The 57,671-nt window shown below is 55.5% G+C and carries 51 protein-coding genes and 1 other annotated feature (2 of these 52 only partly in view); of the genes, 37 read left to right on the forward strand and 14 right to left on the reverse strand.

Annotated elements, in window-relative coordinates; genetic code table 11:
* The 6 genes from E5C26_RS03190 to deoD form a co-directional block, all read left to right on the forward strand.
* Window positions 1-194, forward strand: partial view of a TatD family hydrolase gene (locus E5C26_RS03190; protein WP_206194231.1) — the 3' end only. 583 nt of this gene lie to the left of the window's left edge; only the last 194 of its 777 coding nucleotides appear in the window; its start codon lies beyond the left edge, outside the window; its stop codon occupies window positions 192-194.
* Between the two features lie 199 nt (window positions 195-393).
* Window positions 394-1,671 carry a NupC/NupG family nucleoside CNT transporter gene (locus tag E5C26_RS03195; RefSeq protein ID WP_135315030.1) on the forward strand — a complete coding sequence of 426 codons (1,278 nt, stop codon included), beginning with the start codon at window positions 394-396 and terminating at the stop codon, window positions 1,669-1,671.
* Between the two features lie 372 nt (window positions 1,672-2,043).
* A complete protein-coding gene (gene deoC, locus E5C26_RS03200) occupies window positions 2,044-2,823 on the forward strand; it encodes a deoxyribose-phosphate aldolase (protein ID WP_135315031.1) in 780 nt (259 codons plus the stop codon).
* A 69-nt stretch (window positions 2,824-2,892) separates the two neighbouring features.
* Window positions 2,893-4,215 carry a thymidine phosphorylase gene (deoA, locus tag E5C26_RS03205; protein WP_135315032.1) on the forward strand — a complete coding sequence of 441 codons (1,323 nt, stop codon included), beginning with the start codon at window positions 2,893-2,895 and terminating at the stop codon, window positions 4,213-4,215.
* A 69-nt stretch (window positions 4,216-4,284) separates the two neighbouring features.
* On the forward strand, window positions 4,285-5,508 hold the full coding sequence (gene deoB, locus E5C26_RS03210) for a phosphopentomutase (protein ID WP_012005115.1): 1,224 nt from the start codon (window positions 4,285-4,287) through the stop codon (window positions 5,506-5,508).
* Between the two features lie 71 nt (window positions 5,509-5,579).
* Window positions 5,580-6,311: a purine-nucleoside phosphorylase gene (gene deoD / locus E5C26_RS03215; protein WP_012005116.1), complete on the forward strand. Its 732-nt coding sequence runs from the start codon at window positions 5,580-5,582 to the stop codon at window positions 6,309-6,311.
* A 73-nt stretch (window positions 6,312-6,384) separates the two neighbouring features.
* Here deoD and E5C26_RS03220 read toward each other — a convergent pair whose 3' ends face one another.
* Complete coding sequence (locus tag E5C26_RS03220) at window positions 6,385-7,077, reverse strand: YtjB family periplasmic protein (protein ID WP_135315033.1); 693 nt, start codon at window positions 7,075-7,077, stop codon at window positions 6,385-6,387.
* 104 nt (window positions 7,078-7,181) lie between these two features.
* Between E5C26_RS03220 and serB the strand changes: the two genes are divergently transcribed.
* The 3 genes from serB to nadR all read left to right on the forward strand — a co-directional run bounded on the left by serB (window position 7,182) and on the right by nadR (window position 10,924).
* Entirely contained in the window at window positions 7,182-8,159 is a 978-nt protein-coding gene (serB, locus tag E5C26_RS03225) for a phosphoserine phosphatase (protein WP_135315034.1), read from the forward strand.
* Window positions 8,160-8,222: 63 nt separating this feature from the next.
* A complete protein-coding gene (gene radA / locus E5C26_RS03230; protein ID WP_020825123.1) occupies window positions 8,223-9,608 on the forward strand; it encodes a DNA repair protein RadA in 1,386 nt (461 codons plus the stop codon).
* Window positions 9,609-9,664: 56 nt separating this feature from the next.
* Window positions 9,665-10,924, forward strand: coding sequence for a multifunctional transcriptional regulator/nicotinamide-nucleotide adenylyltransferase/ribosylnicotinamide kinase NadR (gene nadR / locus E5C26_RS03235; protein WP_135315035.1), 1,260 nt, complete (start codon window positions 9,665-9,667; stop codon window positions 10,922-10,924).
* Window positions 10,925-10,960: 36 nt separating this feature from the next.
* Here nadR and E5C26_RS03240 read toward each other — a convergent pair whose 3' ends face one another.
* Window positions 10,961-11,962 carry a zinc-binding alcohol dehydrogenase family protein gene (locus E5C26_RS03240; RefSeq protein WP_135315036.1) on the reverse strand — a complete coding sequence of 334 codons (1,002 nt, stop codon included), beginning with the start codon at window positions 11,960-11,962 and terminating at the stop codon, window positions 10,961-10,963.
* A gap of 98 nt (window positions 11,963-12,060) precedes the next feature.
* Here E5C26_RS03240 and E5C26_RS03245 point away from each other — a divergent pair, with 98 nt between their 5' ends.
* A complete protein-coding gene (locus E5C26_RS03245; protein ID WP_135315037.1) occupies window positions 12,061-12,972 on the forward strand; it encodes a LysR family transcriptional regulator in 912 nt (303 codons plus the stop codon).
* Between the two features lie 31 nt (window positions 12,973-13,003).
* Here E5C26_RS03245 and ettA read toward each other — a convergent pair whose 3' ends face one another.
* The 4 genes from ettA to E5C26_RS03265 all read right to left on the reverse strand — a co-directional run bounded on the left by ettA (window position 13,004) and on the right by E5C26_RS03265 (window position 17,204).
* Window positions 13,004-14,671, reverse strand: a complete 1,668-nt coding sequence (ettA, locus tag E5C26_RS03250; RefSeq protein ID WP_135315038.1) for an energy-dependent translational throttle protein EttA — start codon at window positions 14,669-14,671, stop codon at window positions 13,004-13,006.
* Window positions 14,672-14,811: 140 nt separating this feature from the next.
* Complete coding sequence (locus tag E5C26_RS03255; protein ID WP_135315039.1) at window positions 14,812-15,309, reverse strand: OmpA family protein; 498 nt, start codon at window positions 15,307-15,309, stop codon at window positions 14,812-14,814.
* 36 nt (window positions 15,310-15,345) lie between these two features.
* Window positions 15,346-16,593, reverse strand: coding sequence for a diguanylate cyclase domain-containing protein (locus E5C26_RS03260; RefSeq protein ID WP_135315040.1), 1,248 nt, complete (start codon window positions 16,591-16,593; stop codon window positions 15,346-15,348).
* Entirely contained in the window at window positions 16,590-17,204 is a 615-nt protein-coding gene (locus tag E5C26_RS03265) for a YfiR family protein (RefSeq protein ID WP_135315041.1), read from the reverse strand. Before E5C26_RS03265 ends, E5C26_RS03260 begins: the two co-directional genes overlap by 4 nt.
* A 745-nt stretch (window positions 17,205-17,949) precedes the next feature.
* On the opposite strand from E5C26_RS03265, the gene sltY reads away from it, so the two are divergent.
* A complete protein-coding gene (gene sltY, locus E5C26_RS03270) occupies window positions 17,950-19,878 on the forward strand; it encodes a murein transglycosylase (protein WP_135315042.1) in 1,929 nt (642 codons plus the stop codon).
* Between the two features lie 55 nt (window positions 19,879-19,933).
* Window positions 19,934-20,263 carry a trp operon repressor gene (gene trpR, locus E5C26_RS03275; protein WP_135315043.1) on the forward strand — a complete coding sequence of 110 codons (330 nt, stop codon included), beginning with the start codon at window positions 19,934-19,936 and terminating at the stop codon, window positions 20,261-20,263.
* A gap of 18 nt (window positions 20,264-20,281) precedes the next feature.
* On the opposite strand, the gene yjjX is transcribed toward trpR, so the two are convergent.
* Window positions 20,282-20,821, reverse strand: coding sequence for an inosine/xanthosine triphosphatase (yjjX, locus tag E5C26_RS03280; protein WP_135315044.1), 540 nt, complete (start codon window positions 20,819-20,821; stop codon window positions 20,282-20,284).
* Between the two features lie 111 nt (window positions 20,822-20,932).
* Between yjjX and gpmB the strand changes: the two genes are divergently transcribed.
* Window positions 20,933-21,580, forward strand: coding sequence for a 2,3-diphosphoglycerate-dependent phosphoglycerate mutase GpmB (gene gpmB / locus E5C26_RS03285; protein WP_135315045.1), 648 nt, complete (start codon window positions 20,933-20,935; stop codon window positions 21,578-21,580).
* On the opposite strand, the gene robA is transcribed toward gpmB, so the two are convergent.
* On the reverse strand, window positions 21,577-22,446 hold the full coding sequence (gene robA, locus E5C26_RS03290; protein ID WP_135315046.1) for an MDR efflux pump AcrAB transcriptional activator RobA: 870 nt from the start codon (window positions 22,444-22,446) through the stop codon (window positions 21,577-21,579). The genes gpmB and robA overlap by 4 nt on opposite strands.
* A 343-nt stretch (window positions 22,447-22,789) precedes the next feature.
* Between robA and creA the strand changes: the two genes are divergently transcribed.
* A complete protein-coding gene (gene creA, locus E5C26_RS03295; RefSeq protein ID WP_135315047.1) occupies window positions 22,790-23,269 on the forward strand; it encodes a protein CreA in 480 nt (159 codons plus the stop codon).
* Between the two features lie 48 nt (window positions 23,270-23,317).
* On the opposite strand, the gene arcA is transcribed toward creA, so the two are convergent.
* Entirely contained in the window at window positions 23,318-24,034 is a 717-nt protein-coding gene (gene arcA / locus E5C26_RS03300; protein WP_004949989.1) for a two-component system response regulator ArcA, read from the reverse strand.
* A 632-nt stretch (window positions 24,035-24,666) separates the two neighbouring features.
* Here arcA and E5C26_RS03305 point away from each other — a divergent pair.
* The 5 genes from E5C26_RS03305 to thrC all read left to right on the forward strand — a co-directional run bounded on the left by E5C26_RS03305 (window position 24,667) and on the right by thrC (window position 30,400).
* Window positions 24,667-25,353: a tRNA/rRNA methyltransferase gene (locus tag E5C26_RS03305; protein WP_135315048.1), complete on the forward strand. Its 687-nt coding sequence runs from the start codon at window positions 24,667-24,669 to the stop codon at window positions 25,351-25,353.
* Window positions 25,354-25,565: 212 nt separating this feature from the next.
* Complete coding sequence (gene thrL, locus E5C26_RS03310; RefSeq protein ID WP_071998276.1) at window positions 25,566-25,634, forward strand: thr operon leader peptide; 69 nt, start codon at window positions 25,566-25,568, stop codon at window positions 25,632-25,634.
* Window positions 25,573-25,691, forward strand: a sequence feature (Thr leader region). It overlaps the preceding gene by 62 nt.
* Window positions 25,692-25,716: 25 nt before the next feature.
* Complete coding sequence (gene thrA / locus E5C26_RS03315) at window positions 25,717-28,176, forward strand: bifunctional aspartate kinase/homoserine dehydrogenase I (RefSeq protein ID WP_135315049.1); 2,460 nt, start codon at window positions 25,717-25,719, stop codon at window positions 28,174-28,176.
* 1 nt (window position 28,177) lies between these two features.
* Complete coding sequence (thrB, locus tag E5C26_RS03320) at window positions 28,178-29,107, forward strand: homoserine kinase (RefSeq protein WP_135315050.1); 930 nt, start codon at window positions 28,178-28,180, stop codon at window positions 29,105-29,107.
* A 3-nt stretch (window positions 29,108-29,110) separates the two neighbouring features.
* Complete coding sequence (thrC, locus tag E5C26_RS03325) at window positions 29,111-30,400, forward strand: threonine synthase (RefSeq protein WP_135315051.1); 1,290 nt, start codon at window positions 29,111-29,113, stop codon at window positions 30,398-30,400.
* A 61-nt stretch (window positions 30,401-30,461) separates the two neighbouring features.
* Here the strand turns inward: thrC and yaaA are convergent, their stop codons facing one another.
* Both yaaA and E5C26_RS03335 read right to left on the reverse strand, forming a co-directional pair.
* Entirely contained in the window at window positions 30,462-31,235 is a 774-nt protein-coding gene (gene yaaA, locus E5C26_RS03330; protein ID WP_135315052.1) for a peroxide stress protein YaaA, read from the reverse strand.
* A gap of 105 nt (window positions 31,236-31,340) precedes the next feature.
* Complete coding sequence (locus E5C26_RS03335) at window positions 31,341-32,765, reverse strand: alanine/glycine:cation symporter family protein (protein ID WP_135315053.1); 1,425 nt, start codon at window positions 32,763-32,765, stop codon at window positions 31,341-31,343.
* Window positions 32,766-33,146: 381 nt separating this feature from the next.
* Between E5C26_RS03335 and tal the strand changes: the two genes are divergently transcribed.
* The 3 genes from tal (at window position 33,147) to E5C26_RS03350 (ending at window position 36,270) form a co-directional block, all read left to right on the forward strand.
* On the forward strand, window positions 33,147-34,100 hold the full coding sequence (gene tal / locus E5C26_RS03340; RefSeq protein WP_135315054.1) for a transaldolase: 954 nt from the start codon (window positions 33,147-33,149) through the stop codon (window positions 34,098-34,100).
* Window positions 34,101-34,250: 150 nt separating this feature from the next.
* On the forward strand, window positions 34,251-34,838 hold the full coding sequence (gene mog / locus E5C26_RS03345) for a molybdopterin adenylyltransferase (protein ID WP_135315055.1): 588 nt from the start codon (window positions 34,251-34,253) through the stop codon (window positions 34,836-34,838).
* A 124-nt stretch (window positions 34,839-34,962) separates the two neighbouring features.
* Window positions 34,963-36,270 (forward strand): MFS transporter, encoded by a 1,308-nt coding sequence (locus E5C26_RS03350; protein ID WP_135315056.1) that lies wholly within the window; start codon window positions 34,963-34,965, stop codon window positions 36,268-36,270.
* A 51-nt stretch (window positions 36,271-36,321) separates the two neighbouring features.
* Here E5C26_RS03350 and satP read toward each other — a convergent pair whose 3' ends face one another.
* Window positions 36,322-36,921: an acetate uptake transporter gene (gene satP, locus E5C26_RS03355; RefSeq protein ID WP_135315057.1), complete on the reverse strand. Its 600-nt coding sequence runs from the start codon at window positions 36,919-36,921 to the stop codon at window positions 36,322-36,324.
* Window positions 36,922-37,245: 324 nt separating this feature from the next.
* Between satP and dnaK the strand changes: the two genes are divergently transcribed.
* The 4 genes from dnaK to nhaR all read left to right on the forward strand — a co-directional run bounded on the left by dnaK (window position 37,246) and on the right by nhaR (window position 42,895).
* Window positions 37,246-39,159, forward strand: a complete 1,914-nt coding sequence (gene dnaK / locus E5C26_RS03360) for a molecular chaperone DnaK (RefSeq protein ID WP_012005144.1) — start codon at window positions 37,246-37,248, stop codon at window positions 39,157-39,159.
* A 106-nt stretch (window positions 39,160-39,265) separates the two neighbouring features.
* Complete coding sequence (dnaJ, locus tag E5C26_RS03365; RefSeq protein WP_135315058.1) at window positions 39,266-40,393, forward strand: molecular chaperone DnaJ; 1,128 nt, start codon at window positions 39,266-39,268, stop codon at window positions 40,391-40,393.
* Between the two features lie 236 nt (window positions 40,394-40,629).
* Complete coding sequence (gene nhaA, locus E5C26_RS03370) at window positions 40,630-41,796, forward strand: Na+/H+ antiporter NhaA (RefSeq protein WP_135315059.1); 1,167 nt, start codon at window positions 40,630-40,632, stop codon at window positions 41,794-41,796.
* 199 nt (window positions 41,797-41,995) lie between these two features.
* The gene (nhaR, locus tag E5C26_RS03375; protein WP_004950031.1) at window positions 41,996-42,895 is read left to right on the forward strand and encodes a transcriptional activator NhaR; all 900 of its coding nucleotides are present in this window, start codon (window positions 41,996-41,998) and stop codon (window positions 42,893-42,895) included.
* A gap of 67 nt (window positions 42,896-42,962) precedes the next feature.
* On the opposite strand, the gene rpsT is transcribed toward nhaR, so the two are convergent.
* Complete coding sequence (gene rpsT / locus E5C26_RS03380) at window positions 42,963-43,226, reverse strand: 30S ribosomal protein S20 (RefSeq protein WP_037420676.1); 264 nt, start codon at window positions 43,224-43,226, stop codon at window positions 42,963-42,965.
* Between the two features lie 390 nt (window positions 43,227-43,616).
* On the opposite strand from rpsT, the gene ribF reads away from it, so the two are divergent.
* The 5 genes from ribF to ispH are packed head-to-tail and all read left to right on the forward strand — an operon-like array spanning window position 43,617 to window position 49,319.
* Window positions 43,617-44,555 carry a bifunctional riboflavin kinase/FAD synthetase gene (gene ribF / locus E5C26_RS03395; protein ID WP_012005148.1) on the forward strand — a complete coding sequence of 313 codons (939 nt, stop codon included), beginning with the start codon at window positions 43,617-43,619 and terminating at the stop codon, window positions 44,553-44,555.
* 32 nt (window positions 44,556-44,587) lie between these two features.
* Window positions 44,588-47,404, forward strand: coding sequence for an isoleucine--tRNA ligase (gene ileS / locus E5C26_RS03400; RefSeq protein WP_135315060.1), 2,817 nt, complete (start codon window positions 44,588-44,590; stop codon window positions 47,402-47,404).
* Window positions 47,404-47,913 (forward strand): signal peptidase II, encoded by a 510-nt coding sequence (gene lspA / locus E5C26_RS03405; protein WP_135315061.1) that lies wholly within the window; start codon window positions 47,404-47,406, stop codon window positions 47,911-47,913. The genes ileS and lspA overlap by 1 nt, the downstream gene beginning before the upstream one ends.
* A 1-nt stretch (window position 47,914) precedes the next feature.
* Window positions 47,915-48,385 carry an FKBP-type peptidyl-prolyl cis-trans isomerase gene (gene fkpB / locus E5C26_RS03410; protein ID WP_135315062.1) on the forward strand — a complete coding sequence of 157 codons (471 nt, stop codon included), beginning with the start codon at window positions 47,915-47,917 and terminating at the stop codon, window positions 48,383-48,385.
* Window positions 48,366-49,319 carry a 4-hydroxy-3-methylbut-2-enyl diphosphate reductase gene (gene ispH, locus E5C26_RS03415; RefSeq protein WP_135315063.1) on the forward strand — a complete coding sequence of 318 codons (954 nt, stop codon included), beginning with the start codon at window positions 48,366-48,368 and terminating at the stop codon, window positions 49,317-49,319. Before fkpB ends, ispH begins: the two co-directional genes overlap by 20 nt.
* A 295-nt stretch (window positions 49,320-49,614) precedes the next feature.
* On the opposite strand, the gene E5C26_RS03420 is transcribed toward ispH, so the two are convergent.
* Window positions 49,615-50,538 carry a LysR family transcriptional regulator gene (locus tag E5C26_RS03420; RefSeq protein ID WP_135315064.1) on the reverse strand — a complete coding sequence of 308 codons (924 nt, stop codon included), beginning with the start codon at window positions 50,536-50,538 and terminating at the stop codon, window positions 49,615-49,617.
* Window positions 50,539-50,729: 191 nt separating this feature from the next.
* On the opposite strand from E5C26_RS03420, the gene pvcA reads away from it, so the two are divergent.
* From pvcA to carB, 6 genes are all read left to right on the forward strand, one after another.
* A complete protein-coding gene (pvcA, locus tag E5C26_RS03425) occupies window positions 50,730-51,695 on the forward strand; it encodes an L-tyrosine isonitrile synthase (RefSeq protein WP_135315065.1) in 966 nt (321 codons plus the stop codon).
* A gap of 90 nt (window positions 51,696-51,785) precedes the next feature.
* Window positions 51,786-52,649 (forward strand): TauD/TfdA dioxygenase family protein, encoded by an 864-nt coding sequence (locus E5C26_RS03430; RefSeq protein ID WP_135315066.1) that lies wholly within the window; start codon window positions 51,786-51,788, stop codon window positions 52,647-52,649.
* A 20-nt stretch (window positions 52,650-52,669) separates the two neighbouring features.
* A complete protein-coding gene (locus tag E5C26_RS03435) occupies window positions 52,670-53,929 on the forward strand; it encodes a glycosyltransferase (protein ID WP_135315138.1) in 1,260 nt (419 codons plus the stop codon).
* Window positions 53,930-54,392: 463 nt separating this feature from the next.
* On the forward strand, window positions 54,393-55,214 hold the full coding sequence (dapB, locus tag E5C26_RS03440; RefSeq protein WP_135315067.1) for a 4-hydroxy-tetrahydrodipicolinate reductase: 822 nt from the start codon (window positions 54,393-54,395) through the stop codon (window positions 55,212-55,214).
* Between the two features lie 470 nt (window positions 55,215-55,684).
* Window positions 55,685-56,833, forward strand: a complete 1,149-nt coding sequence (gene carA / locus E5C26_RS03445; RefSeq protein ID WP_135315068.1) for a glutamine-hydrolyzing carbamoyl-phosphate synthase small subunit — start codon at window positions 55,685-55,687, stop codon at window positions 56,831-56,833.
* A gap of 16 nt (window positions 56,834-56,849) precedes the next feature.
* Window positions 56,850-57,671 carry the 5' end (the start) of a carbamoyl-phosphate synthase large subunit gene (gene carB, locus E5C26_RS03450; RefSeq protein WP_135315069.1) on the forward strand. 2,403 nt of this gene lie beyond the right edge of the window, so only the first 822 of its 3,225 coding nucleotides appear in the window; its start codon is at window positions 56,850-56,852; its stop codon lies off the right edge, out of view.

A 57,671-nucleotide genomic window follows, 5' to 3' on the forward strand; every position in this document is an offset into this window, starting at 1 on the left:
CCCAACTGCCACTGACCTCGCTGTTATTGGAAACCGATGCACCAGATATGCCACTGGCCGGTTATCAGGGGCAAGCCAACCGCCCCGAGCGCGCGGTGGAAGTGTTCCATACGCTGTGCCAACTTCGCTCTGAATCCCCGGATGATATTGCCGCCCATCTGCAACACAACACTCACGCCTTGTTTACTCTCTGAGCGTCAAAATACGCTTTAAATGTGATGGGTATCACGCTATAAGATTTTCATTTGCTTCCTGTTGTATACATTTGTGACATAAATCGGTGCGAGTGCCGTCTTGCTCCGTATAATCACACCCCGAAATCACTCATAAGCAGCCCTCGCGGTATAACCGGACAGGGATGCATTTCTTTTTTTCGCAACAGGGATACTTCGCATGCAACTCATCATGAGCCTGATCGGCATGGCGGCGCTGATCGCCATTGCCGTGCTGCTCTCCAGCAACCGCCGCGCGATTAGGTTTCGCACCGTTGGCTGGGCATTTGTTCTTCAGGTCGCCATCGGCGCGCTGGTGCTGTATGTCCCGGTGGGCCGTGCCATTCTTGGCGGTATGTCGGCCGGCGTGGCTAACGTGATTGCCTATGGTAATCAGGGGATCTCATTCATCTTCGGCGGTCTGGTTTCCGACAAGATGTTTGAAGTCTTTGGCGGTGGCGGCTTCGTTTTTGCGCTGCGCGTCCTGCCGGTGATCGTGTTCTTCTCCTCGCTGATTGCGGTGCTTTACTACCTGGGCATCATGCAACTGGTGATCCGCGTGCTGGGTGGCGGCGTGCAAAAACTGCTGGGCACCTCGCGGACGGAATCACTGTCGGCCACTGCCAATATCTTTGTTGGCCAGACCGAAGCGCCGCTGGTGGTGCGTCCGTATATCGCCACCATGACCCAGTCTGAGCTGTTTACCGTGATGTGCGGCGGCCTGGCCTCGGTGGCCGGTTCGGTGCTGGCGGGTTATGCCCAGATGGGCGTACCGCTGGAATACCTGATTGCCGCTTCGTTCATGGCCGCGCCGGGTGGCTTGCTGTTTGCCAAGCTGATGGTGCCGGAAACCGAAAAAACCCACGACAAGGACGATGCGACGAAGCTGATCGCGGAAGAAGACCGTCCGGCCAACGTGATTGATGCGGCGGCTTCTGGCGCAGCTTCCGGTATGCAGTTGGCACTGAACGTGGGCGCAATGCTGCTGGCGTTTATCGCGCTGATCGCCCTGTTGAACGGCATTCTCGGCGGTATCGGTGGCTGGTTCGACTATCCACAGCTGTCGCTGGAGTTGATCCTGGGTTGGGTGTTCTCACCGATTGCCTTCCTGATCGGTGTGCCTTGGCATGAAGCGATGACCGCCGGTTCGTTTATCGGCCAGAAAATTATTGTGAATGAATTTGTTGCCTACATGAACTTTGGCGCTTATCTGCGTCCGGACGACGTGGTAGCGGCAGAAGGGTTACAGGTGCTGTCGGCCCATACCAAGGCGATCATCTCCTTCGCCCTGTGCGGCTTTGCCAACCTGTCATCGGTGGCGATCCTGCTCGGTGGCTTGGGCAGCATGGCACCGAACCGCCGTCACGACATCGCACGTTTCGGCCTGAAAGCCGTAGCGGCGGGCACGCTCTCCAACCTGATGAGCGCGACCATCGCCGGGTTCTTCCTGGCGCTGTAAGCCCAGGGCTGTCCTGCATGGGGCGACAGGCTCTATTGCAGGACACCGCCTATACTTCTAACACGGGCACAGGATGCTGTGCTCGCTGTCTTTGCCCGTTTCTTTAGTGAATTTGTGAACGATATCGCGTTATTTTGTGATGCTCTTCACATATAATTCCGGCCTGTTACAGTGTTATTTCATATAGTGTGACTGTGAGCGCGAATTGCCCCCGGCGATCGTGTTCAAATAGCTATTACTGACCCTGCGCGATGCGGAGGGTATGTGCGGTGAGAAGGATCTCAGTTGCCGATGAGGGAACCCGTTCCCCAGCGCTATCTTCAAGGAACCAAGTCCGCTCGCCAACACCCAGGTTCTCAGTTGGAGAGTTTTATGACCGAATTAACCGCAGCAGCGCAACGTGCGCTGACCTTAATGGATTTAACCACGCTGAACGATGATGACACCGATGAGAAAGTGATCGCGCTGTGTCGTCAGGCAAACAGCCCGGCCGGACATACCGCGGCCATTTGTATTTACCCGCGCTTTATCCCGGCGGCGCGCAAGGCGCTGCGTGAGCAGGGGGCGCCAGACATCCGCATTGCGACCGTCACCAACTTCCCGCATGGCAACGATGATATCGAGATCGCGCTGGCGGAAACCCGTGCGGCTATCGCTTACGGTGCCGACGAAGTTGATGTGGTGTTCCCTTACCGCGCGTTGATCGCCGGTAATGAACAAGTTGGTTTTGAACTGGTAAAACAGTGCAAGCAGGCCTGTCAGGCCGCCAATGTGCTGCTGAAAGTGATCATCGAAACCGGTGAGCTGAAGCAGGCCAACCTGATCCGCAAGGCGTCGGAAATTGCCATCAATGCCGGCGCGGACTTTATCAAGACCTCAACCGGTAAAGTGCCGGTCAACGCGACGCTGGAAAGCGCCGAGCTGATGATGTCGGTGATCCGCGATCTGGGCGTTGCCAAGACGGTGGGCTTCAAGCCGGCCGGCGGTGTGCGTACGGCGGAAGACGCACTGCATTATCTGCAACTTGCCGATCGTATTCTGGGTGAGGGCTGGGCCGATGCGCGTCATTTCCGCTTCGGGGCTTCCAGCCTGTTAGCCAGCCTGTTGACGACGCTGGGCCACAGTGCCGAGACGTCCGGCAGCGGTTACTGATCGATTCCGTCGGCAAGGCGCGAAATGGCGCCTGTCCGCACTCTACATTAGCTAAAACAGGGGGATGCCTTGTTCCTGGCACAAGAAATTATTCGTAAAAAACGTGACGGCCAGCCGTTGAGCGAAGCGGAAATCCGCTTTTTCATCAATGGTATCCGTGACAATGTGGTTTCCGAAGGGCAGATCGCGGCGCTGGCGATGACCATTTACTTCCACGACATGACCATGCCGGAGCGCGTGGCGCTCACCATGGCGATGCGTGATTCCGGCACCGTGCTGGACTGGAAAAGTCTGTCACTGAACGGCCCCTTGGTCGACAAGCATTCTACCGGCGGCGTGGGCGATGTGACTTCGCTGATGCTCGGTCCGATGGTGGCGGCTTGCGGTGGCTATGTGCCGATGATTTCCGGCCGTGGCCTGGGGCATACCGGCGGTACGCTGGACAAGCTGGAAGCGATCCCGGGCTTTAATATTTTCCCGGACGACAATGCCTTCCGTAAAATTATTCAGGACGTGGGTGTGGCGATTATCGGCCAGACCAGCTCGCTGGCACCGGCGGACAAGCGTTTCTACGCGACCCGTGATATCACCGCTACCGTGGATTCTATCCCGCTGATCACCGCCTCGATTCTGGCGAAAAAGCTGGCCGAAGGGCTGGATGCGTTGGTGATGGACGTTAAGGTCGGTTCCGGTGCCTTTATGCCAACCTACGCATTGTCGGCCGATCTGGCGCAGGCGATTGTCGGTGTGGCCAATGGTGCAGGCTGCAAAACTACCGCGCTGCTGACTGACATGAACCAGGTGCTGGCTTCCAGCGCCGGTAATGCGGTCGAAGTTCGTGAAGCGGTGCGTTTCCTGACCGGTGAATACCGTAATCCACGCCTGCTGGAAGTGACGATGGCACTGTGCGTGGAAATGCTGCTTTCCGGTGGCCTGGCGAAAGATGACGCCGATGCGCGTGCCAAACTGCAGGCGGTGCTGGACAATGGTAAAGCGGCGGAAGTGTTTGGTCGCATGGTGGCAGCGCAACAGGGCCCGACCGATTTCGTCGAGCGCTACGACAGCTACCTGCCGGCCGCAACCCTGAGTAAACCGGTTTACGCCGAAAAACAGGGTATCATCAGTGCGATGGATACCCGTGCGCTGGGCATGGCGGTGGTATCGCTGGGCGGTGGTCGCCGTCGCGCGACCGACACTATCGACTACAGCGTCGGCCTGACCGGCATGGCGCGTCTGGGCGATAAGGTCGATACCCAGCAGCCGCTGGCGGTGATCCACGCCAACGACGAAGAAAGCTGGCAGCAGGCGGCCGAAGCGGTACGCAGTGCGATGGTGCTGAGTGACAAAGCGCCGGAAGTGACGCCAGTCGTTTATAAGCGCATCACTGAATAATTAACGAATCAGGAGCGGCAGCGGCGTTTTCGCTGTCGCCCACAGCGTGAGAACACGCAGGAGAGCATGATGAAACGCACATTTATTATGGTATTAGACTCATTCGGTATTGGCGCAAGCGAAGATGCGGCGAAATTTGGCGATCAGGGTTCCGATACTCTGGGCCATATTGCCGAGGTTTGTGCGCGCGGTGAAGCCAACGTTGGCCGTCAGGGCCCGTTGACCCTGCCTAACCTGAGCCGTCTGGGCCTGGGCAAAGCGGCAGAAGAGTCCACCGGTACCTTCCCGCAGGGGCTGGATCGCAATGCAGACATCATTGGCGCCTATGCTCACGCCAGCGAACTTTCTTCCGGTAAAGATACGCCGTCAGGCCACTGGGAAATTGCCGGCGTGCCGGTGTTGTTCGACTGGGGCTATTTCAGCGACGAACACAACAGCTTCCCGCAGGAACTGCTGGACAAGCTGGTTGAGCGCGCCAATCTGCCGGGTTACCTCGGCAACTGCCACTCTTCCGGCACCGTGATCCTCGACCAGTTGGGCGAAGAGCACATGAAAACCGGCAAGCCGATTTTCTACACCTCTGCCGACTCGGTCTTCCAGATCGCCTGTCACGAAGAGACCTTCGGCCTGGACCGTCTGTATGAGCTGTGTGAAATCGCCCGTGAAGAACTGACCGAAGGCGGTTATAACATTGGCCGCGTGATCGCGCGTCCGTTCCTGGGCGACAAGCCGGGCAACTTCCAGCGTACCGGCAACCGTCATGATCTGGCAGTAGAGCCACCGGCGCCCACCGTGCTGAAAAAGCTGGTGGACGAGAAGGGCGGCGAAGTGGTGTCTATCGGTAAAATTGCCGACATCTACGCTAACGTGGGCATTACCAAGAAGGTCAAGGCGACCGGTATCGACGCGCTGTTCGACGCCACCCTGATTGAAATGGAAAAAGCCGGCGACAACACCATTGTGTTCACCAACTTCGTTGATTTTGACTCCTCATACGGCCACCGCCGTGATGTTGCAGGCTATGCTGCTGCGCTGGAGCTGTTCGACCGCCGCCTGCCGGAGCTGCTGAAGCTGGTTAAAGATGAAGACATCATTATCTTCACCGCTGACCACGGCTGTGACCCAACCTGGCCGGGCACCGACCACACCCGCGAACACATCCCGGTCCTGGTTTACGGCCCGAAAGTAAAACCAGGCTCACTGGGGCACCGTGAAACTTTCGCCGACATCGGCCAGACGGTTGCCAGCTATTTTGGCGTGTCGCCGATGGATTACGGCAAATCCATGTTCTAAGACTTTGTTAGTGCCGGGCGGTTGCCCGGCGTATTTTTTTATTCATGACGACGATTTAAAGGAAGACAATTATGGCTACGCCGCATATTAATGCTGAAATGGGTGATTTCGCTGACGTAGTACTGATGCCGGGCGATCCGCTGCGTGCAAAATACATCGCGGAAACCTTCCTGGAAGGCGCGGTGGAAGTGAACAACGTGCGTGGGATGCTGGGCTTCACCGGGACTTACAAAGGCCGCAAAATCTCCGTAATGGGTCACGGTATGGGTATCCCGTCCTGCTCCATTTATGCGCGCGAACTGATTGCCGAATTCGGCGTGAAGAAGATCATCCGTGTGGGTTCCTGCGGCGCGGTGCGTGACGATGTCAAACTGCGTGACGTGGTGATCGGCATGGGGGCTTGCACCGATTCCAAAGTGAACCGTATGCGTTTCAAGGATCATGACTACGCGGCAATCGCCGACTTTGACATGGTGCGTAACGCAGTAGACGCAGCGGCAGCGCAGGGTATCCCGGCGCGCGTAGGCAACATCTTCTCCGCTGACCTGTTCTACACGCCAGATCCAGACATGTTCCAGGTAATGAAGAAGTACGGCATTCTGGGTGTGGAAATGGAAGCGGCCGGTATCTACGGTGTAGCGGCTGAGCTGTACGAAGAGTTTGGCTGTAAGGCACTGACCATTTGTACCGTTTCTGACCACATCCTGCGTCACGAAGCGACTACCGCAGCAGAGCGTCAGACCACCTTTAACGAAATGATCGTTATCGCGCTGGAATCTGTACTGCTGGGCGACAAAGAGTAATATCCAGCGGGCGCAGCACTCTGCTGCGCCCCTGTAGTAATCTATTCATTATCCATTCACCTGAATAGGGTGATCAGATTTTCTTCTCTTCTTCTTTATTCGCATCCGGCCGTTCGTCATCATCATCATTTTCTACCGTGTTACCTTCCTCCAATGGCGTATTGGCGGTCAGCAGGTACGGCGATTGCTGCCAGCGACTGCGGCGGTGTTGCAGCAGGGTACGCGCCAGAATAATACCTATGGCCAGAGCCAGCAGGATCATCAGGCGCAGCAGGTTGGTGGTGTTGTCCACCTGTTTGGACTCGGTCGCCAGCACGTGGGTGTCCAGCGTGATGCGGATAAAGCCGATCGGGCCGTCTTTGCCCTGAATCGACTCAACCAGTTGATGATTGAAGTAGCTACCGGCGCGTTTACCGTCAAGCGACAAACGATCGCGTATACTTATCTGTTCACCGGCGTGGGAAACCAATGTGCCGTCAAGCTGATAGACGCTGGCGTCCAAAATGCGGCTGCCTTCGGTGAGTTGTTTGAGGATGGCATCGATGTGTTGATTGTCGACGTCGCTGTCGTCGTCCATCAGTGGCACCAGGCTGGACGCCACCTGTTTGGTCAGCGTTTGTGCCAGTTCTTCCACCTGTTCGGATCGCGCCAACTGGTGACTCAGGCTAAAATAGGACGCGCCCTGCATCAGCAGTACCAGCAAAGCCAGACAAATCAGAATAATAGCGGTGCGGTGCAGGCGGAATTTCAGTTTAGCGCGAGCCATGCAGGTTCCTTGGGCATCTTGGACGCTTTATGTTGCCAGAAGCAATGGCGATAGGATAGCTTGATGCGTCGTTTTATCATGCAGTGTTTTTTCAGGAGTTAAGGATGTCGAATAGTCTGACCTATTGCGATCTCCCGGCCGAGATCTCTCAATGGCCGGGTCTTCCCCTTTCGCTGAGCGGTGACGAAGTGATGCCGCTGGATTATCGGGCGGGTCATACCGGTTGGCTATTATATGGCAGAGAACTGAACAAAACGCGCATTACCGATTTCCAGCGCAAGCTGGGCGCGGCGATGGTGATTGTTACCGCCTGGTGCGTCGAGGACTATCAGGTAGTGCGTCTGGCCGGTACCCTGACGCCGCGCGCCAAGCTGCTGGCGGCGGAGAGCGGGCTGGATGTGGCGCCGCTCGGCAAAATTCCTCATTTGCGCACTCCTGGGCTGCTGGTGATGGATATGGACTCCACCGCGATTGAGATTGAGTGCATCGACGAGATAGCCAAACTGGCGGGCGTCGGCGAACAGGTGTCCGAAGTCACCGAACGCGCGATGCGCGGTGAGCTGGACTTTACCGACAGCCTGCGCCAACGCGTCGGCACGCTGAAAGGCGCCGATGCCAATATCCTCAAGCAGGTGCGCGATGAGCTGCCGCTGATGTCTGGGCTGGTGAATCTGGTGCGCAAGCTGCAGGCGATGGACTGGCACGTGGCGATCGCTTCCGGCGGTTTTACCTATTATGCCGAGTACCTGCGCGATAAACTAAAACTGGTGGCGGTGGCGGCCAACGAGCTGGAAATTCGCGACGGCAAGCTGACCGGTGAAGTGCTCGGACCGATAGTCGACGCGCAGTTTAAAGCCGATACGCTGATCGCACTGGCGGAAAAGCTGGGTATTCCACCGCAGCAAACCGTGGCGATTGGTGACGGTGCCAACGATTTGAAAATGATGCAGGTTGCCGGGTTGGGCATTGCCTATCACGCCAAACCGAAAGTCTATGAGAAGGCGCAGGTGTCGATTCGCCATGCTGACCTGATTGGCGTGCTGTGCGTATTGACCGGCAGCCTGAAACACGAAGTTCGCTAAAATTGACCCTGATCCGGCGATAATGCCAGACAGCGGCAATGGGGTAAAAAACAGAGGTAATACGTGGCAAAAGCAGCAAAACGGGCGTTTGTATGTAATGAGTGCGGGGCCGATTATCCGCGCTGGCAGGGGCAGTGCAGCGCTTGCCACGCCTGGAACAGCATTACAGAAGTGCGTCTGGCTGCGGTGTCCTCCTCTTCTCGCAATGAACGCCTTAGCGGTTATGCCGGCGATGCCGGTATCAGCAAGGTGCAAAAGCTGTCGGACATCAGCCTGGAAGAGTTGCCGCGTTTCTCCACCGGCTTCCTTGAGTTTGATCGGGTGCTGGGCGGCGGCGTGGTACCGGGCAGTGCGATCCTGATCGGCGGTAACCCTGGTGCCGGTAAAAGTACGCTGCTGTTGCAGGTGCTGTGCAAACTTTCCGAACAGATGAAAACCTTGTACGTCACCGGTGAAGAATCATTGCAGCAGGTCGCGATGCGCGCTCACCGTCTCGGCTTGCCGACCGGCGGTCTGAATATGCTGTCGGAAACCAGTATCGAGCAGATCTGCCTGATTGCCGAGCAGGAACAGCCGAAACTGATGGTGATCGACTCTATTCAGGTGATGCACATGGCGGATATTCAGTCTTCGCCGGGCAGCGTGGCGCAGGTGCGTGAAACCGCCGCCTACCTGACGCGCTTCGCCAAGACGCGCGGTGTGGCAATTGTGATGGTGGGCCACGTCACCAAAGACGGCTCACTGGCCGGGCCGAAAGTGTTGGAACACTGTATCGACTGCTCGGTGCTGCTGGACGGCGACGCCGATTCGCGTTTTCGTACCCTGCGCAGTCACAAAAACCGTTTTGGTGCAGTCAATGAATTGGGCGTTTTCGCCATGACAGAGCAGGGCCTGCGTGAGGTCAGCAACCCGTCGGCCATTTTCCTCAGCCGTGGCGACGAGGTCACCTCAGGCAGTTCGGTGATGGTGGTGTGGGAAGGCACGCGACCGTTGCTGGTAGAGATCCAGGCGTTGGTGGACCATTCGATGATGTCTAACCCACGCCGGGTGGCCGTTGGCCTGGAACAAAACCGGCTGGCGATCCTGCTGGCGGTGCTGCACCGCCACGGCGGGCTGCAAATGTCCGATCAGGACGTGTTTGTTAACGTGGTCGGCGGGGTGAAAGTCAGTGAAACCAGCGCCGATCTGGCGTTGCTGATGTCGCTGGTGTCCAGCCTGCGCGATCGCCCGCTGCCAAACGATCTGGTGGTGTTTGGCGAAGTGGGGTTGGCGGGGGAGATCCGCCCGGTGCCGAGCGGTCAGGAGCGTATTTCCGAAGCGGCGAAACATGGCTTCAAGCGCGCTATCGTGCCGCATGCCAACGTCCCTAAAAAACCACCGGCCAATATGCAGGTGTTCGGCGTGAAGAAACTGGCGGACGCCTTGGACGTGCTGGAACAGTTTTATTAATTGCCACGCGGTGCACAGACTGTGCTATTTTGTTTAGCATATTAAACGGAGGGGCTATGCGGCAATTCGATTACCTGAAGGCGTCGATTAAGCAGAAGAACTGTACCCTGCAGCAGGTGGCGGATGCCAGCGGCATGACCAAAGGCTATCTCAGCCAGTTGTTGAACGACAAAATCAAAAGTCCGAGCGCCCAGAAACTGGAGGCGCTGCACCGCTACCTTGGCCTGGAGTTTCCACGGCGTGAGAAAAAGGTCGGCGTGGTGTTTGGTAAATTTTACCCGCTGCACACCGGCCACATTTACCTGATCCAGCGCGCCTGCAGCCAGGTAGATGAGCTGCACGTGATCCTGTGTCACGACGAACCCCGCGACAAGGAGCTGTTCGAGAACAGTTCGATGTCGCAACAGCCGACGGTCAGCGATCGTCTGCGCTGGCTGCTGCAAACCTTCAAGTACCAGAAAAACATCCATATTCATTCCTTCGACGAACAGGGCATTGAACCCTATCCGCACGGCTGGAACGTCTGGAGCGACGGGGTGAAGGCTTTCCTGGAACAGAAAGCCATAGTGCCGAGCTTTATCTATTCCAGTGAAGCGCAGGATGCCCCGCGTTATCGTGAACATCTGGGGATTGAAACCGTTCTGATTGATCCCGAACGTTCATTTATGAATATCAGCGGCCGCCAGATCCGTCAGGATCCGTTCCTTTATTGGGATTACATTCCGACTGAAGTGAAGCCGTTCTTTGTTCGTACCGTGGCGATCCTCGGCGGTGAGTCGAGCGGTAAATCAACGCTGGTGAATAAGCTGGCGAACATCTTTAACACCACCAGTGCCTGGGAGTATGGCCGCGACTATGTGTTCTCGCATCTCGGCGGGGATGAGATGGCGCTCCAGTATTCCGACTACGACAAGATTGCCCTCGGGCAGGCGCAGTACGTCGACTTTGCGGTGAAGTACGCCAATAAAGTGGCCTTTATCGACACCGACTTTGTCACCACTCAGGCCTTCTGCAAAAAATACGAAGGGCGCGAACATCCCTTTGTGCAGGCGCTGATTGACGAGTACCGGTTTGATTTGGTGATCCTGCTGGAAAACAACACCCCCTGGGTGGCGGATGGCCTGCGCAGCCTGGGCAACCCCAAGGATCGCAAAGTGTTCCAGCATTTGTTGGAAGAGATGCTGCGGGCCAATAACATCGAGTATGTACACGTGGAATCCAGCGACTATGACGAACGCTTCCTGCGCTGCGTTGAGCTGGTTAAACAATTGCTGGCGGCGGATGCCAGTCGGCTGCTCGGTGTTGCGGCGGTATAAGCCATCGGGGCGCAGCGTGCTGCGCCCCGTCTGCCATCAGTAAACAATCACCAGTTTGCCCTGCATATGCCCATCGAGCAGTTTTTTATGCGCGGCGGTCAGGGTATCTACCGTCAGCCCTTGCAAGGTTTCGCTCAGGGTGGTGCTCAGTTTCCCTTCATCCAGCAGTTGCGCCACTTGCTTGAGGATCTCACCCTGCTGGGCGATGTCCGGCGTGGTGAACATGCTGCGAGTAAACATCAATTCCCAGTGCAGCGCGGCACTTTTCAACTTCAGAGCGCTCTGGTCCAATGGCTGAGCATTTTCGACAATGGTACAGATATGGCCCATTGGCGCGATCAGATCGGAAATTGCTTTCCAGTGACCGTCGGTGTCGTTCAGGCAAAGAATATAATCCACATTTTCAATGCCCTGCTGTGCCAGATTGGCTTTCAGATCGCGGTAGTCCACCACCAGATCGGCACCGCGTTCCAGGCACCAGGCCGAGGACTCTGGGCGTGAGGCGGTCGCAATCACCTTCACCTGACTGCGCTGCGCGGCAAAGGGGATAGCCAGCGAACCTACGCCACCGGCACCGCCGATAATCAACAGGGTTTTGCCGGGGGCGGCATCCTGAATCTTCAGATGCTCGAACAGCGCTTCCCAGGCGGTCAGGGCGGTCAGCGGCATGGCGGCGGATTCAGCCCAGTTCAGGCTGCTTGGCTTATGGGCGGTAATACGCGAGTCAATTAACTGATGGGTGCTGTTACTGCCTGGGCGAGTGATATCACCGGCGTACCAGACTTCATCACCGGGTTTGAAACCGCTGACGCTGCTGCCCACTTCAACCACCACACCGCTGGCATCCCAACCGAGAATACGGGGTTGCTGCAAGCCGCTTTTTTGCAGACCGGCATGGACCTTGGTATCCACCGGGTTAACCGACACCGCTTTAACTTCCACCAACAGGTCGTATTGGCCTGGGGTGGGTTTTTCCGGGCTGATTTCAATGAAGTTGGCGGGGTTTTTAGGGTCTACGGCAATGGCTTTAATCGGCATGACTGTGCTCCTTTCGAATGAATACCCTCAGTGTAGACCTGTTGGCAGTTGATGATAAGATGGACAATAACTAACTAAGTGTTCGTCTGAGGTGAACAATGAGGTTTAAACAGCTTCAGGATATGGCGTTGTTTGCGCTGGTGGCCGAATGTGGCAGTTATACCGCCGCCGCCAAACGTGCTGCCTTGCCAAAGTCCAGCGTCAGCCAGCGCATTAGCCAGTTAGAGCAGATGCTGGGCCTGCGGCTGTTGAACCGCACCACCCGCCAGCTCAATCTGACCTTTGCCGGCGAACGTTATCTGGAACACTGCCAGGAGATGCTGTCCGCTGCCGAACGGGCCGATCTGGCGCTGCAACGGCTGCGTGATAACCCCAGTGGGCGATTGCGCATCTCAACCCCCGCCGGGTTGGGGGCGACCTTGCTGGCGCGGCTGGCGGCGGATTTCCAGCGGCAATATCCGGATGTTTCGCTGGAGGTGTCGGTATCTGATGCGATGGTGGATATGGTGCAGGAGGGGTTCGATGCCGCGCTTCGTACCGGTAAGCCTCAGGACTCTTCCCTGATTGGTCGGCGTTTGGGGCATGCGCCACGCTATTTGCTGGCGTCACCGGCCTATCTGGCGCAGTTCCCGCCGATTGTCGACCCGCAACAGTTGCAGCAGCACCGCTGTATTGCACACAGCTCCTGGCCGGTCTGGAACCTGCGTCGGGGCGACGAGTATTTTCGTTGGCAGCTGCCGATGCGGCATATCACCGATAACCTGTTGTATGCACGGGAATGTGCGATTTCCGGTGCGGGTATCACCTTGCTACCGGCTTTTCTCAGCCGCGAGGTGGTGGCGCAGAAACAACTGGTAGAGGTGTTGCCGGAATGGCAGGCGGAAGGTAATGAGCTGTATTTGGTTTATCCAAGCCGCAAGCTGAATTCGCCGGCGCTGGCCTGTTTTATCGACGTGGTATTACAGCACCCGGTGTTTGACGATTATGCCCGCGAGCTGGCGTGGGAATAAAAAAAAGCGCCGCATGCGGCGCTTTCCGGGATTACTTGGCGATTCGTTTGTACTTGATACGGTGTGGCTCAAGCGCTTCGGCGCCCAGCGTCCGCTTCTTGTACTCTTCGTATTCGGTAAAGTTACCTTCGAAGAATTCCACATTGCCTTCATCCTGATAATCCAGAATGTGGGTGGCGATGCGGTCAAGGAACCAACGGTCGTGCGAGATAACCATCGCGCAACCTGGGAATTCCAACAGGGCGTTTTCCAGCGCGCGCAGGGTTTCGATATCCAGGTCGTTGGTCGGTTCATCGAGCAGCAATACGTTGCCGCCAACCTGCAGCAGCTTGGCCAGATGCAGACGGCCACGCTCACCACCGGACAATTCGCCGACGCGTTTACCCTGATCGACACCCTTGAAGTTGAAGCGACCGACATAGGCACGGCTTGGCATTTCGGTGTTGCCGATACGCATGATGTCCTGTCCGCCGGAAACTTCTTCCCAAACGGTTTTGGAATTATCCATGCTGTCACGGAACTGATCGACCGAGGCCAGTTTGACGGTGTCACCCAGCACGATCTCGCCGGAATCAGGTTGCTCCTGACCGGACATCATGCGGAACAGCGTGGACTTACCGGCGCCGTTCGGGCCGATAATGCCAACAATGGCGCCTTTCGGTACGGCAAAGGTCAGATTGTCGATCAGCAGGCGATCGCCGTAAGACTTGCGCAGGTTACTGACTTCAACCACTTTATCGCCCAGGCGTGCGCCAGGTGGGATAAACAGTTCGTTGGTTTCGTTACGCTTTTGGTATTCGGTGCTGTTGAGCTCTTCAAAGCGGGCCAAACGGGCTTTGCCTTTGGACTGACGGCCTTTGGCGCCCTGACGAACCCACTCCAGCTCTTTCTCGATGGATTTGCGACGTGCAGCTTCGGAAGAGGCTTCCTGCGCCAGACGAGCGTCTTTCTGCTCCAGCCAGGAAGAGTAGTTGCCTTCCCATGGGATACCTTCGCCACGGTCCAGCTCGAGGATCCAGCCGGCCACGTTGTCGAGGAAGTAACGGTCGTGGGTGATGGCCACTACGGTGCCTTCGAAGTCGTGCAGGAAGCGTTCCAGCCAGGCCACGGATTCAGCATCCAGGTGGTTGGTCGGTTCGTCCAGCAGCAGCATGTCCGGTTTTTCCAGCAGCAGGCGGCACAGGGCGACACGGCGGCGTTCACCACCGGAAAGGTTGGCGATTTTCGCGTCCCACTCCGGCAGGCGCAGCGCATCGGCGGCACGCTCGAGCTGGGTGTTCAGGTTGTGGCCATCGTGGGCCTGAATGATCTCTTCCAGCCGGCCTTGTTCAGCGGCCAGCTTGTCGAAATCGGCACCTTCTTCGGCGTACAGTGCGTACACTTCATCAAGGCGTTTCAGCGCCCCGACCACTTCCGCCAGTGCTTCTTCGACCGACTCACGAACGGTATGTTCGAGGTTCAACTGCGGTTCCTGTGGCAGGTAACCGATCTTGATCCCTTGTTGCGGGCGAGCTTCACCTTCGATATCGGTATCGATGCCGGCCATGATGCGCAACAGGGTGGATTTACCCGAGCCGTTCAGACCCAGCACGCCAATTTTGGCGCCAGGGAAGAAGCTCAGCGAGATGTTTTTCAGGATGTGACGCTTCGGCGGAACCACTTTGCCGACGCGATGCATGGTATAGACGTATTGAGCCACGGTGCCTCTGCCTCTCTATATCAGTTTTTATAGGATGTCTGGTGGCCGAGTGTAGCCCGTTTCGAAAGCGGATCCCAGACATCACACAGCGATCGCTAAGTATAACCCTTTATGCGCCGGTGAAGGCGCATATTGGTCGCTTAAGGGGTGACGACAATTGCGACGCGGCGGTTTTCAGCCCGGCCGCTGGAGGTACGGTTATCGGCCACGGGATCGCGCTCGCCCATGCCGCGGGTTTCGATGTTGGCGCGTGGAATACCCACGCTGGCCAGCAGATCCGCTACGGCGTCGGCACGGCGCAGTGAAAGTTGGTCGTTATAGCTTTTTTCGCCGTAATTATCCGTATGACCATCCAGACGGAATTTGGTGATGCCGACGCTCATCAACGCGCGGCCCATTTTTTGTACCGTGTCGGTGCTTTCCGGGTTCAACTTGCCGATGTTATTGCCAAACAGCACCTTGTCGGACAGGCCAAATTCCCAGCCGTTATCCGTCAGCTTGAACCCTTGCGACTGCAACAGGGCAATTTGCTCGGGCGTCAGGCCCTGAGGTTTGCTCTGGCAGCCGGCAAGGGCCAGCAGGGCGATAAACATCATCGCCAGCAGTGAAAAACGGTTTTTTAGTGTTTGCTGTATCATAATCAAAATCCCTAGTTTTATTATTTAGCCGGGGCTTTATTTTTGTATTGCCAGCCGCCAGCCTCCGTTATAACGATGCTTTGCCTGGTACATCGCATCGTCAGCTTCGTGCAATAGCCCCTGAGGCGTTACCGCATGCTCGGGGTAAAGCGCAATACCGATACTCAGAGACGAGATCACCGCCTCGCCGCTCGGCAAAATCACCGGTTGGGTCATGCAGTCGATAATGTTATCGGCAATCTGCAGCACATCTTCCGTAGTGTGGACCGGTGCCAACAATACGGCGAACTCATCACCTCCCAAACGTGCCACCAGGTCGCTTTCACGCAGTTGTGCGCGAATACGCCCGGCAATGGTCGTCAGCACCACATCGCCTGCGGCGTGGCCGTAACTGTCGTTAACTTCCTTGAAGCGATCGCCATCGATAAACAGCACCGCCAGTTTTTCGGTCGGTCCAATGTCGCCCAGACTGCGGCTCAGACGGCCTTCAAAGAAAGCGCGGTTCGGCAAACCGGTCAGGCTGTCGTGGGTTGCCCGGTGAGTCAGTGAATCATTTTCCTGTTTCAGGTGCGCCTGCCAGGCTTCCAGCTCATCGAGCAGGCCATTAAAGTCGATGCTCAGCTCATGCAGTTCGGCAATCGGCGCCGACGGCACTCGCAGGCCAAAGGCGCGATCGCGACGAACCGCATGCGCTACATTGGCGATGTCATCCAGAGAACGGACAATGCCCACCAGCATGCGACGGGAAAGCACCAGAGCACACAGGGTACTGAGTACCAGACAGGCGATCATGCCGATCATGCCGCGCAACAGAAAACGCAGCAGGCTGCCGCCGTGGCCCAGCAACCAAACTTTGCCGACCTGTTTGCCTTCATGAGTAATCGGCAGGATCACCGGCTCTGGCAACGCCCAGTGGGCCACGATTTGTTCCATACCGTGCAGCGGGCCATCTTTGGGGTGACGCCAGGTGGCGAGCACTTTGCCGCTGTTATTCAGAATTCTGGCTTCCGATACCTCCTCTTTGGAGGCGATCAATACCAGCGCCTCACGTGCGGCGGTGCGGTCTTCAAACACCACGGCAGCTTCGACGGTATAACTGATGGAGCGCGCAATCAGATGCAGGTTATGGTTGGCATAAGCGCGCAGCGCAAACAGCGCGACCAACGTCAGGAAAATCCCGGCGGTGCCGACGGCAATCAGCGCCAGCCCAAGATGCACCCGTTGCAGCACCCGCCCCAGCGTCGGGCGTGACTGCCCCGATCGGTTCTTGCGCAACCACTTCATAGCGGCGGCACCGGTTTGCGTGCCAGTTGCAGCACGTTAGGATGAACGCGTACGCCGCTGCGTGCCAATGCATCAAGGTTTACTTTAAAACTGGCCTCGTCCCCCTCGAACTGCAGGCAAAATGCGTTGCCGGCGGAACACTCCGCATCGTTCTCGCTGATGCTGAGAATTGAATGACCGCTAATGCGCTGTATGAAATTCTGTTTCTGGCCGGCATTGATATTGCCCAAATAGATCACGTCACAGCCGGTGCTCAGCAGTGGGCTGTCGAAAGCGATGCGCTCGGCTTTTATTGGCCTGGGTGCGCTGAGCAGGATGGGATCGAACAGTCCGTCGGCATATTGTGTCGGTGCCGTTACGCACAGCCGGATAGGGTTAGGTTCGCTGGGCCAGCGGGCATAGCTGATGATGCCGACCACTACGGTAGTGACGGCATGGGTGCGATTCTTTTGGGGATCGCCAGTCTCGGGGCGGGCCAAACCGGGAAATGCCAACAGGGCGAGCAGAATCAACGATAACAGGCGGCCGCTGTCCAGACGTGCGCAAAGGAAACTCGTGAATGAGTTTTTTGCGCAGGTCACTAACAACGCGGCATTTTTTGCCATCTTCATCTGCTATTCCTGCCCACGTCCGCAGTACTGTTGCGGCAACATAACGATGAGAAGCCTGACCCGGTCGAAGGGATAATTATCTTGCTGAAAACTGTCAATCGCACTGCCTGATGAACACTATCTAACCCATAATTGGCGCGGATTGTATTATAAGATATCCCTGTTGCGCGCTTTATGTGCCATTTTCTCGGAATTATCTTACCCTTTTTTAACAGTATAAAAACGACCACCGGGGTTTGCCAGGCGTTTTCTGCAAAGTTGGCGCGTCAGGCCTGGATTCTGGCGGTTTGCGCAACTTTTCAGCCCATCGCTTTGATGGCGTAATTCTATGATGGCTAATAATTTCAAATGGCTTAATTTTATATTGGCGTTGGGGATTAATAATCGAAGATCCGGCCGGTTGTTAGTGTTTAACCCAGGATGAAATGATTAATACGGCAAAATTGTCGCCGGCTTTAATTGATTTGTCAGCAAGGGTAAACCTTTTTTACCTGAAGCCCATCGTGACGATAAACTTCTTCTACAGTAGTGAATGGATAAGCGATCCTGCTGTCTATGATAGACGGCTGAGCGGGTTGCTCAGTGCTCCCCTTTTTGCTCTGGTGTGCCGGGTAGACGTTATCCCACGACAGAGCGCGAAATACTCGGAGAGCCGGGTTCACCGTCCATTGGCTGCTGGCGTAGCGCGGCAACGGGGTGAAACGGCTCTGGCAACACCATCAGCATTAGCGAGGAAAGAGTCAGTATGGTCAAGGTAGACAAGTGGCGGTTTTTGGCTGTGAGCCTGTGCCTGACGGCATTTTCAAGCGCCGCATTGGCGGACTCGTTGGACGCTCAGCGTCAGCGTTACCTGCAGATTAAGCAGGCGTGGGACAGCAATCAGATGGACGTAGTGGCGCAATTGATGCCGACGCTGCGTGATTACCCGCTTTACCCTTATCTGGAATACCGTGAGCTGACACAAGATCTCAGCCAGGCCGGGTTCTCTGAGGTGAATGACTTTATCAAGCAGCATCCGACGCTGCCGCCGGCCAAATCGCTGGCTCCACGCTTTGTGAATGAGCTGGCGCGGCGTGAAGACTGGCGCACCCTGTTGAGCTTTAGCCCGCAGCCACCGAAGCCTATTGCTGCGCGCTGTAATTACTATTACGCCAAATGGGCCACCGGCGATCAGCAAGCGGCCTGGAGCGGCGTCGACGACATCTGGATGAGCGGTAAATCGTTGCCGGGGGCCTGTGACAAACTGTTCAGCGTCTGGCAGGGGGCCGGTAAACAAACGCCGTCGGCTATTCTTGAACGTATGAAGCTGGCGTTGAAAGAGGGCAACAGTGGCCTGGTGAACAGCCTCTACCGCCAATTGCCGTCAGATTATCAAACCATGGGTGATGCCCTGGTGCGTCTGCAAAACGATCCCACGACGGTCGAGTCCTTTGCCCGCAGTGTGGGGCCGACCGACTTTACCCGCGCAGCGACCGGTATCGCCTTCGAACGTCTGGCACGTCAGGATGCGGAAAACGCCCGGGCGATGATCCCGACCCTTGCCCGGCTGCAGAAAATGAGCGACAGCGAGCGGCTGGGGCTGGAGGAAGCGGTGGCATGGCGCCTGATGGGCAGCGATGCGACCTTTGAACAGACCCAGTGGCGCGACAAGGTGATCCTGCGTAGCCAGTCGCCGGCACTGTTGGAGCGGCGTGTGCGTATGGCGTTGGGCAACGGCGATCGCCAGGGCGTAGCAACCTGGTTGGCCCGTTTGCCCACGGAGTCACGTAATAAGGATGAATGGCGTTACTGGCGTGCGAGCATGTTGCTCGACGAAGGCAAACGCAGCGAAGGAGAAGAGATCCTGCGGCGGCTGATGACCGAGCGTGGCTTCTACCCGATGGTGGCGGCGCAGAAACTGAATACCCCTTACCCGGTGATGGTGGCGGTGGCGGCGAAACCCCGCGCTTCGTTAGTGGACGGGCCGGAAATTGCCCGGGTGCGCGAGCTGATGTATTGGAATATGGATAACCTGGCGCGCAGCGAGTGGACTTCCTTTGTGGCCAGTCGTAGCCGTCCGGAACAGGAAGCGTTGGCGCGTTACGCCTTCGAGCAGAAATGGGCCGATCTCAGCGTGCAGGCAACTATCGTCGGCAAAATGTGGGATCACCTTGAAGAACGTTTCCCGGTGGCCTGGCCGCAAGAGTTCCGTGCCGCGACCGAAGACAAAGGGATAACGCCAAGTTATGCCATGGCTATCGCCCGTCAGGAGAGTGCCTGGAACCCGAAAGCGCAATCGCCGGTGGGCGCCAGCGGCCTGATGCAGGTGATGCCGCGTACCGCGCAGCACACGGTGCAGATGTACAATATTCCTGGTTATACCAGCCCGAGCCAACTGCTTGATCCACGTGTCAACATTACTATCGGCACCAGTTATCTTGAGTACGTGTACCAGCAGTTCGGCCGTAACCGGATCCTGTCATCGGCGGCTTACAATGCCGGTCCATCTCGGGTGAATACCTGGTTGGGCAACAGTGAAGGGCGGGTTGATGCCGTGGCGTTTGTCGAAAGCATCCCGTTCTCGGAAACCCGTTCCTACGTGAAAAACGTGTTGGCTTACGACGCATTTTATCGCTATCTCATGCATCGGCCGGCTAAAGTGCTGACTGATGCCGAGTGGCAGAGGCGTTATTGATTTTGACGTCGCTATGGTATGCTGCTGTACTAGTTAAATAGTATGGTGGCTTGCCATGACGCAATTATCGCTTAACGACCCGGCTCTTTCAGAACAAGGTAATGAGGATTGGCTGCGCTTTGTTGCGTTGCTGCAGAATTCGTTTGCCCAGGATCTGCATCAACCGCTGATGCAACTGTTGTTGACGCCGGACGAACGTACGGCTTTAGGCACCAGGGTACGGATTATCCAGGAATTGATGCGCGGTGAGATGAGCCAACGTGAGCTGAAGAACGAACTGGGGGCGGGAATTGCCACCATCACTCGCGGTTCCAACAGCCTGAAGGCAGCGACCCCGGCGTTAAAGCTGTGGCTGGAACAGCAGTTGCTGGGCGAGGCACCGTAGCGCCACGCCCGGCAGGGCTTATTTTTGTGACGCGTTGTTGTGGTTCTGGTAAATCGGGTTGTGGAAAGGGACCAGTGCCAGCAGCAAAGCCTGATGGTAAACGCTGGTGCGGCTCAATCGCCCATCGGTAAAGATGCCGATAGCGCCACCCTGGCGTTTCACTTCTGCATTGCCGGTGATGGTTGCCATTTCACTGCCCAATTCGCGGCCGGCGCGAATTCCCTGTAAAATCGTCTCCGGCAGCATCAGGCTGGCTGAGCGCGACTCGCCCCGGGTCTGCGGGTTTTCCACCGTCATCCAGGCGAAAGTCATATTCTCTTCGATTCCTGCCTCCACGCCGACCCAAAAGTCGGCTTCCGGGCGTACCTGCCGTGCTTCCATAACACGCTGGCGTGCACCGGTGCGGGTTTCGAGATTACCTATGGGTTGCAGTGAAACGCCACTGGCGACGTCGACCGATTCAATGCGGCATTGGTCCAGGCCAAAAGTGTCCTCAAAGGCCAGTTGAATAGCCTTGATCTTTGCCGGGTTGGTAGTTGCAGCGACAACATGATACATAACGGGTTTGGCATCCTTAAGCTAAGAGCCTATTCAGTACGTCAGACGCTTGCGCGAGCGGCATCTGACGACGATAAACTCAGGTTTCACGCAGTATAACGGAAAAGCAAAATGTTACAGGTATACCTCGTTCGCCACGGCGAAACACAATGGAATGCGGCTCGTCGCATCCAGGGTCAGTCGGACAGCCCGTTAACCGCTAACGGTGAACATCAGGCTCGCCTGGTTGCCCAGCGCGTCAGCAAACAAGGCATCACGCACGTGATTACCAGCGATCTGGGGCGTACCCGCCGCACTGCACAAATCATCGCAGAGGCTTGCGGCTGCGAGGTGATAAACGATCCACGTTTGCGTGAGTTGCATATGGGGGTGCTGGAAGAACGCTTAATCGACAGCCTGACGCCGCAGGAAGAACAGTGGCGCAAGCAGATGGTCGATGGTACTGCCGATGGCCGCATCCCTCAAGGTGAATCCATGAGCGAGCTGGGCGACCGGATGCGTGAGGCGCTGGAAAGTTGCCTGATGTTGCCTGAGGGCAGCAAACCACTGATTGTCAGCCATGGCATCGCTTTAGGCTGTCTGATCAGTACCGTGCTCGGGCTACCGGCCTATGCCGAGCGCCGCCTGCGTTTACGCAACTGTTCACTGTCGCGAGTCGATCATCAACAGAGCCCCTGGTTGGCTTCTGGCTGGATCGTCGAAACGGCGGGCGATGTCACGCATCTGGACACGCCCGCGCTGGATGAACTGCAGCGTTAACGGCGGATCGGGATCAAATAGTCGCAGTTGATCTCGGTCGGCGGTTGGGGTGGCCGGCGGTCACCCTTGGGATAAAAGCGCTCAATGTCGTGCCCTTTACGGCGCGTGAGTTTGAGTGCCGGCAGGCAGGTGCCATAGACGGTCAGAATAAAGTCCTGCAGGCCAGAAGCCGGGCCTTCATAGCTGAACATCGCATACTCGCCACCTTGTAGAACCAACGGCTGTCCGGCCTGAATTTTCGCCGGCACGTGATGCGGTTCCAGCGCTGTGGTGTACAACACTTCCTGCTCGTCATCCTTTTCCTGACTCGGACGCGAATGGTGCAGCCCGTACAACACCGGCGGCAACGAGTCTGCTTCGCCCAGATACTGGCGCCAGAACTGTGACCGCAATTCGGTACGACAGTGGGAAATTTGCTCCAGCGTACAGGAATAGCTTTGCGTCAGGCCAATCAGCTGCTGTTCCGGCATCGTGACAAATTCAGGTTGCGGCAGAGTAAAGGCACCCAGGCGGATTGGCGGACAAATGCCGAATGAGTTCCAGTCTTCCGCACGGCGATACAGTGCCGGTGTTTGCGCAAACTGTTTTTTAAATGCGCGGGTAAATGTCTGCTGCGAGTCGAAGCGATATTGTAAGGCTATATCCAGAATAGGTCGGCTGGTTAAACGCAGCGCCACCGCAGCCTTGGATAATCTCCTTGCCCGGATATAAGCGCCGATGGCGTTACCGGTAATATCTTTAAACATCCGTTGTAAATGCCATTTAGAGTAACCTGCTTTGGCCGCCACATTGTCCAGTGACAAAGGTTGGTCCAAATGGCTTTCCAGCCAGCTAAGCAGATCACGAATGATACCGGCTTGATCCATAGATCTTCCTCGTAGAGCTTTAGGGTAGGGACCCGAACTGTTTATTCATTACGCTGGTGCTTGCGCTATCAGACCAATCCATGAGCCATTTTGCGTAGCACTCTTTGCCTCTTGCAGTGGGTCGTGCAAGGGTTGGACGGGGGTACACCTTAAACGGGCGCAAAGAAATAACGACGCCGCATAATAGCAATTTTTTTCCTCCGAGACTCTCAAAGATTTTTTTCACGCTCTGTGCTAAAAAGATCGGTGCGGACTAGAAAGATCGTTATTCTGTGACCTAAAACATAAACAATATTGATTGCCTGTACCCTTTTTTAGGATTTAGGCTGCTGGAGTTAAGTGAATGAAAAAAGGATGGTTATTTTTGTTTGGTTTGGTTTGCGCAACGGTAAATAACGCGCAGGCCGAACAGGTTGGGTCGGTGGATACAGTATTTAAACTCTTTGGTCCGGACCATAAAATTGTGGTTGAAGCGTTCGACGATCCTGATGTTAAAAATGTAACTTGTTATATCAGCCGGGCAAAAACCGGTGGCATCAAAGGTGGACTGGGATTAGCGGAAGATACCGCGGATGCCGCCATTTCTTGCCAACAGGTTGGGCCGATTGAACTGAACGATAAAATCAAGAATGGCAAGGCGGAAGGGACGGTGGTGTTCCAGAAGCGGACGTCGCTGGTGTTCAAGAAACTGCAGGTGGTACGTTTCTATGATGCAAAACGTAATGCCTTGATTTATCTGAGCTACTCAGACCGTGTGGTGGATGGTTCACCGAAGAATGCGCTGAGCGCCGTGCCGATCATCCCTTGGGGTGAGGCAAAATAAAATCTGGGGTTCTGCGGAACCCCAAATATTTTAACGCGGGAGGAGGTCTTACTCTTCCAGATCGCCGCAGAAACGGTAACCTTCACCGTGAATAGTCGCGATGATTTCCGGCGTGTCCGGCGTCGATTCGAAGTGCTTGCGGATGCGACGAATGGTCACGTCCACAGTGCGGTCATGCGGCTTCAGCTCACGGCCGGTCATCTTCTTCAGCAGTTCGCCACGGGATTGGATCTTGCCCGGGTTTTCGCAGAAGTGCAGCATGGCGCGGAACTCACTGCGTGGCAGTTTGTATTGCTCGCCCGCAGGGCTGATCAGTGAGCGGCTGTTGATGTCCAGCTCCCAACCGTTGAACTTATAGCTTTCAACCAGGCGACGTTCTTCGCCGACGCTGCCCAGGTTCATGGTGCGTGACAGCAGGTTGCGCGCGCGAATGGTCAGTTCACGTGGATTAAATGGCTTGGTGATGTAATCATCGGCGCCGATTTCCAGGCCGAGGATCTTATCAACTTCGTTATCACGGCCGGTCAGGAACATCAGCGCAACGCTGGCCTGTTCGCGCAGTTCGCGCGCCAGCAGCAGGCCATTTTTGCCTGGCAGATTGATGTCCATGATAACCAGATTGATATCATTTTCAGACAGGATGTTGTGCATTTCTGCACCATCATTGGCTTCATGAACAACGTAGCCTTCCGCCTCGAAAATGCTCTTCAGGGTGTTACGAGTGACTAACTCGTCTTCGACAATCAGAATGTGCGGGGTCTGCATATATGCTACCTAAAATTGCCAACAAAATAGAAAATAGGAAGTACAGAAGTCTTTGTTTTCATAGCGGAGGGCAGAGATTAGCGCTCACGTTCCCTTCTACCAAATGACTAAAGTACGTAAACTCGTTCTTGATGCACTTTCCATCCCATGTCAACAAGATCGCTAGCTTGGTTGGGGCGCTATTCCTTACATCCCCAAAGGTGCCAAAACGGTGCATATCCTAACCGTATTAACAGCAATATAACAGTGCGCACCGAATTCATCACCCAACAAAACTAAGGTTTGTTGACATATATCAAATTCAATTGTAGCACGTTAACAGTTTTGTGAAAAACACTTACAGAAATGCCAGCTTAAGTCACAGAAGCCTAAATTCTGTGTTCGATTCAGCATTGTGGCACCTATTGAGGTAGAATTATTGGCTTATTGATAAAGGGCTTCTTTAACGCTTTGATTAATAAGCACAGTAAAACATAAGTAGCAATAATATGTATTACGCGCAATTTATCGGGGCAATAACCCATTTAACCCTGTCTATCATGAACTTCGGGATTATTGTTGCGCAGATGTAAATATAATCAGACTATCCCAAACAGTCAAAAATACGCGATCCCTCATTCAGTGGAGTATTGATGCAGCTTCATATTGTTTTAGTGGCTCCGGCACGGCCGGAAAACGTCGGCGCAGCGGCGCGGGCAATGAAAACCATGGGCTTCACTTCGTTGCGCATTGTCGACAGCGAAGCGCACCTGCAGCCGGCGGCTCGCTGGGTGGCTCATGGGGCGGGGGATATCCTCGACGGCGTGCAGACTTTCGCCACTCTCGAGCAGGCGCTGTCGGACGTGGATTTCACCGTCGCCACCACCGCTCGCAGCCGCGCGCGTTTCCATTATTACTGTACGCCGCAGCAATTGTTGGGTCAGTTGAGTGAGCGCAGTCAGTGGGTGGGGCAGGCAGCATTGGTATTTGGCCGTGAAGATTCGGGCCTGACCAATGAAGAGCTGGAGTTGGCCGATTTGTTGACGGGTGTGCCGATGCAGGCAGATTACCCTTCGCTGAATCTCGGCCAGGCGGTGATGGTGTATTGCTATCAATTGTCGGAGCTGATGAACGTTAGCGCACCGCAGGAGCCGGTAGCTAATGAAGGCCAGCTTAAAGCACTGCGACAACGTGCTGATGGTTTGCTGGGGGCATTGGGTGTAGACGACGATCAAAAATTACGCGATTGGTTACACCAGCGACTTGGCGCCTTGCAGCAGCGCGATACGGCAATGTTGCATACTTTACTGCATGACATCGAAAAAAAACTGACAAAGTGATACCCGTAAACATGGTCGGTTAAGCAGTTTTATCCACTGCAAAATTGCCGCCTGTCTGTCTTTTTATTCTGTCATTTGGCTTTTCGACTGTCGCATTGCCCAGTTGTTGCGTTGGGCAATAAACAAGCAAAAACAAGAAATAATTTGACTTGAGATAGCGATTGCTTTAACCAATAGAGGGGACAGAGTATTTAATGAGACAGACAGACAAAATGCGAAATATCAGCCTGAACACAACAATTATTACCACCACCGATACCACAGGTAACGGGGCGGGCTGACGCGTACAGGAAACAAAAGAAAAAAGCCCGCACCTAACCAGTGCGGGCTTTTTTTTCGGCTTAAATTCGGGAGAGATAAGAAATGCGAGTGCTGAAATTTGGCGGAACCTCGGTAGCGAATGCAGAACGTTTTCTGCGCGTCGCCGACATCATGGAAAGTAACGCACGTCAGGGACAGGTGGCCACGGTCTTGTCCGCTCCGGCTAAAATCACCAACCACCTGGTGGCGATGATTGATAAAACGGTAGCGGGGCAGGACATTCTGCCAAATATGAGCGATGCAGAACGCATCTTTGCCGACCTGCTAAGCGGCCTGGCACAGGCGTTGCCCGGCTTTGAATACGATCGTCTCAAGACGCTGGTGGACCAGGAGTTTTCCCAGCTCAAACAGGTACTGCATGGTGTTGCGCTGCTGGGGCAATGCCCGGACAGCGTGAATGCGGCTATCATCTGCCGCGGTGAGAAGCTCTCCATCGCCATCATGGAAGGGGTGTTTCGTGCCAAAGGCTTCCCGGTTACGGTGATCAACCCGGTAGAGAAACTGCTGGCGCAGGGACACTATCTGGAATCCACGGTAGATATCGCCGAATCTACACTGCGCATCGCCGCCGCAGCGATCCCGGCGGATCACATCGTGCTGATGGCCGGATTCACTGCCGGTAACGACAAAGGGGAACTGGTGGTGCTGGGCCGTAACGGTTCCGATTACTCCGCCGCCGTGCTGGCTGCCTGCTTGCGCGCCGACTGTTGCGAGATTTGGACTGACGTCGACGGCGTTTATACCTGCGATCCTCGCACCGTGCCAGATGCCAGGTTGCTGAAATCGATGTCGTATCAGGAGGCTATGGAGCTTTCCTACTTCGGCGCCAGCGTACTTCACCCCCGCACTATCGCGCCTATCGCCCAGTTCCAAATCCCTTGCCTGATCAAAAATACCGCCAACCCGCAGGCGCCCGGCACGCTGATTGGCGCTGAAAACCTGGATGATGAAAATCCGGTCAAGGGCATCACCAATCTCAATAACATGGCGATGATCAACGTCTCCGGTCCGGGGATGAAGGGCATGGTCGGCATGGCTGCGCGCGTGTTTGCCGTGATGTCGCGTGCCGGGATTTCGGTGGTGCTGATCACCCAGTCTTCTTCCGAATACAGCATCAGCTTCTGCGTGCCGCAAAGTGAGCTGCAGCGTGCCCGTCGCGCACTGGAAGACGAGTTCTATCTTGAATTGAAAGACGGCCTGCTGGAGCCGCTGGACGTGATGGAGCAGTTGGCGATTATCTCGGTGGTCGGTGATGGCATGCGTACCCTGCGCGGTATTTCAGCCAGTTTCTTCTCTGCGCTGGCACGTGCCAATATCAACATTGTCGCGATTGCTCAGGGATCTTCAGAACGTTCCATCTCGGTGGTGGTGAGCAATGACTCGGCGACCACCGGGGTTCGCGTCTGCCACCAGATGTTGTTCAACACCGATCAGGTGATTGAGGTGTTTGTCATCGGTGTCGGCGGCGTGGGCGGCGCGTTGATCGAGCAGATCTACCGTCAGCAGCCGTGGCTGAAGCAAAAGCATATCGATCTGCGGGTGTGCGGCATCGCCAATTCCCGCGCCATGCTGACCAACATACACGGCATCGCGCTCGATAGCTGGCGCGATGAATTGGCCGGCGCGCAGGAGCCGTTCAACCTTGGCCGCCTGATCCGCCTGGTGAAGGAGTATCACCTGCTCAATCCGGTGATTGTCGATTGCACCTCCAGCCAGGCGGTGGCCGATCAATACGCCGATTTCCTGGCCGACGGTTTCCACGTGGTGACGCCGAACAAAAAGGCCAACACTTCGTCGATGAACTACTACCAACAACTGCGCACCGCCGCCGCCGGTTCACGTCGCAAGTTCCTGTACGACACCAACGTCGGTGCGGGGTTGCCGGTGATAGAAAACCTGCAAAACCTGTTGAACGCCGGTGACGAACTGACGCGCTTCTCCGGTATTTTGTCTGGTTCGCTGTCGTTTATTTTCGGTAAGCTCGATGAGGGCATGTCGCTGTCGGCCGCGACCCTGGAGGCCAAAGCCAAAGGGTATACCGAGCCGGATCCGCGTGACGACCTTTCCGGTATGGACGTGGCGCGCAAGCTGTTGATCCTGGCACGTGAGGCGGGTTACAAACTGGAACTGGCGGATATCGAGGTGGAGTCGGTGCTGCCCCCGTCCTTTGACGCTTCCGGTGACGTGGAAACCTTTATGGCGCGCCTGCCGGAGCTGGATAAGGAGTACACCCGCAACGTGGCCAATGCCACCGAACAGGGTAAGGTGTTGCGCTATGTCGGAGCTATCGAAAATGGCCGCTGCCAGGTGCGTATAGATGCGGTAGACGGCAACGATCCGTTGTATAAAGTGAAGAACGGCGAGAACGCCTTGGCCTTCTACAGCCGCTACTATCAGCCATTGCCGCTGGTGCTGCGCGGCTACGGTGCCGGTAACGATGTGACCGCCGCAGGGGTGTTTGCCGACCTGTTGCGCACACTGTCATGGAAGTTGGGAGTTTAATATGGTTAAGGTGTATGCGCCGGCCTCAATTGGTAACGTTAGCGTCGGTTTCGACGTTCTGGGTGCAGCGGTGTCGCCGATCGACGGGACCTTGCTGGGCGACTGCGTCAGTGTAGAGGCCGCCGAAGCGTTCAGTTTGCAAAATGCCGGTCGCTTCGTCAGCAAACTGCCGGACGATCCGAAAGAGAACATCGTTTACCAATGCTGGGAGCGCTTCTGCCAGGAGATCGGTCAGCAGATCCCGGTGGCGATGCGACTCGAGAAAAATATGCCGATCGGTTCTGGGCTGGGATCCAGCGCCTGCTCGGTGGTCGCCGGGTTGATGGCGATGAATGAGTTCTGCAACCGCCCACTGGATAAAATGACGTTGCTGGGCCTGATGGGCGAGCTGGAAGGCCGCATCTCCGGCAGCGTGCATTACGATAACGTGGCGCCTTGCTACCTCGGCGGCCTGCAGTTGATGTTGGAAGAAGAAGGCTTCATCAGCCAGGAAGTGCCATGCTTTAAAGACTGGCTGTGGGTGATGGCCTACCCGGGCATCAAGGTATCCACCGCCGAAGCGCGTGCGATCCTGCCCGCGCAATATCGTCGTCAGGACTGCATCAGCCACGGTCGCTATCTGGCGGGCTTTATCCATGCCTGCCATACCCAACAGCCGCGCCTGGCCGCCAAGCTGATGCAGGACGTGATTGCCGAGCCGTATCGCACCCGCCTGTTGCCGGGCTTTGCCGACGCACGCAAAGCCGCCCAGGATATCGGTGCTTTGGCTTGCGGTATTTCCGGTTCCGGCCCGACGCTGTTCGCCGTTTGTGATGACGGTGCAACGGCGCAACGCATGGCCGACTGGTTGACTAATCACTATCTGCAAAACGACGAAGGTTTTGTTCATATTTGCCGCCTGGATACCGCAGGCGCACGACTACTGGGATAACGCATGAAACTGTACAACCTTAAGGATCATAACGAGCAGGTCAGCTTCACACAGGCGATCAAACAGGGCCTGGGCAAACAGCAAGGGCTGTTTTTCCCGCTGGATTTGCCGGAGTTTGAACTGACCGAAATCGACCATCTGCTGGAACAGGATTTTGTCACGCGCAGCAGCCGTATCCTGTCGGCATTTATTGGCGATGAAGTTTCTGAAGAAGCATTGCATAAGCGCGTGGCGGCGGCCTTTGAGTTTCCGGCACCGGTAGCGCAAGTGGAAGATGACATCGCCTGCCTGGAGCTGTTCCACGGCCCAACGCTGGCGTTTAAAGACTTTGGCGGCCGTTTTATGGCGCAAATGCTGGCGGAAGTGGCAGGCGATCAGCCGGTCACTATCCTGACCGCGACCTCCGGGGATACCGGCGCGGCGGTGGCCCATGCATTCTACGGTCTGAAGAATGTCCGCGTGGTGATCCTCTACCCTCAGGGTAAAATCAGCCCGTTGCAGGAAAAACTGTTCTGCACCCTGGGTGGCAACATTCACACCGTGGCAATCGATGGCGATTTTGACGCCTGTCAGGCGCTGGTGAAGCAGGCATTTGACGATCAGGAATTGAAAGAAGCTCTGCACCTGAACTCGGCCAACTCGATTAACATCAGCCGTCTGCTGGCGCAGATTTGTTATTACTTCGAAGCGGTAGCGCAATTGCCACAGGAAGCACGCAACCAGTTGGTGATTTCAGTGCCAAGCGGCAATTTCGGCGATCTGACTGCCGGGCTGCTGGCCAAGTCTCTGGGCCTGCCGGTGAAGCGTTTTATCGCCGCGACCAATGCCAACGACACCGTGCCGCGCTTCCTGACTAACGGTCAGTGGCAGCCTCATGCCACGGTGGCAACGCTGTCCAATGCGATGGATGTCAGCCAGCCGAACAACTGGCCGCGGGTCGAAGAGCTGTTCCGTCGTAAGATCTGGCAGTTGAAAGAACTGGGTCATGCCACGGTCAGTGACGAAACCACCAAAGACACTATGCGTGAGCTGGCGAAGCTGGGTTACCTCTCCGAACCGCATGCAGCAATCGCTTATCGCGCATTGCGTGACCAGTTGCAGGAAGGGGAGTTTGGTTTGTTCCTCGGTACTGCACATCCGGCCAAATTCAAAGAGAGCGTCGAGGAAATTCTCGGTCAGGAATTGCCACTGCCGAAGGCGCTGGCGCTGCGTGCTGATTTGCCGCTGTTGTCGCACAATCTGCCCGCCGGCTTTGGCGAACTGCGTAAGTTCCTGATGGCGTTGCCAGCCTGATCCTCATGGCCACATAAAGCAAAAAGCCGTCATTGCGACGGCTTTTTTTATGGGCGGGTGATTACTGCTCGGGGCGTTTGAACACCAGTTCGTTGCCTTGGGAATTGGCCTCGTCAAACGCGTAGCCTTCCAGGTTGAAATCAAGCAGTTGCTCGCGCTGCGTCAGGCGATTCTTGATGATAAAGCGGCTCATCAGTCCGCGCGCTTTCTTGGCGTAGAAGCTGATCACTTTGTATTTGCCGTTTTTCTCGTCGAGGAACACCGGTTTAATCAGCTCGCCGTGCAGTTTGGCCGGTTTCACCGATTTGAAATACTCGTCGGAAGCCAGGTTAACCACCACATCGTCACCCTGTTGCTCCAGCGCTTCATTGAGTTTTTTGGTGATTTGCTCACCCCAAAAGCTGTACAAATCCTTGCCTTTGGCATTCTCCAGCTTGATACCCATCTCCAGACGATAAGGCATCATCAGATCGAGTGGGCGCAGCACGCCGTACAGTCCGGACAGCATGCGCAGATGTTGCTGAGCGAAATCAAAGTCATCTTCGCTAAAATCTTGTGCGTGCAGCCCGGTATAAACGTCGCCTTTAAACGCCAGCAGGGCCTGGCGGGCATTGTCCGGGGTGAATTTCGGTTGCCAGTCGCCAAAGCGAGCGGCGTTCAGGCCGGCCAGTTTATCGCTGATGCCCATCAGCTTGGAGATTTGTACCGGCGTCAGATCGCGGCAGATTTTGATCAACTGCTTCGATTTATCCAGCAGTTCCGGCTGGGTGAAGTGTTCGGTTGCCAGTGGGCTTTCGTAATCAAGAGTTTTTGCAGGTGAAATAATAACGAGCATGGCCAGATCCTGTTTTTCCAAGAACCGCTACTGTAGCAAAAAGCGCGGGAAAAAGGGTCAATGGGTCTGATAGGCAGGGCGCGTGTCTGACGCGCCCGCAAAGAATTAATTTTTATCCCACACGCCCGGTTCTAGCTGGGATTTCAGCTCAGGGAAGCGGTTGGCGTCGAAAGTGGGCAATTTTCCCAGCGTTCGCTGACGGTGGTAATCATTAGCCAGCTTCAGCGCCACGCGAGACAGCAGCAGGATCGCCGTCAGGTTGGTGATGGCCATCAAAGCCATTGAGGTATCGGCCATTTTCCACACCACAGGCAGTTCGGCCATGGCACCAAACATCACCATGCCCAGTGCCGCGCAACGGAAAACCAGCAGGCCGGCCGGGTGGTTATGCTCCAGGAACAACAGATTACTCTCGGCATAGGCATAGTTGGCGATAATCGAGGTGAAGGCGAAAAAGAAAATGGCGATGGCGACAAAGGGTGAGCCCCAACTGCCGACGGCAGCGGACAACGCACGCTGGGTCATGTCGATACCGCTGATGTTGTCTACCGGCTGATCCAACACGCCCGAAGACAGAATAATGGCGGCGGTTGCGCTGCAAATCACGATAGTGTCGACAAACACCCCGAGCATTTGTACGTAGCCCTGAGAGGCTGGATGCGGCGGATAAGGTGAGGCGGAGGCCGCGGCATTGGGCGCAGAACCCATACCGGCCTCGTTAGAGAACAGGCCGCGCTGCACGCCTTGAGTCATCGCCTGTGAAATGCCGTAGCCGACGGCACCGGCCGCCGCTTCCTGCAGGCCGAAGGCGCTTTTAACCACTAGCGAGAGGATCGCCGGCATATGCTCAATGTTATGGCCAATCACCCACAGGGCCAGCAGTAAATAAGCAGCAGCCATCACTGGCACCACCAGTTCGGCAACGCGAGCCACGGAACGAATGCCGCCGAAGATCACGATGCCGCTCAGGATCACCAGGCCGAGACCGACATACAGCGGTTTCGCGTGGAAGGCGACGGCGGAAGCCTGAGCGATGGAGTTGGCCTGTACGGCGTTGAACACCAGGCCGAAGGCGATGATCAGGAAGATTGAGAACAGCACTCCCATCCAGCGCATGCCCAGCCCTTTCTCCATATAATAGGCCGGGCCGCCGCGGTAGTTACCCTGGTCATCTTTGGTTTTGTAGAGCTGTGCCAGACTGCTTTCGACAAAGGAGGTGGCCATGCCGATAAAGGCCACCACCCACATCCAGAAGATGGCACCGGGGCCACCGGCGGTGAGGGCAATGGCCACGCCGGTCAGGTTACCGGTACCGACGCGAGCGGCGAGGGTGGTGCACAAGGCTTGGAAGGAGGAGATACCCGCGCTGTCGCTCTTGTTGCTGTTTTTCAGTAGCGAGAACATGTGGCCGAAATGGCGAACCTGGATAAAACGCGTGCGCAGGGTGAAATAAATACCGGTACCGAGCAGCAAATAAATCAGTACCGAACCCCACAAAATATTATTTATAAAGTTTATCAGGTCCGTCACGGATCCCTCCTTGTTGAAATTTGAAGCGCACCGCGTCATATCCACCGCGGGTGAAAATATATTGACTGAATTTTTACAAGAGCTTAGCTGAAACCAGCCCGGTTCCGAGCAATTGAGATTTTTCTCAGATTTCGAAACCTATTGCATTAATTTTCGCGAATTTAACATAATTTATTCAAGCGATAGCACGTTATTGCCTTTTCATCGGCTCGGGAATGACGAAAGATAGCAGCGTAAACGGTTGCTCGCTCAAGGATAAAACCAGCACCGCCGGGGCGTGATTTTCCAGCCTTGCACCGGGCCTTGCGCATGTTATTATCAGGGCAGGGCATGGTTGAACGATGCCAAAAGTTCATGCACACACGATGAGATAATGCCAACATGACCGATAAATTAACTTCCCTGCGCCAACTGACTACCGTGGTTGCAGATACGGGCGATATCGCGGCTATGAAGCTGTATCAACCGCAAGATGCTACGACCAACCCTTCGCTGATCCTCAATGCAGCCCAAATTCCTGAATACCGCAAACTGATTGACGAAGCCATTGCCTGGGCACGCGAGCAGAGCAGCGATCGCGAACAGCAGATCGCCGATGCCGCCGACAAGCTGGCCGTGAATATTGGTTTGGAAATCCTGAAACTGGTTCCGGGCCGCATTTCCACCGAAGTGGACGCGCGTCTGTCCTACGACACCGTCGCCAGCGTTGCCAAGGCCAAGCGCCTGATCAAACTGTACAACGATGCCGGCATCAGCAACGATCGCATCCTGATCAAACTGGCCTCTACCTGGCAGGGTATCCGCGCTGCGGAGCAACTGGAAAAAGAAGGCATCAACTGTAACCTGACACTGCTGTTCTCCTTCGCTCAGGCGCGTGCCTGTGCCGAAGCCGGTGTGTTCCTGATTTCTCCGTTTGTTGGCCGTATCCTCGACTGGTACAAAGCCAATGGCGACAAGAAAGAGTTCGCGCCAAACGAAGACCCAGGTGTGGTTTCCGTTACCGAGATCTACCAGTATTACAAACAGCACGGTTACAAAACCGTGGTGATGGGCGCCAGCTTCCGTAACGTCGGCGAAATCATCGAGCTGGCCGGTTGTGACCGCCTGACCATCGCCCCTGCACTGCTCAAAGAGCTGGCAGAGAGCGAAGGCACGCTGGAGCGTAAACTGGCTTACACCGGCGAAGTGCAAGCACGTCCTGCCGCTTTGACCGAGCCTGAGTTCTACTGGCAGCACAACCAGGATCCAATGGCAGTTGAGAAACTGACCGACGGTATCCGCAAGTTTGCCGTAGACCAGGGCAAGCTGGAAAAAATGATCGCCGACCTGCTGTAATTCCGGCAATCAGCGCAGAAAAAGGTGGCTTAGGCCGCCTTTTTTTATGCTTGCAGATCCCGCAGGCAGGCAGACACTTTATACTCTCAAGATTGAAAATAGGGCGGGAAGCGAACCCGTCCGAACCCCATCAGGCTGTAGAGGTTACGCATGGACATATTACGTATTGGTTTGGTTTCTGTTTCTGACCGCGCTTCCGGCGGCGTTTACCAGGATAAAGGCATCCCGGCGCTGGAGGAATGGCTGACGGGTGCGCTGACCACTCCTTTTAAGCTGGAAACCCGCCTGATCCCCGATGAGCAGACGTTGATCGAACAAACTCTGTGTGAGCTGGTGGATGAAATGGGCTGCCATCTGGTGCTGACCACGGGGGGAACCGGGCCCGCGCGCCGTGATGTGACCCCGGACGCCACGCTGGCGATTGCCGATCGCGTGATGCCTGGGTTCGGCGAGCAAATGCGTCAGATCAGCCTACACTATGTGCCAACGGCCATTCTTTCACGTCAGGTGGGGGCTATTCGCAAGCAGGCGCTGATCATCAATCTGCCGGGGCAACCCAAGTCGATCAAGGAAACGCTGGAAGGGGTTAAGGACGAGCAGGGCAAGGTGGTGGTGCATGGTATCTTCGCCAGTGTGCCGTACTGCATTCAGTTGCTTGAGGGGCCCTATGTGGAAACTGAGCCGACTGTGGTAGCAGCATTTCGCCCGAAGAATGCACGTCGCGAGATAACTCTCTAAATTTCAGCCTTTTGTGAGATATGCGTCAGCTGATCTGGTGTGAAAATAATTTGCCGTTATAGTAAGGATTCGTTTACAGAAAGCCGATGGCTTTTATTTTCACAGTCTCCTCCGACGGTACCCTATGGCTCACGATAATAATCGCCGGTTAAACCGGCAAGACTACAAAACTCTGACGTTAGCTGCCCTGGGCGGTGCACTGGAGTTCTACGATTTCATCATCTTTGTCTTTTTTGCAGCGGTAATGGGCGAGCTGTTCTTCCCGGCGGATATGCCGGAATGGCTGCGTCAGGTGCAAACCTTCGGTATTTTTGCCGCCGGTTATCTGGCCCGCCCGCTGGGTGGCATCGTGATGGCGCACTTCGGCGATCTGGTCGGCCGCAAAAAAATGTTCAGTCTGAGTATTTTACTGATGGCGTTGCCGACGCTGGCGATGGGCCTGTTACCGACCTATGCCAGCATCGGCATTGCCGCACCGCTGTTGTTGCTGCTGATGCGCGTGCTGCAAGGGGCGGCGATCGGCGGTGAAGTGCCGGGGGCTTGGGTGTTTGTTGCTGAACACGTGCCGCGCCGGCGCATCGGTTTTGCCTGCGGCACGCTGACTGCCGGCCTGACCGTCGGCATCCTGCTGGGCTCGCTGGTGGCAACGGTTGTCAATACGACGCTCAGTCAACAGACCATTATTGACGGTGGCTGGCGCATCCCGTTCCTGCTTGGCGGCATTTTCGGCCTGGTGGCGATGTATCTGCGCCGCTGGCTGCAGGAAACGCCCATCTTCCTCGAAATGCAGGCGCGTAAGGCCCTGGCAGAAGAGCTGCCGTTGAAATCGGTGGTGCTCAATCATCGCAAGGAAGTGGTGGTGTCGATGTTGCTGACCTGGCTACTGTCCGCCGGTATCGTGGTGGTGATCCTGATGACCCCGACCTATCTGCAAAAACAGTTTGGTATCGCCCCGGCGTTATCGTTGCAGGCTAACAGCATCGCCACCATTATGCTGATTGCCGGTTGCATCATCGCCGGGTTGTCGGCGGATCGCTTTGGTGCCAGCAAAACCTTTATCGTCGGTAGCCTGCTGTTGGCTGGTTGCAGTTGGTTATTTTATCGGACGGTGGGTGAACATCCGGAAATGCTGTTTGCCTGCTATGCGCTGGTGGGCTTTAGCGTGGGTATCGTGGGGGCGGTGCCGTACGTGATGGTGCGGGCTTTCCCGGCGGAAGTGCGATTTAGCGGGATTTCGTTCTCATATAATGTTGCATACGCCATTTTTGGTGGTTTAACCCCAATATTTGTGACGTTGATCATGAAGTTAACTCCGTTAGCACCCGCTTACTACGTATTGGCGCTATCGGGCATCGGGTTACTGTTGGGGATTTACCTGCATCGCGATCTAAACAGCGAAACCAGGGCACAGCGCGCCGGTTCTTACAGCTAAAAAAAAGCCCTGCAATCAACCGCAGGGCTTCTTGTTTCAGGCCTATGGTGCTTATGCCACTGCCCGAATCGGCTCGACATTGTCGACGTCCGGTTGGCCAATCGGCAGCACCGTGCGGCCATACTGCTCGTTGAGCACTTCCGCCATGGCCAGGTAAATGGCGCTGGCACCGCAGATAATGCCTTCGTAGCCGGCAAAGTTCAGCAGCGCATGGTTGCCGGTAATGTTACCGATCGCCAACAGGGCGAACAGCAGCGTCAGGCTGCCGAACACAAACTGCAGCACGCGGTTGGCGCGCAGAGTGCCGAAGAACATGAACAGCGTGAAGACGCCCCACAGTGCCAGGTAAATGCCCAGCACGCCGGCGTCAGTCGGTTCAGCCAGACCCAGGCGTGGCAGCAGCAGCAGCCCGACCAGGCTCAGCCAGAAGCTGCCGTAAGAGATAAAGGCTGTCATGCCGAAGGTGTTACCCTTCTTGTATTCCAGCAGGCCGGCCATAATTTGGGCCAGTCCACCGAAGAAAATCCCCATGCTGATAATGGTGGAGTTCAATGGGAAAAAGCCCGCGTTGTGCAGGTTCAGCAAGACGGTGGTCATCCCGAAGCCCATCAGGCCGAGAGGGCCGGGATTCGCCAACTTGTTGGTGTGCATAAGTCCTCTGCAATAACAGAAAATTAACGAAAATAGCGAAGTAAATTCATAAATGGTCTGAATGGCCGAAAAGTCGATAACTTCCATCAGAGCGCGCGGCATCATAATGATCCCCGGAACAGGAAACAATGATCTGAGTGACGATAAAAAAGAAATTTTTTTTGTCCTGCCCCTTGATGCTCGCTTGTATGACCCCATCTTATTTGCAACCGCAGTTGCTGACCGCGGCTAAGACTGAAATGTTGGGCAGTTGAAAAACAAAAAATTGCCCACATATAGGTTAGCAACCTGACCGAATATGAATTTATTAGTGGAGACGTTTAGATGGGCAAAATTATTGGTATCGACCTGGGTACTACCAACTCTTGTGTAGCAATTATGGATGGTGGTAAAGCGCGCGTGCTGGAGAACAGCGAAGGCGACCGTACAACACCTTCGATCATCGCATATACCCAGGATGGTGAAATTCTGGTTGGCCAGCCTGCTAAGCGTCAGGCTGTTACTAACCCACAAAACACCCTGTTTGCGATTAAGCGCCTGATTGGCCGTCGCTTCCAGGATGAAGAAGCACAGCGTGATAAAGACATCATGCCGTACAAAATTGTGGCTGCTGATAACGGCGACGCATGGGTTGAAGTGAAAGGCCAGCGTGTAGCACCTCCGCAGATCTCTGCTGAAGTGTTGAAGAAAATGAAGAAAACGGCTGAAGATTACCTGGGCGAACCGGTAACTGAAGCGGTTATCACCGTACCTGCATACTTCAACGATGCACAGCGTCAGGCGACCAAAGACGCCGGCCGTATCGCAGGTCTGGAAGTAAAACGTATCATCAACGAACCGACCGCTGCGGCCCTGGCTTACGGCCTGGACAAAGAAGTCGGCAACCGTACCATCGCGGTTTATGACCTGGGTGGCGGTACTTTCGATATCTCTATCATCGAAATCGACGAAGTTGACGGCGAAAAAACCTTCGAAGTTCTGGCAACCAACGGTGATACCCACCTGGGTGGTGAAGACTTCGACAGCCGCCTGATCAACTACCTGGTGGAAGAGTTCAAGAAAGAACAAGGTTTCGATCTGCGCAACGATCCGTTGGCGATGCAGCGTCTGAAAGAAGCCGCTGAGAAAGCGAAGATTGAACTGTCTTCCGCTCAGCAGACCGACGTTAACCTGCCGTACATCACTGCAGATGCGAGCGGTCCAAAGCACATGAACATCAAAGTGACCCGTGCAAAACTCGAGTCGCTGGTTGAAGATCTGGTTGCGCGTTCTATCGAGCCGCTGAAAGTGGCACTGAAAGACGCAGGCCTGTCGGTTTCCGATATTCAGGACGTGATCCTGGTCGGTGGCCAGACCCGTATGCCAATGGTTCAGAAGAAAGTTGCTGACTTCTTCGGTAAAGAACCACGTAAAGACGTTAACCCGGACGAAGCCGTTGCGGTGGGTGCTGCGGTACAGGGCGGCGTGTTGGCCGGTGATGTGAAGGACGTTCTGCTGCTGGACGTTACCCCGCTGTCGCTGGGTATCGAAACCATGGGCAGCGTGATGACTCCGCTGATCACCAAAAACACCACTATCCCGACCAAGCACAGCCAGGTGTTCTCTACCGCTGAAGACAACCAGTCTGCGGTAACCATCCATGTGCTGCAGGGTGAGCGTAAACGCGCTAACGATAACAAGTCACTGGGCCAGTTCAACCTGGACGGTATCCAGGCTGCTGCACGCGGTATGGCGCAGATCGAAGTGACCTTCGACATCGACGCCGACGGTATTCTGCACGTGTCTGCCAAAGACAAGAATACTGGCCGTGAGCAGAAAATCACCATCAAGGCTTCTTCCGGTCTGAACGAAGAAGAAATCCAGAAAATGGTGCGTGATGCCGAAGTGAACGCCGAAGCGGACCGTAAGTTCGAAGAGCTGGTGCAGACCCGTAACCAGGCCGACCACCTGATCCACGGCACCCGTAAGCAGTTGGAAGAAGCGGGCGATAAACTGCCGGCGGAAGACAAAACGGCTATCGAAGCGGCGCTGAAAGATCTGGAAGTGGCGGTTAAAGGCGAAGATAAAGCCGAGATCGAAGCGAAGACCCAGGCTCTGGTGCAGGTTTCCGGCAAGCTGCTGGAAATGGCTCAGGCGCAGCAGGCTCAGCAAGGTGCTGATGCCGGTGCTGACAACGCGGCGCAGAAAGACGACGACGTGGTTGACGCTGAGTTCGAAGAAGTTAAAGACAAAAAATAATCGCCCTTAAGCGGGCACGGAACGGCCGAGAGGCCGTTACCGCAAACCAGCACGGGCGTCGAGGCAACTCTACGCCCGTGCACGCATGTTAAGGGTTACAGAAATAATGGCGAAGAAAGACTATTACGAGATTCTCGGCGTCTCCAAGACGGCGGAAGAGCGTGAGATCAAAAAGGCGTATAAACGTCTGGCGATGAAATTCCATCCTGACCGCAACCAGGAACAAGACGCCGAAGCCAGGTTTAAAGAGATCAAGGAAGCCTACGAAATCCTGACCGACGATCAAAAACGTGCGGCCTACGATCAATACGGCCATGCGGCCTTTGAACAAGGCGGTATGGGCGGCGGCGGCGGGTTTGGCGGCGGTGCCGAGTTCAGCGATATCTTTGGCGACGTGTTTGGCGACATCTTCGGTGGTGGCCGCCGTCAGCGCGCCAGCCGCGGTTCCGATCTGCGCTACAACATGGAGCTGTCCCTCGAGGAAGCGGTTCGTGGCGTGACCAAAGAGATCCGCATCCCGACGCTGGAAGAGTGTGGCGTTTGCCACGGCAGCGGCGCGAAGCCGGGCAGCTCGCCGGTGACCTGTCCAACCTGTCACGGGCAGGGCCAGGTGCAGATGCGCCAGGGCTTCTTTACGGTGCAGCAGGCCTGTCCGCACTGTCATGGTCGTGGTCAGATCATCAAAGATCCATGCAATAGCTGCCACGGCCACGGCCGGGTAGAGAAAGCCAAAACGCTGTCGGTGAAAATCCCGGCCGGCGTTGATACCGGTGACCGCATCCGCCTGGCGGGTGAGGGTGAAGCGGGTGAGCACGGCGCGCCGGCAGGCGATCTGTACGTTCAGGTTCAGGTGAAAGCGCACCCTATCTTCGAGCGTGAAGGTAATAACCTGTACTGTGAAGTGCCGATTAACTTCGCGATGGCGGCGTTGGGCGGCGAGATTGAAGTCCCGACGCTGGATGGCCGTGTGAAGCTGAAAGTGCCGGCAGAGACTCAGACCGGAAAACTGTTCCGCATGCGTGGCAAGGGTGTTAAATCGGTTCGTGGTGGCAGCCAGGGCGACTTATTGTGCCGTGTGGTGGTAGAAACCCCGGTTAACCTGAACGACAAGCAGAAGCAATTGCTGAAGGAACTGGAGGAGAGCCTGGGTGGCCCTTCCGGTGACAAAAACAGCCCGCGTTCGAAGAGCTTCTTCGACGGGGTGAAAAAGTTTTTTGACGACCTGACACGCTAAACTCCTGTTTCTGTTAGCGTACTGTATAACCCCGGCGTCAAAACCGGGGTTTTTTATTGCTGAACGTCCGCTAATACCCCTGGTTAAAGTGTGATATATATCGCTTATAAATCGGTTTTTACGATGTTTTAGGTATTTATAAACGTATTTTATCGAAGTGATTCGCCGTCTATACTCATTCCATTACTTTGTCTGCAGGGCCGTCTGTGCCTTGCGCTGCTCTGGAGAGACGTATTGTGACCAACATCATTCGTCAATTTTTACGTCAGGAAGCCGCGGGCGGCATTATCCTGATCGTAGCCGCGATTATCGCGTTGATCATGGCCAATACCCCAGCCCAGGGGATTTATCACGCCTTCCTCAATTTACCGGTGATGGTGAAAGTGTCCTCACTGGAGATTGCCAAGCCGTTGCTGCTGTGGATTAACGACGGCCTGATGGCGATCTTTTTCCTGGTGGTTGGCCTGGAGGTCAAGCGTGAGCTGATGCAAGGGTCATTAGCCGGGCGCGACAAGGCGGTGTTCCCGGCGATTGCCGCACTGGGCGGCATGCTGGCACCGGCATTGATTTACCTGATGTTCAACGGTGCGGACGAGGTTGCTCGTCAGGGATGGGCAATCCCGGCAGCGACCGATATCGCCTTTGCCCTTGGGGTGATGGCGCTGTTGGGTAACCGCGTGCCGACCAGCCTGAAGGTGTTTCTGCTGGCGCTGGCGATCATCGATGACCTGGGTGTGATCGTGATTATCGCGCTGTTCTATACCCACGAAGTCTCGATGGCGGCATTGGGCGTGGCGGCCGCCTCCATCGCCGTGCTGGCGTTTATGAACTGGCGCGGCGTGGGCAAAACCTCGCTGTATATGATTGTCGGTTTGGTACTGTGGGTAGCTATCCTCAAGTCCGGGGTCCATGCGACGCTGGCTGGGGTCATTATCGGCTTTATGATCCCGCTGAATGTGAAGAAAGGGCCGTCGCCGTCAGAGACGCTGGAGCATGAACTGCATCCGTGGGTGGCGTTCCTGATACTGCCGCTGTTTGCCTTTGCCAACGCCGGGGTTTCATTACAAGGCGTGTCACTGAGCGGGCTGACCTCACTGTTGCCAGTGGGTATTGCAGCCGGTCTGTTTATCGGTAAGCCGTTGGGCATCTTCACCTTTAGCCTGCTGGCAGTGAAACTGGGCATTGCCAAGCTGCCTGAAGGAATTGGTTTCAAACAGGTGTTTGCCGTTTCCGTGCTCTGTGGTATTGGTTTTACCATGTCGATATTTATCGCTTCGCTGGCCTTTGGCGATGCGGATGTTGTTCTGAGCACCTATTCGCGGCTGGGGATCCTGATTGGCTCTACCACGGCGGCGGTGGTCGGGTACGGTCTGTTACGCATGTCGTTACCGCGAGTCAGATAACTCTTTTAGGGGATCCCCTGTTCGTGGGGACTCACTACAATACAATAGCTGGTCGGAGCTGCGCAGGATAAAATATGCGCAGCTTCGGCCGTTCTGTTTGGGACGAATGCAGCAACAGGTTGTCTGAAACAGGGAAAGGACATTAGTCGCTCGTTACGGCCGCAGTTTTGCCATGACGGAATGTTAAGGAGAGCACTTCGTGAGGATGTCGCATATCAACTTTAATCACCTTTACTACTTCTGGCAGGTCTGCAAGGAAGGTTCGGTGGTCGGCGCCGCCGAAGCACTGTTTCTGACACCACAGACCATCACCGGCCAGATCAAAGCGCTGGAGGAACGTTTGGACGGCAAGCTGTTCAAGCGCCAGGGGCGTGGGCTGGTGCCCTCCGAATTGGGGCAACTGGTTTTTCGCTATGCCGACAAGATGTTTATGCTCAGCCAGGAAATGCTGGATATCGTTAATTACCGCAAGGAATCCAACCTGCTGTTCGACGTCGGGGTAGCAGATGCGCTGTCCAAACGTTTGGTGAGCCAGGTGCTGGAGACGGCGGTAGTGGTGGATAATGAGCAAATTCATCTGCGGTGCTTTGAGTCGACGCACGAGATGCTGCTGGAGCAGCTCAGTCAGCATAAGCTCGATATGATCCTGTCAGACTGCCCGGTAGATTCCAGCCAGCAGGAAGGGTTGTTTTCGCTCAAGCTGGGTGAATGCGGCATCAGCTTCTTCTGCCGCCAACCGGCACCGGATCTGCCGTTTCCCGCCTGTCTGGAACAGCGAAAATTGCTGATCCCGGGTCGACGTTCGATGTTGGGCCGTAAGCTGTTGAACTGGTTTAACACCCAGGGTATTCAGGTGGAGATCCTGGGCGAGTTTGATGATGCGGCCCTGATGAAAACTTTTGGTATGTACCACAACGCGATCTTCGTTGCGCCGACGCTGTATGCGCAGGATACCTATAACGATGATGACGTGGTGGAGATTGGACGTATTGATAGCGTACAGGAAGAGTACTACATCATCTTTGCCGAGCGCATGATCCAGCATCCGGCGGTACAGAGGGTGTGCAACAAGGACTTCTCTGCATTGTTTGCTTACTAGACCGGGTATTGCAGACGTAAAAAAACCGGCCTGAGCCGGTTTTTTTATCAAGCTGACAACGTAATGCTTATTGCATTGCGTTGATACGCGCAGTCAGGTTTGACTTATGGCGTGCAGCTTTGTTTTTGTGGATCAGGCCTTTAGCTGCCTTGCGGTCCACGATTGGTTGCATTACGAGGAATGCATTTTTTGCAGCTTCTTTGTCGCCAGTTGCGATAGCAACTTCTACTTTCTTGATGTAGGTACGCATCATTGAGCGGCCGCTAGCGTTATGCTTACGACGCTTCTCAGACTGTACGGCGCGCTTCTTAGCTGATTTGATATTAGCCAAGGTCCAACTCCCAAATATATTCTATTGAGGACAATTCGAAGGCCGAGGAATATCCCCTTTTAGACTTCGTTTGTCAACGGATTTGTGCAAATAAGCGCCGTTTGTACTGGCGGCACTTGCTACGTTGTGATGGGGCAGGATTTTACCAGCTTCGAGCATGGGAATACAGTGTTTCGCGAGAAAATTCAGCAATGAGTTGGTGCATTGGTCGCAAGCTATTGGTCGTGGTCGATAATCAGCTTTGAGTCGCCGGATAAACTGCGGCGAGAGCGTTTCACCTGCAGATTATCTCCGGTATGGTATGTCTATTACACAAAGGCACCAATCGCGGGTTAACCTTAACCGCTGTACAAGGTATAATCCGGCGATTTCCACTGTTTTGAGCCAGCTATGGAGCTAATTCGCGGCATTCACAATATCCGGGCACGCCACCATGGTTGCGTGCTCACCATCGGCAACTTTGACGGCGTACACCGCGGTCACCAGGCGTTGCTGGAGCAGCTGAAACAAGAGGGGCAACGCCTCGGGCTGCCAGTGATGGTCATGATCTTTGAGCCGCAGCCGCTGGAAATGTTTGCAGCGGACAAGGCACCGGCCCGTCTCACGCGTTTGCGTGACAAGGCCAAATACCTGGCGCAGGCGGGCGTTGACTACCTGTTGTGCGTCAAGTTCGACCCGCGTTTCGCTGCCAATACGGCACAGGCATTTGTTGCCGAACTGCTGGTGGAGAAACTGGGCGTGAAATTCCTGATGGTCGGGGATGATTTTCGCTTTGGCGCGACTCGCCAGGGCGATTTTCCGCTATTGCAAAAAGCCGGGAAAGAATACGGTTTTGAAGTGATCAGCACGCCGACTTTCCGCGAGGGCGATCAACGTATCAGCAGCACGGCGATCCGCAATGCGCTGCGCGATGACGACCTGGCATTGGCCGAAACGCTGCTGGGCCACCCGTACAGTATTTCTGGCCGGGTGGTACACGGCGATGAACTGGGCCGTACCATTGGCTTCCCTACCGCCAACCTGCCGCTGAAACGCCTGGTTGCCCCGGTGAAGGGAGTCTATGCGGTAGAAGTTTATGGCCTGGGGCCCCAGCCGCTCCCCGGCGTGGCCAATATTGGTACACGCCCAACCGTTGCCGGCGTGCGACAGCAGCTGGAAGTCCACCTGCTGGATGTCACAATGGATCTTTACGGGCGCCATATAGACGTGGTGCTCCGCGCGAAATTGCGCAATGAACAGCGTTTTGCTTCGCTCGATGCGCTGAAGCAGCAAATCGCCAATGATGTGGTGACGGCCCGGAAGTTCTTCGGGCTACAGACACCGGTTTAATCTCTATAGCCGAAAACGGAACCGAGAATCTAATGAGTGACTACAAGAATACCCTGAACTTGCCGGAAACAGGGTTCCCGATGCGCGGCGATCTGGCCAAGCGTGAACCTGGCATGCTGCAACGTTGGTATGAACAGGATCTGTACGGGATGATTCGTACTGCCAAAAAGGGCAAAAAATCCTTCATTTTGCATGACGGCCCTCCGTATGCGAACGGCAGCATTCACATTGGTCACTCGGTTAACAAGATTCTCAAAGACATTATTATCAAGTCCAAAGGGATGTCCGGTTTTGACTCGCCTTACATTCCGGGTTGGGACTGCCACGGCCTGCCGATCGAACTGAAGGTCGAGCAACTGTACGGCAAGCCGGGTGAAAAGCTCAGCGCGGCAGAATTCCGTATCAAGTGCCGTGAGTACGCCGCTGAGCAGGTTGAAGGCCAGAAGAAAGACTTCATCCGTCTGGGCGTGCTGGGCGACTGGGATCACCCGTACCTGACCATGGACTTCAAAACCGAAGCCAACATTATCCGCGCGCTGGGTAAAATCATCAGCAACGGCCACCTGCTCAAAGGTGCCAAGCCGGTGCACTGGTGTACCGATTGCCGTTCTTCCCTGGCGGAAGCGGAAGTGGAGTATTACGACAAAACTTCGCCGTCTATCGATGTGGCTTTCCACGCGGTAGACGCGGCTGCCGTGGCGGCCAAGTTTGATGTGGCCAGCTTTAACGGCCCGATTTCCTTGGTGATCTGGACCACCACCCCGTGGACGCTGCCGGCTAACCGCGCTATCTCGCTGCACCCGGAATTTGCTTATCAGCTGATACAGGTAGAAGGTCAATGCCTGATCCTGGCGGCTGAACTGGTGGAAAGCGTGATGAAACGCGCCGGTATTACCCATTGGGAAGTGCTGGGTAGCTGCAAAGGCGCCGATCTGGAACTGATGCGTTTCGAACATCCATTTATGGGCTTCGACGTGCCGGCAATCCTCGGCGAACACGTCACGCTGGATGCCGGTACCGGTGCGGTACACACCGCTGGTGGTCACGGCCCGGACGACTTTGTCATCAGCCAGAAATACGGTCTGGAAATCGCCAATCCGGTAGGGCCGAACGGCTGCTACCTGACCGGCACCCACCCGTTGCTGGACGGCAAGTTTGTGTTCAAGGCCAACGATCTGATCGTTGATCTGCTGCGTGAGAAAGGCGCACTGCTGCACGTGGAAAAACTGGTTCACAGCTACCCATGCTGCTGGCGCCACAAAACGCCGATCATCTTCCGCGCGACCCCTCAATGGTTCATCAGCATGGATCAGAAAGGCCTGCGCAAGCAGTCGCTGGAAGAAATCAAAGGCGTGCAGTGGATCCCTGAGTGGGGTCAGGCGCGCATCGAAACCATGGTTGCCAACCGTCCGGACTGGTGTATTTCGCGCCAGCGTACCTGGGGCGTGCCGATGTCACTGTTTGTGCACAAAGACACCGAGCAACTGCATCCACGCAGTGTTGAGCTGATGGAAGAAGTGGCCAAGCGCGTTGAGCAGGACGGTATTCAGGCCTGGTGGGATCTGGACGCGGCCGACATTCTTGGCGCGGATGCTGCCGATTACGTCAAAGTGCCAGACACCCTGGACGTGTGGTTCGACTCCGGTTCGACCCACTCTTCCGTGGTCGACGTTCGCCCTGAGTTCAATGGCCATGGCGCCGACATGTATCTGGAAGGCTCCGACCAACACCGCGGCTGGTTTATGTCATCACTGATGATCTCCACTGCGATGAAAGGCAAGGCGCCGTATAAAGAAGTTCTGACCCACGGCTTCACCGTGGACGGTCAGGGCCGCAAAATGTCCAAGTCGATCGGCAACACCATCAGTCCACAAGACGTGATGAACAAGCTGGGCGGCGACATCCTGCGCCTGTGGGTCGCTTCTACCGACTACACCGGTGAAATTGCCGTGTCGGACGAGATCCTGAAACGCTCCGCCGATTCTTACCGCCGCATCCGTAACACCGCGCGTTTCCTGCTGGCCAACCTGAACGGGTTTGAGCCGAGCACCGACTGCGTGGCACCGGAAGAGATGGTCGTCCTGGATCGCTGGGCTGTGGGTCGTGCACTGGCGGCGCAGCAGGATATCGAACAGGCTTATGCCAATTACGATTTCCATGAAGTAGTACAGCGTCTGATGCAGTTCTGTTCGGTTGAGATGGGCTCCTTCTATCTGGACATCATCAAGGACCGTCAGTACACCGCGAAGAGCGACAGCGTCGCCCGTCGTAGCTGCCAGACTGCCTTGTTCCATATCGCAGAAGCGCTGGTTCGCTGGATGGCACCGATCATGTCGTTCACTGCCGATGAAATCTGGGCCTTCCTGCCGGGTAAACGCGCGCAGTACGTGTTTACTGAAGAGTGGTACGACGGCCTGTTCGGTCTGGCCGAAGGCGAAGGCATGAACGATAGCTTCTGGGCCGAGCTGCTTAAAGTACGCAGCGAAGTGAACAAGGTGCTGGAACAGGCACGTGCTGAAAAACGCCTCGGCGGTTCTCTGGAAGCCGCGGTGACGCTGTATGCCGATAGCGAACTGGCTGAACGCCTCAACAGCCTGCAGGATGAGCTGCGCTTTGTGCTGCTGACCTCCGGCGCGCGCGTTGCGCCTCTGGCTGATGCGCCGGCAGATGCACAAGCGGCAGAGCTGGTGAAAGGCCTGAAAATCGCCTTCAGCACCGCAGAAGGTGAGAAGTGCCCGCGTTGCTGGCATTACACCACCGATATCGGCCTGGTGGCGGAGCACGCAGATCTCTGCGGCCGCTGTGTTGTCAACGTAGCCGGCGACGGCGAAAAGCGTAAGTTTGCCTAATGAGTAAACCTATTTGTTCGACCGGCTTGCGCTGGCTGTGGCTGGTAGTGGTAGTGCTGGTGCTGGATTTTGTCAGCAAGCAGTGGATCCTCGGTAACTTCGCGCTGGGCCAGTCCCAGCCGTTGATCCCGTCGTTCAATCTGTTTTATGCGCGTAACTACGGCGCCGCGTTCAGCTTCCTCGCCGATCACGGCGGCTGGCAGCGCTGGTTCTTCGCCGGTATTGCCGTCGCTATCGTGGCGGTGCTGCTGGTGATGATGTACCGCAGTTCGGCACAGCAAAAGCTGAACAACATTGCCTATGCATTTATCATCGGTGGCGCGCTCGGCAACCTGTTCGATCGCTTGTGGCATGGCTTCGTGGTCGATTTTATCGACTTCTATGTCGGCAACTGGCACTACCCGACCTTCAACCTGGCAGATAGCTTTATCTGCGTAGGGGCGGCCATGATCGTGCTGGAAGGCTTCTTGTCGCCGGCGAAAAAAAGCGCAAAGAGTAAAGGTGAGTAATATGACGGCTCAGGTTAAGGGCGACAGCGAAGTACTGGTTCACTTCACGCTGAAACTGGAAGACGGAACGACGGCAGAATCCACTCGTGGCAACGGTAAACCGGCGCTGTTTCGTCTGGGCGACGGCAGCCTGTCCGAGCCGCTGGAAGCGCAGCTACTCGGTCTGAATGCGGGCGACAAGTGCGTCTTTACCCTGCAACCGGAAGCGGCGTTCGGCGAAGAGAACCCGGACCTGGTCCAGTTCTTCTCACGCCGTGACTTCACGGAAACCGGCGTGCCGGACGCGGGCACCATCATGTTGTTTACCGCTGTCAACGGCAGCGAAATGCCGGGCGTGGTGCGCGAGGTGGCGGAAGATTCGATTACCGTTGATTTCAACCATCCGCTGGCGGGCCATCCGGTCACCTTCGATATTGAAGTGCTGGAGATCGACCCGCAGCAGGAGGAGACGCATGCAAATATTGCTGGCTAACCCACGTGGCTTTTGCGCCGGGGTTGATCGTGCGATCAGTATCGTTGAACGCGCGTTGGAAATTTACGGTGCGCCTATCTACGTGCGTCACGAAGTGGTGCATAACCGCTACGTGGTGGATAGCCTGCGTGAGCGTGGGGCGGTGTTTATTGAGGAAATCACCGAAGTGCCGGACGGGTCGATTCTGATCTTCTCGGCGCACGGGGTTTCCCAGGCGGTACGGGCAGAGGCCAAGGCGCGCGATTTGACCATGCTGTTTGACGCCACCTGCCCGTTGGTGACCAAGGTGCATATGGAGGTGGCGCGAGCCAGCCGCCGTGGCACCGAGGCTGTCCTGATCGGCCATGCCGGTCACCCGGAAGTGGAAGGCACCATGGGCCAGTACAGCAACCCGAAGGGCGGCATGTACCTGGTGGAGTCACCGGACGATGTGTGGAAGCTGCAGGTAAAGGATGAAAGCAACCTGTGCTTTATGACGCAAACCACGCTGTCGGTGGATGACACCTCTGACGTGATTGATGCCCTGCGCCAGCGTTTCCCGAGCATTATCGGGCCGCGCAAGGACGATATCTGCTACGCGACCACCAACCGTCAGGAAGCGGTACGCAACCTGGCCGGAGATGCGGACGTGGTGCTGGTGGTGGGGTCGAAAAACTCTTCGAACTCCAACCGCCTGGCAGAATTGGCGCAGCGTGTTGGCAAGCCGGCATACCTGATCGATTCCGCCGCTGACATTCAGGAAGTCTGGCTGAAGGACGCGCATAATATCGGCGTTACTGCCGGCGCATCGGCACCGGATGTATTGGTGCAAGAGGTGATCACCCGTTTGAAAGCCTTGGGCGGTGTCAACGTGCAGGAAGTCAGTGGGCGTGAAGAGAACATTGTGTTCGAAGTGCCGAAAGAGCTGCGGGTTGATATCAAGCAGGTTGATTAACTAGCCAACATGAATAAATTAACGGGGAGCCTTGGCTCCCCGTTTTACTTTTACGGGCAGACGTCAGGGTGAAAAATAATAAAAGCGGGGGCTAATTCAAATTTTCTGTTACTTAAAGTCAAATTCGTTCTGACAATTTGAATTAACGGCAGAGGGAATGATTATATAGACAGTGATAAAGTTATTAAGGTTAATATCATTAGGCTGCAATCTAAATAAACTCTGGTGCTGGTCAGTAATGGGCTGAAAGGTTAAATAACTAAATTAATTGGCGTTACAGATGTTTCTTATTTTATTAAGTTCGTAGCTGGTCTACGGAATTTTGCTCTTTCTTCTGTAAATGAATTTTCATATGTTCAAGTAAACGACGAACCTTTACGGGTTGGCTGTCCCTGCGCGGCATAATAGCATAGCAACTAATATCCGGTAGCCGCCACTCTGGCAGTACCTCGACCAATTCACCTCGGTTCAATTCCTTTTCAACATTGACGAAGAAATTACGGATGATGCCTTTACCGGCCAGCGCCAATTCTTTCATCGCCATGCCGTTATTGGTAAATAAACGCCCGGTCATACGCAGCCGATGCTCATCGCCATCAGGGTGGAGCAGGCGAACAAATTGTGGGTTCCCCAGGGGGGTAAAGGTGACCCATTGATGGTGCATCAACGCCTGCGGCGTTTCTGGCATGCCGTGGTTGGCCAGGTAGGCTGGCGAGGCGCATAGCACTTCGCGAAAGCGCGCCAGACGAGTAGAGACATAGCTGGAGTCAGCCATCACGCCGCCACGGATCGCCAGATCGATTCGTTGGTTTATCAGGTCGATCTTTTCATCATGAATTTCCAGCCTCAGCGTGATACGCGGGTGCTCGTCAAGGAAGCTTTGCAGCGCCGGCACCAGATAATGGGTGGCGAATTCGGTCGAGGTGGCGACACGTAGTTCACCGGCCAGTTCACCGCGTAACGCGGCAATACGTTGCTGCGCCCGCTCGGCGGCATGATTCATCAACACGCAATCCTCATAAAAACACAGCCCGGCCTCGGTCAGGCTCAGTGAACGGGTAGAACGCAGAAGTAATTGTATGCCCAACTCGTTTTCCAGCAGACGGATATGTTGGCTAACGGCGGAGGTAGTAATGCCTAATTCTTTGGCTGCCATGCTGAATGCGCCGCAATCGACAACTTTAGAAAAAATAGCCATGCGTTTTAGAATATTACTCATAGTTTGTTAAGTTCAACTTAACCAAGATTGTTAATTGTAAGGGCTAATAATATAGCATTATCTCTTCTATATTGCCTGAAGCAGATAAGTCTCGAGGTAAGTCCGATTTTCCGTACGGCCTCTCTCTTTTTGATAAGTCTTATTGCGTTTGCAAATAAGTTGCCTGCGCCACATCTGAACAGGAGTTAATTGTGGATAGTGCTCGTATTGAACAAATATCGTTAAAAATCCTTCATGAACTATTGCAATACCGGCGTCGATTTCCGGGGTTGGAAAGTTCAAATGCTGAAGAGGAACAGGCGGTTTCTCTGGTGCAATTACCGCGTATTCGGGCATTTATTGAAAATGAGCAGCGTATTGAATTTGTCCTGCCTGCCTTCCCGACAAAATCACCCAACACTAATAAGGTGATAGGTTCCCTGCCCGATATGGCCGAACGGCTGTCGTTGATATTTCTTAATTCCCTCTGTCAGCGCATTCAGCTTTATTACCCGCCAGGTGCCCACATCATCATCTGCTCCGATGGCCACGTTTTCGGTGATTTGATCCGCGTCAGTGACGACGCGATCAACCGTTATCAACATGAAATTGAAAACCTGTTGCACGAAGTGGGGGCGACTCACCTGAGTGTCTTCAATCTGGGTGACGTGGAAGGGCTGGCCGAGCATACCGGCGACTATGACCTGCTGCGCCAGTTGCTGGTTGACGATTACGCTGAGCCGGAGGAAACAATCAAACACCGGCTGATGCAGGACGAGCAGGGGTTGCAGCTATATCGCGCAATCACCCGATTTTTATATGAAGACAGCCAACTGCCGGGCTACAGCGGCTCCAATGCCGCGCTGCAGAAAGACGCTAAACAGCGTGCCTGTGGCGTGATCCAGCGCAGCTGGGCCTGGGGCAACTTGCTGGCCCAGCATTTCCCGCAGGCAATACGTTTGTCGATTCACCCACAGCCCGCCGACAGCCTGAAAATGGGCATCCACATGATGCCGACCAAAGATGACTGGCTGACCCCCTGGCATGGCGTGGCAGCCAACGTTAACGGCCAGTTTGTGCTGATGAAGCGCAAAGACGCGCAGCAGCTGGCGGGCGAACTGGTGGCGATCCGCGGAACACCCAGCCATTACCTGGTCGAACAGCCACAGATGGCGTAATGCAGCACCTTGCGCCCGCCATTTTAACGGGCGTCTTTTAACGGCACGGTGGCCGTGTGAGCAGCAAATTCGATTCAAGGAGAGTGACCTATGGAAAATCAAACGCTGAACTGCCGCATTGAACTCAATACCCCTTTTGGCGCAGTGCTGACCCCGCAGTACCCCGGCCAATCTATCAGCGAACTGCCGGTGGCAACGCTGCGTTCACTGGCCCAGCAGCATCACCTGCTGGTGCTGCGTGGCTTCGACTCTGGTTTTACCGATCCGCAACTGCTGACAGGCTATGCCGAAGGCTGGGGCGAGATCATGATGTGGCCATTCGGGGCGGTGTTGGACGTGAAAGAACACCCGGATGCCAAGGACCATATTTTCGACAGTAGCTATGTGCCGCTGCACTGGGACGGCATGTACAAGCCGACCATCCCGGAATTCCAGCTGTTCCATTGTGTGGCCGCACCTTCGCAGGATGAGGGCGGTCGCACCACCTTTGTCGATACCACATGCCTGTTGGCTAATGCCGATGAGTCGTTGTTGGCGCAGTGGCGGGAAGTGTCGATCTCTTATTGTATTAAGCAGGTGGTGCATTACGGTGGTGAAGTTTGTTCACCGCTGGTAGTGGATCATCCGAACGGTAACGGGCAGATCATGCGCTACAACGAGCCACCGACCAAAGGCAAAAAGTTCCTTAACCAGCACGCGTTGGAATATCACGGGGTGCCACAGGATCAGCAAGAGGCATTTCATCAGACCCTGCAACAGCATCTCTACGATCCTCGTCATTATTACGCCCATCAGTGGCAGCAGGGCGACGTGGTGATAGCGGACAACTTCTCGTTGTTGCACGGGCGCGAAGGCTTTACCACGCGTTCTGCTCGCCATTTGCAGCGAGTGCATATTCAGAGCAACCCGGTGTGCGCCAATCAGGCGCTGAAGCCGGCTAACGCAGAGATTTAAACCCTATGGCAAGTATTCTGATGACCGCCGTGGCCACGCCCGGCCACGTTTATCCGATGCTGAGCATTGCCCGACACCTGATTGTACAAGGGCACCAGGTGCGGGTGATAACCGGTGCACTGTTTCGTGAGCGCGCTGAGGCGGCAGGCGCGCAGTTTATCGCCTTTGATGAACGAGTCGATTTCGACTACCGCAATCTTGAGCAGCATTTTCCCGAACGGGCTGCGCTGCCGCCGGGCAATGCACAGATGGCACTGGCGCTGAAAGATTTCTTCGCCGCGCCGATCCCGTTGTTGGATAGGCAGTTACGCAGCGTGATGGCTGCCGAGACGCCTGACCTGTTGATGGTGGAAAACTGCTTTTATGGGGTGCTGCCGTTGTTGCAGAGGACGGATCGTCCGCCAGTGATCGGCATTGGGGTCACGCCGCTGTCGTATTCCTCGAGGGATTCGATCTTCTATGGGCCGCGTATCCCTCCGGCGTTGTTGCCACGAGAGCTGCGGCGTGAACAGTTGGTGGATGAAGACACCCGCGCGTTAATTGATGAGGTGCAACAGAGTTTCGATATTGCGATGGCGCAATCCGGTGGCCAGCCGTTGCAGCAGCCCTTTACCGATGCGTTGATTGGCGGCTGCGATCGCTTTTTGCAACTGGCCACCCCGGCGCTGGAGTATCAGCGTGAAGATCTGCCGGACAGCGTGCGCTTTATCGGGCCACTGCGCAGCGCGGCGGCGGAGGTTGAAACCACCGATGAGTGGGATGAAGCCGACCGGCGACCGTTGGTGATTGTTTCGCAGGGGACGCTGGCGAATGTCGATCTGCACCAGTTGATTGTCCCGACGCTGAAGGCGCTGGCTGAATTGCCGGTAAGGGTATTGGCGACCACCGGCGGGCGGGCTGTCGATCCACTGTTGGCGCTGTTGCCCGCTAATGCCAGGGTGCGGGAGTTCATCTCTTTCGAACACTGGCTGCCACAGGCGGCGCTGTTGATCACCAATGGCGGCTATGGCTCAATCAGCTATGCCCTGGATCAGGGGGTGCCCTTGATTGTCGCCGGGACCGGCGAGGATAAGCTTGAAGCCGCCGCACGAGTGGTGGCAGCGGGCTGCGGCATTAGCCTGCATACCAGCACTCCGGATGAGGAACAGTTGCGTCAGGCGGTGCAGCAAATTCTGGCGCGGCCGGCTTATCGGCAGCGTGCGGCGGTGGTGCAGGCCGATTACGCCCGTCATGACGCGTTAGCGACGATTGCTGAGGAAGTGATGACATTAACCGGTTGAACAGCCCATCTCATGACCTTTTAGGCACCCTTGGTGGTGCCTTTTTTATGCAGATTTTTCCAGTCAAAACTGCATGATTATGTACAATCGTGAATTGGCGTTTATTGCAGCGAATGTTAACCCATTGACAGCATTGCTGATGAAATGCGGGAGATATCATAATTTTCTAATTATGAAATGAATCCTCTGGCGGTGATAAGGTGGGGCAGTTACCCTGAACCGATAGCCTATACCCTATAGCTTTCAAGTTGCAGCTAGGCGCCCAGCTCGCTCATTCCCAGGCGCTTACTCAAGTAAGTAACTGGGGTGAGCGACAAATCTGTCGGGAACAGATTTGAACGCTGCTTGCAGCGGCCCTGAAAGGGCAAGGCCCATGGATGGGCCTTGTAAGCAGGTAACAACGCTGCAACTTGAAAGATGACGGGTATAATGGGATAGGCGTCAAATCAACAAGAGAGCAAGTATGACTGATTCATTAATCCGCATAGCGGTTGCGGGTTCCGGCGGCCGTATGGGCCGTCAATTGATCCAGGCGGTACAGCAGGCACCGGGCGTGGTGTTGGGGGCAGCAATATCGCGGCCAGGTTCAAGTCTGATCGGTACCGATGCCGGTGAACTGGCAGGCGTTGGCGCATTGGGCGTGACCGTTAGCGACAGTCTGGAAAAGGTAGTCGACGATTTCGATATTCTGATCGACTTCACCCGCCCGGAAAGCACCCTGGCTTATCTGGCATTCTGCGTCGAGCATAAAAAAGCCATGGTGATTGGTACGACCGGCTTTGACGATGCCGGTAAAGATGCCATCAAAGCCGCCGGGCAGCAGATAGGCATCGTCTTCGCCGCCAACTTCAGCGTCGGCGTCAACCTGGTGCTGAAACTGCTGGAAAAAGCCGCTCAGGTGATGGGCGACTATACCGATATCGAGATTATTGAAGCGCACCACCGCCATAAAGTGGATGCCCCTTCCGGCACCGCATTGGCGATGGGTGAGGCGATCGCTGGCGCACTGGGGCGTGATCTTAAAGAGTGTGCAGTGTATGCGCGTGAAGGTTATACCGGCGAGCGCGATCCGAAGAGCATTGGCTTTGCCACGATTCGTGCCGGCGATATCGTCGGTGAGCATACCGCCATGTTTGCCGACATTGGTGAGCGGGTTGAGATTACCCATAAGGCCACCAGCCGCATGACTTTTGCCAGCGGGGCGGTACGGGCGGCATCATGGGTGCATAGCCGTGATAAAGGCCTGTTTGATATGCGAGACGTGCTCAATCTTGACCAGTTATAATTGATTTCTATACCATCGTGATGTGGTTGTGTTGATCTTAATGCTGTGATTAATGGACAATAATTTTATTGTCCTTTTTTTTAACATGAAAAACAGGTGTTATGTATTGATTTCATGATTTGGTTTCTATTTTTTATTGTTTTAATGGGTATTTTTACCGGAATTCTCCGTTGCTGATGTTTTTAGCCCAGGATTTGGTCTTCATAACTGCGCTTTTGGGTCATTCGCCGCCGCAACCGTTTACCAGCCCGAGTTTAGCGGTGTTTTTATGGCTGCTAACCCTATTAAACGTCGAGAAGTGCAAAAATAAGAGAAAAAATGGCGCTTTGGGTAGACAAGCGGAGCTCTCATCATTAGAATGCGCCCAATTTGCCAAAAATTGACCTTGAGGGCGGTTTTTGCATTGATTTAGATCGCGATATCTGAATTAATATGCAAATATTGTGATTGATTATTCCTTGGAGGGTGTTTTGATTAAGTCAGCGCTATTGGTTCTCGAAGACGGAACCCAATTCCACGGTCGGGCCATCGGGGCAGAGGGTACGGCAGTGGGGGAAGTGGTCTTCAATACGTCGATGACCGGTTATCAAGAAATCCTCACTGATCCTTCCTACTCCCGCCAGATCGTTACTCTTACTTATCCTCATATCGGCAATGTCGGCACCAATGCTGCTGACGAAGAATCCTCCGCAGTACACGCCCAAGGCCTCGTCATTCGCGACCTCCCACTGATTGCCAGCAACTACCGCAACGAAGAAGGCCTGTCTGACTACCTGAAGCGTCATAACATCGTGGCGATCGCCGATATTGATACCCGCAAGCTGACCCGTCTGCTGCGTGAGAAGGGTGCACAGAACGGCTGCATCATTGCTGCCGATACCCCGGATGCTGCCCTGGCCTTGGCCAAGGCCAAAGGTTTCCCGGGCCTGAAAGGCATGGATCTGGCGAAAGAAGTGACCACCCAGGAAGCTTACAGCTGGCAGCAAGGCAGCTGGACGCTGGAAGGTGAACTGCCGGAAGCCAAAGCGGCCTCCGAGCTGCCGTTCCACGTGGTGGCTTACGACTTCGGCGCCAAGCGCAACATCCTGCGCATGCTGGTGGATCGCGGCTGCCGCCTGACGGTAGTGCCGGCGCAGACCCCGGCAGATGAAGTGTTGAAGATGAATCCGGACGGCATTTTCCTGTCCAACGGCCCGGGCGACCCGGAGCCTTGTGATTACGCCATCACCGCCATCAAGCAGTTCCTGGAAACCAACATTCCGGTATTTGGCATCTGCCTCGGCCACCAGTTGCTGGCACTGGCCAGCGGCGCGAAAACCGTGAAGATGAAGCTCGGCCACCACGGCGGCAACCACCCGGTAAAAGACCTGGATAAAGACTGCGTCATGATCACCGCGCAGAACCATGGTTTTGCCGTGGATGAAAATAACCTGCCGCCGGAACTGCGCGTAACGCATAAATCCTTGTTCGACCACACGGTGCAGGGTATTCACCGCACCGATAAAGCGGCATTCAGCTTCCAGGGCCACCCTGAAGCCAGCCCGGGCCCACACGATGCCGCGCCGCTGTTCGATCACTTTATCGAGCTGATCGAGACTTACCGTTCTAACGCCAAATAATCAGGAGCAGTAAAAAATGCCAAAACGTACAGACATAAAAAGCATCCTGATCCTCGGCGCTGGCCCGATTGTTATCGGCCAGGCGTGTGAGTTCGACTACTCGGGTGCTCAGGCGTGTAAAGCGCTGCGCGAAGAGGGTTACCGCGTTATTTTGGTGAACTCCAACCCGGCCACCATCATGACTGACCCGGAAATGGCCGATGCGACCTACATCGAGCCGATTCACTGGAAAGTGGTGCGCAAAATCATCGAAAAAGAGCGTCCGGATGCCGTGCTGCCGACCATGGGCGGCCAGACCGCACTGAACTGTGCACTGGAGCTGGAACGTCAGGGCGTGCTGGCCGAGTTTGGCGTAACCATGATTGGCGCTACTGCCGACGCGATCGATAAAGCCGAAGACCGTCGCCGTTTCGACGTGGCAATGAAGAAAATCGGCCTGGACACTGCGCGCTCCGGCATCGCGCACAATATGGAAGAAGCGCTGGCGGTTGCCGCTGACGTTGGCTTCCCGTGCATCATCCGTCCTTCCTTTACCATGGGCGGCAGCGGCGGCGGTATCGCCTATAACCGCGAAGAGTTCGAAGAGATCTGCGAACGCGGCCTGGATCTGTCACCAACCAAAGAGCTGCTGATTGACGAGTCGCTGATCGGCTGGAAAGAGTACGAGATGGAGGTGGTGCGCGATAAGAATGATAACTGCATCATCGTCTGCTCGATTGAAAACTTCGACGCCATGGGCATCCATACCGGTGACTCCATCACCGTGGCCCCGGCGCAGACCCTGACCGACAAAGAATACCAAATCATGCGTAACGCCTCGATGGCGGTGCTGCGTGAA

Source organism: Serratia proteamaculans (assembly GCF_004684015.1).
GTDB lineage: Bacteria > Pseudomonadota > Gammaproteobacteria > Enterobacterales > Enterobacteriaceae > Serratia > Serratia proteamaculans_F.

Excerpts from the sequence above, each read along its gene's own strand:
- ileS (WP_135315060.1), top strand. The coding sequence starts at position 44,588 with ATGAGTGACTACAAGAATACCCTGAACTTGCCGGAAACAGGGTTCCCG.
- nadR (WP_135315035.1), top strand. The coding sequence starts at position 9,665 with ATGCGGCAATTCGATTACCTGAAGGCGTCGATTAAGCAGAAGAACTGT.
- dapB (WP_135315067.1), top strand. The coding sequence starts at position 54,393 with ATGACTGATTCATTAATCCGCATAGCGGTTGCGGGTTCCGGCGGCCGT.
- E5C26_RS03240 (WP_135315036.1), bottom strand. The coding sequence starts at position 11,962 with ATGCCGATTAAAGCCATTGCCGTAGACCCTAAAAACCCCGCCAACTTC.
- satP (WP_135315057.1), bottom strand. The coding sequence starts at position 36,921 with ATGCACACCAACAAGTTGGCGAATCCCGGCCCTCTCGGCCTGATGGGC.
- E5C26_RS03430 (WP_135315066.1), top strand. The coding sequence starts at position 51,786 with ATGGAAAATCAAACGCTGAACTGCCGCATTGAACTCAATACCCCTTTT.
- E5C26_RS03305 (WP_135315048.1), top strand. The coding sequence starts at position 24,667 with ATGCAGCTTCATATTGTTTTAGTGGCTCCGGCACGGCCGGAAAACGTC.
- E5C26_RS03350 (WP_135315056.1), top strand. The coding sequence starts at position 34,963 with ATGGCTCACGATAATAATCGCCGGTTAAACCGGCAAGACTACAAAACT.
- deoB (WP_012005115.1), top strand. The coding sequence starts at position 4,285 with ATGAAACGCACATTTATTATGGTATTAGACTCATTCGGTATTGGCGCA.
- thrB (WP_135315050.1), top strand. The coding sequence starts at position 28,178 with ATGGTTAAGGTGTATGCGCCGGCCTCAATTGGTAACGTTAGCGTCGGT.
- fkpB (WP_135315062.1), top strand. The coding sequence starts at position 47,915 with ATGACGGCTCAGGTTAAGGGCGACAGCGAAGTACTGGTTCACTTCACG.
- creA (WP_135315047.1), top strand. The coding sequence starts at position 22,790 with ATGAAAAAAGGATGGTTATTTTTGTTTGGTTTGGTTTGCGCAACGGTA.
- deoD (WP_012005116.1), top strand. The coding sequence starts at position 5,580 with ATGGCTACGCCGCATATTAATGCTGAAATGGGTGATTTCGCTGACGTA.
- E5C26_RS03255 (WP_135315039.1), bottom strand. The coding sequence starts at position 15,309 with ATGATACAGCAAACACTAAAAAACCGTTTTTCACTGCTGGCGATGATG.
- gpmB (WP_135315045.1), top strand. The coding sequence starts at position 20,933 with ATGTTACAGGTATACCTCGTTCGCCACGGCGAAACACAATGGAATGCG.
- mog (WP_135315055.1), top strand. The coding sequence starts at position 34,251 with ATGGACATATTACGTATTGGTTTGGTTTCTGTTTCTGACCGCGCTTCC.
- lspA (WP_135315061.1), top strand. The coding sequence starts at position 47,404 with ATGAGTAAACCTATTTGTTCGACCGGCTTGCGCTGGCTGTGGCTGGTA.
- robA (WP_135315046.1), bottom strand. The coding sequence starts at position 22,446 with ATGGATCAAGCCGGTATCATTCGTGATCTGCTTAGCTGGCTGGAAAGC.
- E5C26_RS03435 (WP_135315138.1), top strand. The coding sequence starts at position 52,670 with ATGACCGCCGTGGCCACGCCCGGCCACGTTTATCCGATGCTGAGCATT.
- E5C26_RS03245 (WP_135315037.1), top strand. The coding sequence starts at position 12,061 with ATGAGGTTTAAACAGCTTCAGGATATGGCGTTGTTTGCGCTGGTGGCC.
- E5C26_RS03260 (WP_135315040.1), bottom strand. The coding sequence starts at position 16,593 with ATGAAGTGGTTGCGCAAGAACCGATCGGGGCAGTCACGCCCGACGCTG.
- E5C26_RS03195 (WP_135315030.1), top strand. The coding sequence starts at position 394 with ATGCAACTCATCATGAGCCTGATCGGCATGGCGGCGCTGATCGCCATT.
- E5C26_RS03265 (WP_135315041.1), bottom strand. The coding sequence starts at position 17,204 with ATGAAGATGGCAAAAAATGCCGCGTTGTTAGTGACCTGCGCAAAAAAC.
- sltY (WP_135315042.1), top strand. The coding sequence starts at position 17,950 with ATGGTCAAGGTAGACAAGTGGCGGTTTTTGGCTGTGAGCCTGTGCCTG.
- yjjX (WP_135315044.1), bottom strand. The coding sequence starts at position 20,821 with ATGTATCATGTTGTCGCTGCAACTACCAACCCGGCAAAGATCAAGGCT.
- trpR (WP_135315043.1), top strand. The coding sequence starts at position 19,934 with ATGACGCAATTATCGCTTAACGACCCGGCTCTTTCAGAACAAGGTAAT.
- ispH (WP_135315063.1), top strand. The coding sequence starts at position 48,366 with ATGCAAATATTGCTGGCTAACCCACGTGGCTTTTGCGCCGGGGTTGAT.
- tal (WP_135315054.1), top strand. The coding sequence starts at position 33,147 with ATGACCGATAAATTAACTTCCCTGCGCCAACTGACTACCGTGGTTGCA.
- E5C26_RS03420 (WP_135315064.1), bottom strand. The coding sequence starts at position 50,538 with ATGAGTAATATTCTAAAACGCATGGCTATTTTTTCTAAAGTTGTCGAT.
- yaaA (WP_135315052.1), bottom strand. The coding sequence starts at position 31,235 with ATGCTCGTTATTATTTCACCTGCAAAAACTCTTGATTACGAAAGCCCA.
- dnaK (WP_012005144.1), top strand. The coding sequence starts at position 37,246 with ATGGGCAAAATTATTGGTATCGACCTGGGTACTACCAACTCTTGTGTA.
- ribF (WP_012005148.1), top strand. The coding sequence starts at position 43,617 with ATGGAGCTAATTCGCGGCATTCACAATATCCGGGCACGCCACCATGGT.
- serB (WP_135315034.1), top strand. The coding sequence starts at position 7,182 with ATGTCGAATAGTCTGACCTATTGCGATCTCCCGGCCGAGATCTCTCAA.
- arcA (WP_004949989.1), bottom strand. The coding sequence starts at position 24,034 with ATGCAGACCCCGCACATTCTGATTGTCGAAGACGAGTTAGTCACTCGT.
- thrA (WP_135315049.1), top strand. The coding sequence starts at position 25,717 with ATGCGAGTGCTGAAATTTGGCGGAACCTCGGTAGCGAATGCAGAACGT.
- E5C26_RS03220 (WP_135315033.1), bottom strand. The coding sequence starts at position 7,077 with ATGGCTCGCGCTAAACTGAAATTCCGCCTGCACCGCACCGCTATTATT.
- deoC (WP_135315031.1), top strand. The coding sequence starts at position 2,044 with ATGACCGAATTAACCGCAGCAGCGCAACGTGCGCTGACCTTAATGGAT.
- thrC (WP_135315051.1), top strand. The coding sequence starts at position 29,111 with ATGAAACTGTACAACCTTAAGGATCATAACGAGCAGGTCAGCTTCACA.
- dnaJ (WP_135315058.1), top strand. The coding sequence starts at position 39,266 with ATGGCGAAGAAAGACTATTACGAGATTCTCGGCGTCTCCAAGACGGCG.